This is a genomic window from Clostridium sp. HGF2, from assembly GCF_964240115.1.
Lineage (GTDB): Bacteria > Bacillota_I > Bacilli_A > Erysipelotrichales > Erysipelotrichaceae > Clostridium_AQ > Clostridium_AQ innocuum.
Genome location: NZ_CAXSSO010000003.1, coordinates 1 through 57671, shown reverse-complemented (window position 1 = coordinate 57671; position 57671 = coordinate 1). Strand labels below are relative to the sequence as shown.

Below are 57671 nucleotides of genomic sequence, written 5' to 3'. Positions count from 1 at the left end.
TGACGTGTTTCATTGATTAAACGGTTGACACCGGTATTTACATAGAGGTGGGATACAGCCAGGGAACGGCTTGCTTCATCCAGCACCTTATAGCGTCTGGAAACGCAGTCAAGCAGCTGATCGCCGACAAGATATTTAATTTTATACCCCTTTGCTGTTTTTTCATACCCGCTGATGTACAGCATCTGCAGGTAGCGAAGGGATGGAACATGCATACAGCCGCACATATTGTAATCCAGTGCCCCGATGCGTACAACACGCAGATCATCGCGGTCAAGGTTTTTACCCTTGGCCATTTTGCTTGCCTCTACCCTTGTCGGATACTGTATACTGACTTCAAGATCATCGCGAATCAGACCGTTGCACAGAACCTGCAGCTCAAATGCCATCTTATCGGTGAAATCCTCAAAGCTGAATTCAATATCATTTTCCTCATCCCCTACATGATGAGCCAGTGTCTCCACCTTATAAACATTGCCGAGAACCGCACTGATCAGATGCTGTGCCGTATGAATCTGACATTTACGGAAACGCTCATGCAGGTTCACACTCATAAAGACCGTACCCTCGAGTCGGGTATCCAGAAGGTGCCACATATGACCTTCCTCATATTTCAAATCCAGTACCATGTGCTCGTCGATCATACCGATATCACTGGCCATTCCGCCGCCTTCTTTATAAAAGATGGTATCCTTGCAGGCATGCCAGAAGAGGCCGTTATCTTCCCGGACTTCCAGAACCTTGGTGGAAAGCTCCGTTGTAAAGCAATTATCATACAGTTTGTTGATCATAAGTATCCTCCTTTTCCAGTGTATTTTCTTATATTCTACCACACTTTTGTGTCTTTTTCTCAAGAAACTCATGTAACTAACACGTTATCTCATGATATAATGGTATGCGTCAGGAGTTGATGAAATGAATCAGGTAGCGAAACATTGGAAGGACTATGAATGCATCGATGCCGGCAGCGGGGAAAAGCTGGAGCGATGGAAGGATATCATACTGCGCCGCCCCGATCCGCAGGTGATCTGGCCGATGGAGGAAAACAGCATGTGGAATTCACCGCATGCACATTACCACCGTTCAAAAAGCGGTGGCGGTAGCTGGGAATATAAAAAGAAATTCAAGGATAGCTGGACGGTCTCATATGGCGATCTGCGCTTTAAGGTTTCTCCAACCGGATTCAAGCATACCGGCCTGTTCCCCGAGCAGGCTGCGAACTGGGACTGGATGATGGATACGATTCAAGGCAGCGGACGTGAGGATTTGCGTGTGCTGAATCTGTTCGCCTATACCGGCGGGGCAACCATGGCATGTGCCAGTGCGGGAACGGCAGAGGTCGTACACGTTGATGCCAGCAAGGGTATGGTGAACTGGGCCAAGGAGAATATGATGCTCTCCCATCTGGAGAATCATAAAATACGGTTTATTGTGGATGATGTGCTGAAGTTTGTTGCCCGTGAAAAAAGAAGAGGCAGAACCTACCATGCTATTATCATGGATCCGCCAAGCTATGGCAGAGGACCGAATGGAGAAATATGGAAAATTGAGGAACAGCTGTATCCGCTGATCTCCGCATGTATGGAAATACTGGATGAGAACCCGCTGTTTTTCCTTGTGAATTCCTATACCACCGGATTCCCGCCAACTGTTTTATACAACCTGCTGCGTACCACCGTTGGTAAAAAGCACAGGGATGGTCAGATTGATGCCGGAGAAATCGGTCTGCCCATTACAGCCACAGACAGTGTGCTTCCATGCGGAATCTATGGAAAATGGGTTAGCAGTAAGCGATGAAAGCATTGTCAAAATACCATATGAATTACGTTTGCATGTTTATGAATTAAGGAATCCGAATTGCTATGTATATACAATAGCTCTGGATTCCCTTTTTTATTATTCTCAGTATCTTCCTGCGCCTTTTATCATTTGATTGTGTAAGCAAATCATTAGCAAAAAATGAAAAAAAGCAGATTGCATGGAATTACAATCCGCCTGTCTACTTCAGATAAGACTTCCAGATATTCAGCTCACGCTGAGCACTTTCATGGGAATCGGATGCATGGATCACGTTGTTCACCAGGCGTACAGCTGCAGATGCCTTTTCATAGCTGTCATCGCTGTATTTCCCGCGGATCGTATCTGCACCAGCATCCTGCGGATTGGTTTTCCCTGCAAGTGTCCGTGTAAGCGTGATAATATCGTCACTTCCCTCATAGCTGACCTCCATCGGCATGATGGTATGCGGTCCGTCATAATAAAAGGAATTAAAAAGTTTTCCCGGGAAATTAAAATCCTTACTCATGGAATCGATCACACCTGCGTAATGATCAATCAGCGTCTTCATAACATCCATTGTAACCGTAAGTGTACAGCTTTTCTCAATCACGAGTCCATGAGAGCGCAGCTCCCTAAGAACCTCCTGTGCATGTCCGCCTGCAAACGCATCCGGCTTCAGCATCAAAAATGTTTTCTGTTTCATAGTGACCTCCTGTTTTTCTTTAGTATACACCATTATTTCAGAAATTTGTATCCCCTGTCCTGCTTCCGTAAAAAAGGATTACTGCTTGTGGATATACGTAATCATATCAGCGATGATTTCCACGCGGTTAAAGGGTGTGATCAGATAATAGCCATCGATATAGGGCCGCATTTCATCCATGGTTTTACAGCTGATATCTACTGCCAGTTTCTGTGCCTCCTTTCGCGTTGTTCCTTCATACATTGCGACGATTTCTTCATCCACTTCGATTCCGGAAATTTCATTGTTCATATACACCGCATTGCGATGGGATACAATCGGCAGAACACCGCCCAGAATATAGGCCTGCAGCTCTTTTCTTGCTCTTTTCAGATTGAAAAGGGCCTGCCGTGAATGTACCGGCTGTGTTAGAAAGCCTTCCATTCCCTGCGTGACCTTGCGCTTTGCTTTGGCAAGCTCAGCTTCGAAATTGACAGCGTTCAGATTCAGTGCTCCAAAAACCATAAAGGGACTGGTGAACATCGTTTCATTCAGATCACGGATATAGCCTGCCAGAATCTGCGAATTGAAATTGAAGACTCCCTTGACCTCCTGACGGTCCTCACTGGGAATCGGATCGCCTGTAACAACCAGTACATTGCGAATCCCTTCAATCTGCAGACCGAACAGCAGTGCCTTTGTCGCATTGATATTGCGGTCACGGCAGGTCATATGCGGTATGACATCCAGACCCAGCTCCCGATGCAGCTTGCAGGCAATCAGTGAGCTGTCAACACGGGCACGGGCAATCGGACAGTCCGCGATGGTTACAGCATCCACCCCGGCTTCCTTTAGAAACTCCACATGATTCATAAAGCGTTCAATTTCACAATTCGCCGGCGGATCGAATTCCACTGCTATGATCGGCTGCTTTCTCTGCAGCTTTCTGCGCAGGGGATTGTGATCCTCCTGTGGAATACGCTCTGTTTCCTGTGCCGGCTGCTGTACCTTTTGTATGATCTTATGCTCCTGCAGAGCTTCCCTGGTCTTTTGAATGTATATCGGTGTTGTTCCACAGCAGCCTCCCAGCAGCCTTGCACCCTTTTGCCAGATTTCCCGCATTTCCTTTGCGAAGTATGTCGAGCTGTCTCTGAAATAGGTTCTGTTTGCCAGAATGGTCGGATATCCGGCATTTGGCATGATCAGAATCGGCTTTTGTGTTCGATCGATGGAATCCAGCAGTCGCTTCATATGCATCGGACCGCACACGCAGTTCAGACCGCAGGCATCCACATGCTCATCCGCAAGACAATCCTGCAGCAGACGACTCATTGCGATTCCCTGACGGCTGTATCCATCAGCTGTAACCGCAAAGGATACAATAATACAGGCCTGAGGACACTGTTCTTTGATATACGAGGTTACCGCATGCAGCTCCTGCGTATTCAGCAGCGTTTCAAACAGGAAGCAATCCGCCCCCTCCGCAAGAAACACATCCACGATTCGCTGATACTGCTGTGCCAGAGATACATTTTTCTGTTCCATGATCGGCCCGATATCCGCAAATACCTTCACCTTGTCTTTGGCTGCTTCCTTAGCTATGCGATAGCCCTCCTGAAGAATGCGCCGTATCATCTCCCAGCTGCATTCCAGATGCTGTTCATTCGCGGAAAAGGTGTTCGTCTTAATGGCATCCGCGCCTGCCTCAATATACTCCTGATGAATGGCCGCAACCCGCTTTGGATGGTTTAGATTTGCCATTTCACACGGCTTTTGATCCTCTGCATAGCGCTGTGCATAATATGTGCCAAAGGCCCCGTCAAACAGCATATATCCCTGTGTATTCAAATATTTCTCTATCATCCCAGCACCTCCTTAGCGATGTCCGCGCTTTCCTTTGCATCCCTGGCATAATAGTCCGCATGAATCTGCTTTGCATAGTCGGCAGATACAACAGCTCCACCCACCATGATTTTACACTCATGCCCACTCTCATGCAGTGCCTGTATCGTTTCCTCCATGGATTTCAGTGTTGTAGTCATCAGCGCACTCAGCCCAATCAGACGTACCTGTTCCTTAATAGCGGTTTCCACCACAGTCTCCACCGGTACATCCTTTCCCAAATCAAATACCTGATAGCCGTAATTCTCCAGAACAACCTTGACGATATTCTTTCCGATATCATGGACATCCCCCTTGACCGTTGCCAGAATGATTTTCCCTTTGGATATGGATTCCAGTCCGCCTGCCTGCACGGAGCTGCGTATCTCTTCAAACGCACACTGCGATGCTGTTGCGGCATTGATCAGCTGCGGCAGATAGATTTCTTTTTTCTCATAGCGGGCACCGACCGCATCCAGTGCCGGTATCAGATGCTCATTAACTATCTGCAGCGGTTCTTTTTCTGACAAAAGCTTCGTACAGAGCTGCCGTGTTTCTTCCTTCAGCCCGCGCATGATGCTTTCTTCAATATTTATATGGACAGATTCAATATGCGGCTTTCCGCCCTCCCGCTTCTGCTGTGCATATATGCGGATATACTCCTGCGAATCAACATCGATTCCCTGCAGGACACGGTAGCTGCGCACGGCATCCATCATCGCCGCCTGATTCGGATTCATGATCGGCATACTCAGTCCGGCCTGCATCGCCATCGTAAGAAAGCTCTGGTTCAACAGAATACGGGATGGAAGACCAAAGGAAATATTGGATACCCCCAGCACCGTATGTACACCGAGCTGTTCGCGAATCGCTGTTAAAGCCTGCAGGGTTTCTTTGGCACCGCTTTGCTGGGCGGAAACCGTCAGTGTCAGGCAGTCCAGAAAAACCCTCTCCTTTGCGATACCGTAGCGCTGTGCAGTTTCTACAATGCGTGTCCCGATTTCCAAACGCTTCTGTGCACATGCAGGGATACCGTCCTCATCCATGGTCAGTCCAACCACATTGGCACCGTATTTCTTCACCGCAGGCAGTATGCTTTCCATAACCGCCGCTTCCCCATTCACGGAATTTACGATAGCAACACCGTTCACTGCGCGAAGGGCCGCGCGGATCACAGCCGGATCGGTGGAATCAATCTGCAAGGGAAGATCGATCACGGATTGCAGCTCCTTAATCACCTCCACCATCATTTCTTTCTCGTCGATACCCGGCAGTCCGACATTGACATCCAGAATATCGGCTCCTCCTTCCACCTCTTCCATGGCGATCGCGAGAATTTCATCCATACGATGCTCCTGCAGGGCAGCCTTCATGCGCTTATTTCCTGTCGGATTGATGCGCTCCCCAATTACATGCACATCCTGTATACGCAGACATTTGGTCGGTGTACAGGCATAAGAGCCAATGCGCCGCTTACGTTTTTCAACAGCGATTGTTTTTGGAAGTGTATTCTTCAGCTCCTGTATAAACTGAGGGGTCGTACCGCAGCAGCCGCCTACATAGGCAAGGGGAAGCTTTGTATATGGCAGCAGCATGCGTGCATAGGCAGCAGCATCAATGCTGTAGGTATTCGTTAACGGATCGGGTAGTCCGGCATTTGCCTTGATGATCAGCGGCAGGTTTGTCATCGCTGCAAGCTCCTCAGCAATCGGAAGTATCTGATCCGGTCCAAGAGAGCAGTTGATTCCAATGGCATCCGCTCCCAGCCCCTCTGCACATAAGGCAAAGCTGGCCGTTGTACAGCCGGTAAAGGTTCGATGATCTGCCTCAAAGCTCATGGTCACAAAAACCGGAAGCTGTGTATGCTCCTTAGCTGCAAGAATAGCCGCCTTCACCTCATACAGATCACTCATGGTTTCAAATATAACCAGATCTGCACCTGCCTGTTCCCCTGCAACTACCTGCTGGCGGTACAGCTCATAGGCTTCCTCAAACGGAAGATAGCCATTTGGCTCCAGCAGCTCTCCGATTGGTCCGATATCCAGTGCAACCTGAACGCCGGTTCTTCGTTTCGCGGCTGATTTCGCCAGCTGTACTGCTCTTGTTATGACTTCCTCCACCGTATACTGTGACTTGCTCAGCTTTTTGGCATTTGCTCCGAACGTATTTGTATAGATAATATCGCTGCCACTGTCAATATAAGCCGCATGCACCTCTTCAATGATTTCCCCATGCTCCATCATGAACAGCTCCGGAGAAGCTCCGGCAGGCAGCCCTTTGTCCTGCAGCTGTGTACCCATGGCACCATCCAGAAACTGGATTTTATTTTCAATTTCCACAGAATTTCCCTCTCTTTCGATAGGCACACTGCTTCACCAGTTGGCAGTGCCCGCACCCGCGCAATACAGCGGGCTGTATCCGATCCGCAATGCCGATAATAGCGGTGACGCTTTTCATCGGTACCAGCAGACTGCTTTCATTCACATGAAGTCCAATACGCCGTTGTGCATCCAGCGCCTGAAGAAAGGATGCCTGCAGGGTAATTGGCAAATCACCATAACCGCATGAATAGCGGTCTGTCAGATAAGGATAGCTTTGCTGCAGCTCCTTTTGCAGATTATCGCAGACAGCCTCGATGGCTGCACTGGCACAGCTGTCAAACAAAACAGCCTTCATCATATCCTGTACCTGCAGCTTTTTCATTTCCTTATCGATCCGTGAGCCAAGCGTTGCTGCCATGAATATACAGGCATGGCTTTCCTTCAGCAAACGCTGTATGTCACTTCCTATAAACTGCACACCGCTATCCACAGGCTGCGCATCATGCAGTCCGAATACACGATATACGACACGCGGTTCACTGTATCGCAGAACCAGCTGTTTCATTTCCTTCAACACTGATCGCGTCTGTTCATCAGGATTGTTTTCCCCATACCCTAGAAAATGCAGGATTTCTTCTTCGCTGATATCTGTTAATTCCCTACGCATAAACCGCACCCTCCTTATAAATAAAAAAGCTCTCCCCCATAGGACGAAAGCTGTATTTCGTGTAACCACCTATTTCATATCCGCCACTGTCAGCGAATTCTCTTCAGTACGCCGGAAGCATCCGGTTATACCGCAGTGCTGTAACGGGCACTTTCCCGTCATGAACTCTGATTGCCCATGCAACTCCAAGACCATCTTCCTCAGGGCTTCCCTGTTTTCTTCCACCATATCCGAAAACTCTCTGTAAGCTTCACCCTGCATACTCTTCTCTTCCTTGTCTTTGATTTGTTACATTTTATCATGATAATGTTTTCACGTCAATGAAAACAAATGAAAAAAGCAGAGCAATCTGCCTATTTCTCCATAAACTCCCGAATCATATCCAGGCGGTTTTTTGTGTCCTCATATCCCAGATCAAACCAGCGTCCCAGCAGCTCTTTATCATGCGTATAGCGTGTAACCCCATAATCTGCACTCGGACGAAGAACGATCGCATTTCCCTGTTCCTCCAGCTCCTTTACGATCTGCCACTGCTTCTGATAATTGATATGGCGGATTTTCAGATTCTCACGGATTGTTTTATTCCCCGGATACATTAGCTTCGCCAGCTGAATCTGCCATCCAGGTGCCGGTTTACGCACATAATTTTCTTCCTTGGTGGAAATGAATACATGCTTCGTATTTCCCTGCCGAATGCTCTGCTCAATCGGAATCATATCAACAAGCCCGGCATCCATATACGTATGTCCGCGGAATTTATACGGCCGTGTAAGCAAAAACAGGGCACAGCTCGCCTGCATCAGAATCTGCTCTTCCGGATCAAAGTATTCCTTTGGAAAATATTCCACCTCATTGGTATCCATATTATATACACCGATATCCAGTAATGTTTTGTTGTTCATAAAGGCTTCATAGTCAAGAGGAGCATGCTTCTCAATGAATTTGCATACGTAACCGATGCCGAACACACCCTTTTCATGAATCAGAGGAGATACACCGATTGCGCCTGATTCACATGCCGCATCCACTCCTGTGACACGTAGACGATCCTTCTGTTTTGCGACAAACGGCAGCAGAACCTCTGCACCGGCACTGATTCCAACGGTATATGGAAATTCAATATCATAGTCCAGAAAACACTGCAGAACTCCACAAGTATATGCAGCCTTTGTGCCTCCGCCTTCGCAAATCAAACCAATTTTTTCTGCCATTTTTCTACACCTCGCAGCCCTTTCATTATACTATGAGCTGACGGTAAGGTAAAGAAATAATTTACCTGTAACTGTAAATAAGACATTCAAAAGAAATCGTCTATCCTTCATTCTGTTTTCAGATGAAGCAGTGTGTAAAAGCCGATTAGAGCTTTATCCCACAGTGATATGCCGTGCTGATAAAGTCTTGTTAGCAATAAAACATTACATACTTCTGTTCCTGAACAGCTCGAATCAACAAAAGCTCAGCCGTTCGCAAGCTCTCTGTTATGTAGCCTTTTTCATAAGCATCCTCTGTATACAGCTGCAGTGGAAACAGTTTTATCCATGCATAAATATTTTTTTCAACCTGAAGCTCATGCAGAAGCTCCCTTATTTCCTGCCATGAGCGTATGATCAGGTAGCGTCTGTCCAGCATATGGTCAGATATCTTTTCAGCGATAGGAAACTCCTGTATATCAATCAGGTGTTTATGAAAGGATTCTTCATGTAAAACCTGATGGCTGATATGTTCATCCTCCAGCTCCATCAACCGGTTTGCTATAACATCATCAATAATAAAAAGTGCACTTGTATTTTTCATGTTTCCTCACTTCCTTTTTTCCATTATATATATTCGAAAGTTAGTTTTTGGTTAGATACACTGATATAAAAAGAAAACAGCCACATTCATGACTGTTTTCTAATCTTTATGAACGAGCAGTTTCTGCATTGTTTTTGTTATCATCCAGTTCTTTCCACTTTCTGCCAAACAGAACGAAGATTACCTGTACGATTAGGAAGGCTGCCATAAGCAGCGTCCATTTGTCAACCAGAACCATCGCAAGTGTAATATCCTCCGTAAGGAAGAATGCTATTACGGAGACAACTGCTGTTATCGTGCTTGCCACACGCAGCCATTTTCTTCTCTTATAGCCTTTTGACTGTTCTTCATCATTTCTCATTGCGGAAGTTTTTTCATCTTCCTCCTCTTCCTCCTTCTTCAGCTTGGATAGCAGAAGGAACAGACCGAGAAGTACCGTACCACCGGCACAGATCAGATTTATCAATGCCCATTCATTCTGTGAGCCGCCGCCTTTCGGAGTTGGATTTTCCTGAACCTCTGTGCTTTCTCCACCCTGCGGCTGATCAGGATCATCTTCATTCACAATCGGTCCTGGATTCGGTGCCGGTGTCGGAGCTGGTGTCGGTATGACCGGTACGACGATTGGAGGAGCAATTGGATTCACAGGAATCTGAGGAGCTGCTGGTGCTGCCGGTATCGGGGTACCCGGATTTTGTGGTATTACTGCAGGAGGCGTAGGTGTTACCGGTGTTGGAAGTATCGGAGCTATAACCTCTGCAAAGCCTGCAGTAAATACGGTATCCTCAGTGAAATAGGTGTTTCTCATAGCGTCTGTATTCACATAAGCATTGCCATTTGCTGTCCAGCTCATAAAGCTGTACCCATTATTTGCAATAGCATCTACCAATGCCTGCGGTCTTACTGCTGCTGTTGTATTGTTACCCGGACGGGTAACATATTCTACGGTTGTTCCTGTAACGGAGCCATTGGTATCCGCAACATATGCAAAGCGTACCTGATATTTATCCGGTGTACCATCCGGTGTTGTATCCGGATTTGGCAATCCGCCTTTGGTATCCGCAGAATAGTATACGTTGACGGTTACATGCTCACTTTCAACGACCTTTGTATCTGCAACTGTAAACACATATCCCGGAATGCTGATTCTGTGGGCTTCACCGTATAGATAGGTTCCATGCTCGATATCATTTACCGTTACAGCAGGTGCGAGTTCTTCCCCTGTATCCTCATTGAGGAAACGAACAACTGCAGTATAGGTATTGATTGCATAATGGGCCGTGAATGCAGCCCCTTCGCTTGTAATTTCCATCCCCTGCTTCGGAGTCTGCGGCGTCCAGTTTACAAAATGATATCCACTGTTTGCTGTAGCAGTTGCAATCTGATTTTGTGCAAGTCTACCGGTTCCGTCCTCAGCATAATTTCCCTGCTTATCATAGAGGGTGACATATGTCTTGTTGAAGCTGACGGTTCCGTTTACTGCTGCGAATGAAACCTCTGCCTGATATTTATCCGGCACATTGTCAGGCTGCTCAGGATCCGTTGAATCTGAACCATGATGATCTTCTTCAAAGCTTGCGTAGAATACAGTATTACTATGGATAATATACGTACTTGGGTCATTGATTTCTATACCTTCAGGGTGATTTACATCCCTTACAATCCATTTATCAAACGCATAGTTCAAATTAGCCGTAGGCACTGGCATTGCAAATCCTGCGATATCGCCAATCCTTGTATTTGCAAGTATACCACTATATAAGGTAGTACCTGTAAGTGTACCATTTGCCTCTGTTACAAAGTTCACATTGTATGTTTCTTCCTTGTAATCCGGCTTTCCGTTCCCATTGGTATCCTTTGCGAATTCAGCGTATACCACAGTATTTCCTGTTACCTTATAGGTCCCAGGCTCTGCCGTTTCGATACCGGCTTTGTGTTCTACATCCTTTATTACCCATTTATCAAACGCGTAGCCTTCATCAGCAACTGCCTTTGGTTCTTTGTAGCCTTCTGCACTGTTGATTGCTGTGCCTGAAAGATAATCTTTATATAACGTGGTTCCTTCCAGCTTTCCGTTTTCTCCGGCTACGAAGTTCACATTGTATGTTTCTTCCTTGTAATCCGGCTTTCCGTTCCCGTTGGTATCCTTTGCATAATAAACACGAATGATATTATTTGCTGCTTCCGTATCAATGGTTAAAGGATTGTTTTTTACCTCATCCAAAGCATACGGACTTCCCCCATACGTTACAGAGACTTCCGGGTTCAGTGTAATCACTTCTTCGAATACAGCTTTCTTCGTATCGGTTTTTCCCTTTACACCGTCATAATAATATTCTATGCTGTAGTCATAGCTGCCTTTTGTAAATTCAGCAATGAAACTGGTATCCTCATTTAAATCCAGTTTCGTTGTCGGTGTTTCCGGAGACCATTTCAAGCTATTCTGATCATAGCCTCTTGCCGCTGTAGCTGTAGCTATCTGTTCGTCGCTCAGATGTCCGATTCCACCGTCTTCCACGGTTGCATATTCGCCATTCTTATACAGAGTTACGTAGAACATTTTATTTCCCGGTTCATTCTCATGTACCGCATCTATTGTTCCGTTTACTGCTTTATACATCACCTTTATCTGATACTTATCCGGAATCTGATCCTTGTTTTCATCCTTACTATAATAAACCTTTATGATATTCTTCTTATTATCCGTATCAATGGTTAAAGGATTGTTTTTTACCTTATCCAAAGCATACGGACTTCCCCCATACGTTACAGAGACTTCCGGGTTCAGTGTAATCACTTCTTCAAATGCAGCTTTCTTTGTATCGGTTTTCCCCTTTACACCGTCATAATAATATTCTATGCTGTAGTCGTAGCTGCCTTTTGTAAATTCAGCAATGAAACTGGTATCCTCATTTAAATCCAGTTTCGTTGTCGGTGTTTTCGGAGACCATTTCAAGCTATTCTGATCATAGCCTCTTGCCGCTGTAGCTGTAGCTATCTGTTCGTCACTCAGATGTCCGATTCCACCGTCTTCAACGGTTGCATATTCGCCATTCTTATACAGGGTTACGTAGAACATTTTATTTCCCGGTTCATTCTCATGTGCCGCATCTATTGTTCCGTTTACTGCTTTATACAACACCTTTATCTGATACTTATCCGGAATCTGATCCTTGTTTTCATCCTTGCTATAATAAACCTTTATGATATTCTTCTTATTATCCGTATCAATGGTTAAAGGATTGTTTTTTACCTCATCCAGAGTATACGGTCTTCCCCCATACGTTACAGAGACTTCCGGGTTCAGTGTAATCACTTCTTCGAATACAGCTTTCTTCGTATCGGTTTTTCCCTTTACACCGTCATAATAATATTCTATGCTGTAGTCATATCTGCCCTTTGTAAATTCAGCAATGAAACTGGTATCCTCATTTAAATCCAGTTTCGTTGTCGGTGTTTTCGGAGACCATTTCAAGCTATTCTGATCATAGCCTCTTGCCGCTGTAGCTGTAGCTATCTGTTCGTCGCTCAGATGTCCAATTCCACCGTCTTCCACGGTTGCATATTTGCCATTCTTATACAGGGTTACGTAGAACATTTTATTTCCCGGTTCATTCTCATGTACCGCATCTATTGTTCCGTTTACTGCTTTATACATCACCTTTATCTGATACTTATCCGGAATCTGATCCTTGTTTTCATCCTTACTATAATAAACCTTTATGATATTCTTCTTATTATCCGTATCGACAGTCAGCGTATTGGCTTTTGTAAATGTAAAGTTTTCAATTGGAAGCTGACAGCTGGATCCTTCTATTATATCTCCAAATTTTGCATTCTTATATTCATCATCATGAATTTTTTTATTGCTATCCTCATCAAAATGCTGGATTGTATATTTCTGATCTGTTTTCTTCCATTGTGCATAAAGAGCTACCGAAGTTTTCACTGTAAATTTCGCATGTGCTGCATACCTGGTCCCTGATCCATCGGCCTTTGTATTCCATCCGGTAAATATATAGCCTTTTCTCTGTGGAAATCCTTCCAAACTGCTATAATCTTTTACCTCGTATTCATTTCCCGTCACCGCATGCTCAATCACGGATGTATCAAAACCGTCTATATTGGCGAAATAACCAATCTCAACCTCTACTGCCTTAATATAGCCATCCACATGCGGCTTTTGATTATCCTGTCTTTTTATTGAATACCAGACAATGTTAGTAAGCTCTATTTCCTTCCCTTTATCTACGCCGGTTCTAACGGTGTATTTCAAAGGTATGTGTCCTTCGGGAACGTAAATGTAGTTACTGTCAACACCATTTTCGTTCGTTATAGGCTTCTTGTTTACATAAGCTTTCTGGTATGCCTCATCACTTATAAATCCTGAGAAGCCGGTCCCCTGATTATGCATTATATCATTTCCTGCCCAGTTTGGGCCATACCATGGATTGCTGTTTGAAGGGACGAAATTCTTCGGATTGTAATTACCTGCCAGATTTTTCGGAAGCTCAGAGCTAGGTAATAGTACAAAGAATTCAGCCTTTTTCGTGTAAGTCTTATTCTCATAAACAGCTTTGAAATTCATTTTACTATGAATAGCCATAGCTGATATATCTTTACCGGAATATATTTTCTGATCCTGGTCCAGTTTCCAGCCTTTGAAATTTTTATCTTTCAGTACAGGTGTTGGAATCGCAGTTTCGGATATACGATTGCCTCTTTCAGCATGAACAATTACAGGTTCTTCCGAATTATTATAAGCACCCCCGGCTAAATCAAATGATATATCGACAGGTGCGCTTAATTCAGCTTTGGAATATACAAGAGTAATCTCATTGCTTGTATTTTCCAATACCATAACGCTAGCATTCTCTTTTAATGCTGTATACCCGTTAATTGCCTTTGCATCAATTGTCAGCAATTCATGCAGCTTCCCCTCTTTTACATCATCCGCTGCGAGCCGGTTCCCCTCCAGGTCCTGATAATGAATCGTAGCAGTCGCTTTCATATAGACATTGATTACCAGATTTTTTTCTGATTCCCCAACCTCTCTGTTATAAACTATGCTGTTATCAAATGCCTCGCCATTTACTGTGACCTGTTCAACTGCATAGTTCGCATTAGCTGTTATTTCAGTTTTCTCCGGATTGGTAGCTGAACCAAATGTCAGTACCCCTGATGTCTTTTCAGCGCCATCCACATGCACTGCGACATTTAACTTTGAAACTCCCTCAGGAATATCACCGCTTCCTGTCTCATATACAGCGATTGGCTTATTCTCTGTTGTAATCTGTACAAAATCATCTGCGTAAGCTATATTGTCATTTGCTACAATAGTAGTCATAGAGGATGGTACCAGCTGCAATGTCATTACGATAGCTAACAGCAACTTACTGAACCCTTTTTTCATATACATCCTCTCCTTTCTCTTATGGTGTATATAAAGTATTTCCCACTTTACACGATTAGTATAGAGCTGGAGGAGTTAGAATTTGGTTAGATTGCATCCTCGGACAAAAAAAGTTCAGCAGGCGCATGAACTCTTCATTTCTAATTTACTGATTTGTATTCTGTATATAATAGTGCAGTCGTTCCTTACGATTACGCACCTTTCCCTGAAAGCTCGAGGATACACGCTGTGCAATCCGATACGCATCATCCTCAAGCCGGCATGGCAGAAGGACAAGAAACTGATATCGATTCAACCTGGTGAACACATCCCCGCTTCTTAAAGAGCTTTGTATGGAGACTTTCGCCTTTTCCAGTAATTTCTCCAGACGCTTCTCATCATCCCCGTCTGCTTTAATTTCGAAAATGAATAGAAAATACCGTAGATCCTCGCGTACTGCATTTCGCATGGAAATTTCGTAAATATAATCAAATGCAGTATTATCACAGTATAATGCCCCTCTGGAAATTTCCTTACTCTTATAATAGGAGGTGATACCCTCAATATTTTTCTTCTCTTCATTATTTCCGATAATATCGGAATACAGCTCTTTCATTTTTTCTGAAAGACTGATCGCATATTCGCTTACCAGCATCCTGGTAGAGGTCTGGTAATATTCATATGCCGCAGCGTAATCGCCCTCACTGATGAGGGCCTGTATATAATAGAAATGGTTTTCTTCAACTGAGGGCTCCAGAGTGGCCGCCTTCAACGCAATGCTTTTTAATTCCGCATATTGCGCACTGCGAAGATAATACACACACAGCTTATCCGTTACGGATAAAAATACATTACGGAAATATTCCACCTTCTGCATGAACCACAGCTGCTCCGTATCGTTATATAAACCGCCATCATACAAATCAATGATTATTCTCGCATGTACGGAAGTATTGTCGTCATAGCTGGCTGCCTTTTCAATTGCCGCAAATTCCTTCTCAAACAGGGATGTATCGACGATGGTTTCAACCTCCGGCTGAAAACGGTAACCACCCTTTTCTGTGTGTATAAATTCGATATCCTGGAACGTATGAATTTCCTTCAGCAGCTTACGCAGACGGAAGATGTTGAATTTCAGAGAACTCAGCGGATTATCACTGTTTTCCCAAAACAGCTCCATCAGAAAATCTCTGGAGACGTTATTTTGATCCTGCAGGATCAGAACTTCCAACAGGCTGAGAGACTGGCGGGACAGATAATCCCGCATATTGAACACTTCTCCACCATATTCAATCGTAAAGCCGTCAAACAGGTGGATATACATTTTACTGCTGTTCATGAAATTCCTCCTCATCTCATTTGTATAATTGCTGCTAAGTAAATCCATATTCCAACACATAGATTCCCTCTGAAAAAACCCTGCCTTATCATGCTACTGCAAAATCGGAAGAATGTCCACAATAAGGCAATGATATTTGTAAAAAAGGAATTTAAAAGCTGCTTCCCGGGGTTGGATGAAGTCTTTTTCTTATGCATACAGATACATATGCTTAATTTTCATTCAAAAAAGCGCTCACCGCTTTCTTTATGAATTTACTGATACCGATATGTGACAAGGCTTCTTTGATAATGATTTCAAATGGATAAAGTGGTCAAAGGCAGAGCCGTACATGCACATCCTGTATATTTATCGCTTAGTTAGGAACTCATTTCCTTCTACAGAAAGAAAAAGACCCTTAGGTCTTTTCTCTTTACATCATCGGTGAGAACAGATTTAAAATCGCCCGCATGATACGAATCGGAAGCCGGACCTGCCGGCATTCCTCCAGTGTTACCTGATGACTTTTTGAAAGTGTTTCAAGATAATCCCTTTTCACATCCATAACCACCTTGCTGCGATAGAACCATACACCGCATTCATAATGCAGGTAATAGGAACGATAGTCCATGTTCACCGTACCGACGATTGCCATTTTATCATCTACAACAAAGCTTTTTCCATGAACAAAGCCCGGTGTGTATTCATATATTTTTACACCACCCTCAATCAGATCCTTATAATTGGAGCGTGTTACTGCGAATACATACCATTTATCCGGAATATGCGGTACAAGAATACGAACATCAATTCCATTTTTCGCCGCCAGCAGCAGTGCTGTTTTCATCTCATTATCGATAACAAGATACGGAGTAGTCGCATATACATACCGGTTGGCACTGTTAATCATATTGATATGTGTATATTCTCCTACATTTTCCTCATCTGTCGGGGAATCGCTGTACGGCTGCACATAGCCGTCATTGTGAATATTCTCAAACACCTTGAAATCGGGCTTGTAGGAAAATACATCATCCTTTTCCTTTTCATCATAATTCCAGAACTGCAGAAACATCAGCGTCAGATTCCATACAGCTTCTCCGCGAATCATGATACTGCAGTCTTTCCAGTGACCAAAGCGCTCTTTCTGATTGATATACTCATCTGCAAGATTGATTCCCCCGGTCATTCCCACCTTTCCGTCAATGACAAGGATTTTTCGATGATCCCGGTTGTTCATCTGCATGGCAAGCCGCGGCTTGATCGGATTGAACACCTTTGCCTGAATACCAAGCCTTCTCAGTGTCAGATAGTAGTCCTGCGGAAGCGTTGTAATACAGCCCGCATCATCGTACATGACACGTACCTCCACACCCTGTTTCACCTTATCGATCAGAATGTCCAGAATGGTATCCCACATCACACCGGGGGCGATTATGAAGTATTCCATAAAAATGAAGCTTTCAGCCTTTTTCAGCTCCTCCACCATTGCCTTGAACTTTTCCTCACCTACCGGGAAGTAGGTTGTTTCCGTATGATTGTAGATGGGAAAGATTGCATTCTTCCACAGGTAGTTGGCCTGCTTGTGTGCAAGCGGATCCTCTGCCTCCAGAGCCTCCATGATTTCTGTATTCTGCCAGGAAATTTCCTGATAGTTTTCCAGTGCCTCGCTGTCTCGCTTACGCAGCTCCTTGGGAACCTTCTGTCCGCCAAACAGCAGATAGATCAGGCCTCCGAAGACAGGTACAGCCATGATCAGCAGCACCCAGGTCAGCTTATAGGTCGGATTGTCATTTTTATTGATGATGTAAATGCTCATGCAGAAGCTTAGGGCGATCAGAATAAAATAAATCGCCACAAAGTATTCGCTGAGCTTGAAGACGATACCGAAAAATACGAACAGCTGAATCAGAATCAGTATCGATACAATCAAAATTTTATTATGTAAAAGGGATAGTAGTTTACGAATCATGCAGCTCCCTCCTTTTTTTATTTCTGGTTATGCAGATATTCTTTCACCATGGTAATATTGCCGTCCAGTGTCTCCAACTCAATATCACGATCCTTGCCGGTACCGGTTCCAATGACACAGAGGCTTCCCGCATCATCCAGTTCACCGCATGAAATGACAACAGCTTTTTTGAAATACGCCATGGCATTCTGTGTACGCATTTCCTCATTCAGCTTGATGACATCGATGGATTTCTTTTTCGGATGATATTTGGCTATTTCATTTGCCAGCTTACGGTTCTGCGGATTGAAGCCGATCTGTACGACACTGCCCTTTGCGATGCAGTCCAGACAGATGAGCGTCGGATTCTTCCCCGCATTTGCCAGATCCTTTGCGGCTGCCTCTGCACCGATAAAACGCATCTTGTTCTTATCGGTAAACAGAAAGCCCACCTTTTTGCGCTCATCCCTGTTCAGTCCCTTTGCGATTTCAACAGCTGCGGCTATTGTCGCAGAATTCCGGTTATAATTATGCGCATTGTGAAAGCCGTGCATCATCCAGTACATCAGCATGACAGTCAGCAGGAATAACCCAAAGGATATCAGTGACGCCAGTCCCGTTGAAGTAATCAGCGGCTGCAACCCATACAGACCTCCGAAAATCAGCGCAAAGAACAGGAAGATCGGAACATAGGTTGCTACCATGGTCTTGTTTGCCGTCTTGGTGCCGTCAAAAGGAAAATACAGCACCTTTTTCCAAAACTTTCTTTCCGGTGTGTCATAAGGAACAACAATGACCGTCTTCATCTGCTTCATATTTCCATATAAATAATTATGCGCATGTGACAGCAGCTTTTTTCCTTCAATCATCGTGGGTTCATAACCAAGTGCGTGAAAATCCTGATGCAATGCTTCGATAAAACGCTTCTTCTGTCTTCGACTGAAACGTGTACCATATGTTTTTGTATATTTCTCCAATACTGTTTTATCCATATAAGCGCCTCCTGAAACTAATATTCTTATTATACTAGAAATAAGAGAAAAATTACAGTGAATCAGGGATATCCAACGAAAAAGAGGACACTTTTCCTCTGTATCCCCTTTCATTTCTGCTATTACAGAGGCGGCTGCAATCTTTCGTGTATTCGGTTATTGCTTACCTGCCCACTGCAATTGCCTTACTCTATATGGCAGAGATGCAGCATGGAATTACTTGCTGTAACTAAGTATGCAAGCAGAAAAGCTCACATCATGGTGTGAGCTCTCTGTATATAATTATCTATCTTAGTTTTCAGATTTGCCTTGCTTCCTTCTTCGACGAAGAACAACAGCAGCACCTCCGGCGAGCAGCGTCAGCATACCGGCTGCGCCAGTTGATGTCGTATCTCCGGTATCCGGATGCTCAGCATCAGGCTTTGACGGCTCCTTCTGTCCATCCCCCTGTGGCTTCTCATCATCCCCAGCGGATACCGGCTGCAACTTACGATAGCTTTGCTGCAAGGCCTCATATGCTTTGGTTATAGCTGCTTCATCCGCTGACTCATTCGCCAGCACAGCCTCTGCCTGCCTGAGCGCCTTAACAAATGCCTCCCAGGAGGCTGCCGTATAGCTGTCCTTTTTAACAGTCTTCAGTATAGACACCAGGTTTTGCAGCTGATCTCTATTCGCTGTATCCTGTACAATTTCAAGTGCCAGAACCGCCTGCTTCAGATTCTTCAGTGCCGTATCCACCTCACTTTGTAAAGCTTTCTCATTTGCCAGCACCTTTTCTGCTGCGGCAATGGCTTTTTCAAGCGCGGCATAGCTGTTTGCAGTATAGCCTTCCGCTTTGATTTTCTTCGCAGATGCCACAAGCTCCTTCAAATCCCTCTTGTCAGCTGTTATCACTGCTTTTTCCAGCCCCTGCATCGCCTTTTCCAAAGCAGCAGCACAGCTGTTCACATCATCCTGCGTGGCAGTTTCATCTGCATACGCTGCAGCTGCACGATACCATGCCGCTTCAAACGCCTTCCAGCTATCCTTTGTATAGTCTTTCTCCACATAGGTTTTGGCCTGATCCAGAAGCTTCTGCAGTTCTTTTTTATCTGCCCTTACCGTGACCTTCACCTCTATGGTGTGCCCGGCTGCTTTTCCACGTAAGGTGTACACACCGGCTTTGTTTACATTCACATCCTCCAGATTCCATGTGATCGTCTCCAGCAATTCAACATCGTTGTCGAGCTTGACACGAATCTGTTTCGGCAGCTGATCCTGTAATGTCTTATCACCAAATGCAATCGTTAGCGCCGGAATCTTCTCCATCAGGCTTACAACAGATGCACCCGGGTATTGTACATTTACGTTATTAAAGACCGTTGTTGAACGGAATGTCTGCACGCCGAGATAGCCATCCTGCATATCCACATTGCTTCGTTCCAAAATCTTTTCACCGTCCATCCAGTACTCCAATTTACCGGCACCGTCATAAACAACCTTCAAATGCGCCTGTGTCGCTGCTTTGGATTTCTTTGCGGGAATTTCCTTTGTCTCATTCCAGATTTCCCCGTTCTGGTTTTTGAACAGCTTGGCGATGGAGCTGCCGTCATCCTTACGCTCAATGTTTGCACAGAACCAGTCAGCTGACGGATTGTTTCTATCGCTGACACCGAATACGATACCTGCAGCCGTACCTTCCAGAATATGCATATCTGCTTCGTAGATAAACGGTTTGTCTTTGAAGATCCGGGTATCATGAATCAAAAAGCTGTCACCGCCGGTATTGGAGCCAATCACCCCATCTGCAGTTTTCGCCCAGATTCCTCCATCCAGATTCCAATCCGGAATATTGGAAGCAAAGCTGGATGTGAATAGTTTGATTTCCACTTCCCTTTCCAGACCCTGTGCACTTACTTTGATTTTATAGGTTCCCTCCTTACTGCCGGAAACAACGATACTTCCCTTTTCTTCTTTCACCAGCTGTAATCCCGGATCAAGTGTCCAAACGACATCACCGCTTTCCATATTCGGATACATGTTGGTATCAACACGGAATTCCGTATGAACCTGTGCTTCCCGCGGTGCTGACAGATATAGCTGCGGTGCTTCCGATTCAGAGCCTGACTTGCCGGTATACATGGACTTCATATCATAAATCTTCAGCTGATCAATCGTAACATCTCCATCATCACAGAAGAATTCCATACCGATATTGCTGTTTTCCTGATACATAGCGGTAGAAATATTGGCCTCTCCATCGTTTCCAAACGCTTCCACAGCACCCTGATCGATGATGATACGCAGCTTAACCTTATTCCCATCCAGCGGTTTCAGGGTATAGGAGAAATTACCACTGTTTACATGATAGCCTGCATTTCTGCCATCCACATACATGTTTTGTGTTTCCCTGTTATATTTGAAAATCAGTTCCTTTCCATTTCCCTTGCGCAGCTTAAATCCGAATTCCTTTGCGGTTCCCAGCGTGAATTCCCCTTCCAGATCATAGCGGATGCCGGATACGCCTCGCAGAATATTGGCATCGGATGAGGAAACCTTTTTATTTTCTGTCTGATACAGTATATGCTTTGTATCTCTCAGCTTATCCACTTCCTCCACGACATTTGATGTTACGATATAGTTGCCGTCTGCGTCCTGCTTCAATCCGTACTCCTGCGGGAGAGATTGCAGTCCCTTATAGGTTTTGCCATCAAATTCTATGAAGTCCTGCAGCCAGCTGATTCCAATCTGACGGTTTTTTCCGGTACCGTCACGATAGAATGTCATTGTTGCATATTTTCCAAAACCGCCCCATGGATTGGCATTGGAATCGATATCTATTTTATCTGATTCCGCAGTCCATTTATAAATTCCGTTTTCATCCGGTTTCATACTTCCCACCACATAGAATCCGGCACTTCCGTTATAAATCCATTTTGTTTCTCCTGTTCCGTTTACCTTTGCCGGAATCAATCCCGGACACTCCGAAAGAATCTGTTCTCCGTTTTTGTATTTCAGCGGCTGCGACTTTTCCCAGTGAATCAGGTCATCGCTAACGTGAATCTGTGCTGCTCCCCCGGCTGTCACCATATACCATTTATCCTTGGCGTCCCCGTCAATTTTAAACACCTTCGGATCACGGAAATCATTTCCGGAGAGCGTGTTTCCTTCATTTGGTATTACCGGATTCCCTGCATATTTCTGCCAGGTAACTCCATGGTCTTTACTGGATGCGATTCCCTGCGACTGTTTTCCTGTCTTTTCATCATGATATGTATAGATAGATACCAGCTTGGATTCTCCCGGCTTGTTGTCGTTGAATAAGCCGGATGTGTTTTCACTATCCTCTACAGCGGAACCGGAGAAAATCAGACCGTGTTCATCAATCTGCAGACCCAGCGGCTGCTGTTCCCAGTGAACGAGATCCCTGGAACGGACATGTGCCTGCGACTGCTTGTAGAAGTTGTTGTTTGGCGAATACTGATAGAATAAATGCCAGTAGCCGTCGGTGGAATCATACACCATGCCGTTGGGATCATTCATAAAATTGATCTGCGGTGTCACATGGAACTGCGCGCGGTACGGCTGCTGTGCCAGCTCTTCTGTTGACAGCCATTTATTTACAGCAAAATTGATATTCTCAGAAAATCCGTCCTTTTCAATGGTAACTCCCATGTTCAGGAAATTCATATCAAAGTCCTCTGCTGTCAAGGTAAAGGTATCCGTAACCTTTTGCTTTTCCTTTGTCACCTTGTTGTTACGATCCTTCAGCGTAATGTAAACATCCCCGCTGGATTCCGGCTTTACCACGACACGATTCACTCCTGCCGGGATATCCATACCGTAGTTTTTCACATTCGAATCAAACGTTGGCGTAATCGTCACTCCATCCGTTAATATTTTGAAATCACTCAGCTTCGCCTCTTCAACAGCAGGAAGCTCACTAGCGGCCTTGTGATTCAGATTCTGATATTCGATATTTCCATCCCATGTCAGCAGTCCGAGATAGGATTCCCCCTTATGACGGCTGTCCTTTTCACGCATGATTCCCTTTCCGTTGGCATAAACGTAGATGTCTTCACCAACGCCGATTACCTTGATATCATAGGAGCCGTCTGCATTTGGCTCCACATCGCTCAAAGGAACCTCGGCAATACTGCCGCCTGTCGGAAATTCAAACAGCTTGAAAATATTATGTGTGTAATCCGCATTGATCACATAACATCCAGCCTGTGGATTATCGGGATTCTGTACACGGAACATCAGTGCCCCGGCACCCTTTTTATCCAGATTATTGATGTTGGCGGAATACTCGAAGTTTTCTATTTTCGTATCGGAGATTGCAAAGTTATCACCGCTTCCCTGTGAATGCATTCCTTTTTCTGTAATCTTCCAGCTTCCCTGTAAACCGCGCAGATTTTCCAGTGTTGTATGGAATAAGCTATCATCCACCCTCACGGTACGATCCGTAAACTGGATATTGGATAGCTCAGCCTCTGTCTGAAAGGTTAACACTCCGATATATCCGCCGGCCCAGTCATCCATATTTCCGCTCATCACATTTTCACTGCCGCCTTCACTGGTCACCTTGTAGGTAAAGTCCCCGTTTGCCTTTATATCCAGATCCAGATGTACCGTTTTTGTAGAATCATAGTCATTTAATAGCTGCATGGCCTGATAATTATGATCCCCGGGCACACGGAACATGCGCATTTTGTTTTCTCCCTCATGCCTGATGACATTTGCGGCTCTCCATGCCTTGCTGGGATCATTTCGATCTCCCACACCGACCAGCAGTGCAGCGCATTGCGCATCACCGCTTTTGATTGTCAAATCTGCACTGTAGTGAAAATCATCCGCAATTACCTTAATATCTTCACTCATTGCAAAATTGTCACCACCGGTATTATCCAGAATCACCTTGCCGCCCTCACTGCGAACATGATCCCCCTTGAAATTTGTCAATGAGACAGGCGCTGTTTCTTTTGTATCCTGCTCCTGATTCTTTGTTGCAGGTACCTGCACCTCCTGCGGATCACCCGGAGCAGTTTCAGCCATTACATGAAAAGGTACTACATTGGTTACTGCCATGGAGCATGACAGTAAGGCTGTCAGCATTCTTGTCGTTTTTCTCGTCATACGATCTCTCCTTTTTTCATCCTTCAGACATCTTTTTGATGTTCTGTTTAAAGTATATCGAAAGAGAAAATGCCAACCCAGTGTATTTTGTAATCACTTACATTGACATTCGTTAAACTCTTTGTAGCTAATTTCTGCGTGTATCCTCCCATATATCAGCAGGCATGCCGCAGCTTTGCCCCGCTTTGAAGATACCATATCGCCAGCTGCGTACGATCTCTGAGCTGCAGCTTCTCCAGAATGATACTTAGATAATTTCGTATCGTTCCCTCTGTAAAAATCATCTTTTCAGCGATTTCGCGATTGGACATCCCCTTTGCTATGGCATTGATAATATCCCACTCCCGTGCACTCAGCTTCCTTACACACTGATTCACGCGCTTATGGTCCTGGTTCTCCTTCTTCAGCCTTTTTTCAGTATGCATCATATGAATCATTTTTGCACCGACATACGGATTCAGAACACTGCCGCCCTCCATTGTCGTTTCGATGGCATATTTCAGCTCACCGAGTGAAACCCCTTTGAGGATATAACCGTTGGCACCATAGGCAAGTGCCTTCATTACATATTCATCATCAACAAAGGTTGTTAAAATCAGAACACGGACATTCGGATATTTCTCTTTCACGATACGTGTGCATTCCACACCGTCCATAACCGGCATACGAATATCCATCAGGATCATATCAACACTCTTTATCTCCAGCTGCTGCAATACCTCTTCCCCATTTCCTACAACAGTAGTCACTGCAAACCCCTCGATAGAGTCCAGAATGATTTTCAGGCTCTCGCGAATTAACTGCTGATCCTCAGCTATCATAATCTTTGTCATGCTCTTTCCCTCTCGCTATCTCAAATGGTATACATTTATGTATAGCTTGTTTTTTAGGCAATATGATCGTATAATGCACAAAAAAACAGCAAAAGCTGCTGTTTTGTACGTATTTCATAAAGTATAAATTAATGAATACTTTCGACCAAACCGGTGATCCACTCCGGGTTATGAGCTACTGATTTTTCAATCATTCTACTGACAGCCATCACCGTTATAGGTAACACATCGGATACTTCCCTTTGTATATCCGATTGCTATCGCATACTCTCCTATGCTGTTTCGATCCAATACCTCCTTCCTTACTCATCAGGCATTACGGCGTATTATGTTTTATCACTTCCTATTTTAATGCGCTTAAAAGTAGACGTCAATTAACATTTGTAATCGGTTACAGAAGACAGCTTTATTTGCAGATGCTGCGTCATACTCCCATCACATATTCCATATACGAATCCGTGTATAAAAAACACCCGGCTGGGCTACCGAGTGCTCTCATCATATTATAAGGTAATTTCTATCACATTTTCGAAAGGGTTATTATAAGCACGGACATAAACGAGCGGTTTCCCGCTCATACTACTGATTACTGACTCCACACGGATGATGGGGGTGTTCATCTTGATTTTCAGCAGATTCGCAAACTGAACCGGAACCAGCATGGGGATGAACTTTTGCGTAACACGTCCGTTTTTTACATAATCGTTCATATCCAGCAGATTTTTCAGATTTTTCATATCTGCATCGGATATCTGGTTTCGAATAAAGAAGATCTCCTCAACGCTGGTCGGCTTGGAATTGACGGTATTCAGCCGAACAACGCTCAACACCTGATCATCCTGATCGATTTCCAGTATCGGTGCAATGTCTGCGGCATCCTTTACATTAAAATACATGACGATGAACTCACTGATTTCTTCCTGCAGCATTTCCGCAGCTGTATTCTTCTTCAGCAACTTACGGTCTGCGACAAAGGTTCCCTTGTTTTTATCGCGGTAGAGGAAACCCTCCTCAACAAGCTCATCGATTGCTTTTCGCACAGTCATGCGGCTCGCATCGAAGCGAACCGCCATATCACGTTCTGAATCAATTGGTGAATTGGCAGCCTTATCTTCAATTTCCTGCATAATTAGGTCTTTGATTTTTCGATAGATAGGAGTTGCCATAGTTTCACCTCTTTCCTGATACTAACGCATAAAGCCGAAGGATTTCCATGGTTTGATATAATCCAGCAGCATGTTCTCATCCTCCGGTATATGACCGATGACATTTTTTCTTCCATCATTCGGCATATCCTTCAACACAATATGCAATTCTCCTTTATAACGGGAATATTCATCATTTACAATGACAACATCACCACGTTTTAAATCTCTTGTATTCTTTGGCGGAACGCTTTCCTTAGCGTAGGTAACACGCGGCATGGTGCTTCTCGCCATATACTCGCTCATATCTCCACGAACAAAATGCGGGTGCTCGTAAAGGATCTTTTCTTCTGTCGGGTGAAGATCCGCTTCAAAATCAATCTTGAAGGTAAGCTTACCGGGATCAATTTTTGAAAGCGTAGAGAGCTCTTCCTCACTCGCATAAGCATTTGCGATGATGACATCATCCACCAGTCTTGTGGCAAACAAATGTCTTGCCTGCACATCGATTGGCAGGTCACGGTGTATTTCCAAAGTACACAGACCCTCATTCACCGGCCATGGGCCATAGGTTCCCTCTTCCTGAGAGGATACGAAGGCAGCGACTTTAATATTCAAATCCTTAATGTCCTGACTGCATTTTTCAAAATGCTCATAGCTGATTCCGCTGTAGCGCTGCGGATAAAAGTTATGACAGGTGATGATATTATCCAGCTTTGGATAATGGCTCATAATATTGTCCAGATATTTCGTACCCAGACTTGCGTTGATTTCGATTTTCAAATTTTGTGGATTATAGGTCATCAAAGCTTCCTTCAATGAATCAAATCCTTCATCCAGACGAATACCGTCAGCATGCATCTCTGCGAAAAATGACAGATCATCATAAGAAACATGCAGCTTCTCAAATACAAACGGCGCAACATCCAGGATGACTTCCATTCCATAGGAATGTGCGTGGTCGATCAATTCTCTGAATTCCGCAAGGATTTCCTCGCGTTCCTTTTCTACACTCAGCAGGCAGGTAAAGATTCGTTTGAATCCGTATTTTGCGGCAAGTGTCACATATGCTTTATCTTTCTCCAGAGTTGAATGCTCCGGATAAAGAGAAATTCCTAATCTAGCCATGATTAGCTCCTCCTTTGACAAGCAGCCAATACTATTACGATTCGGTTGCTTCTGACTTCTCTTTCTCTTCGTTCTGAATGTAGCTTTCCATGTTACGCAGCAGCTTTACTGCCTTCTTTTTCGCCCCGCGGTTATAGAAGAAGGACATAATTTTAAAATTCACGCTCTTCGCACCGCTGGCTCCGGAAAAATCTTCCATATACGTTACACCGATATGATCTTCATCCAGCTGTTCAATTTCATAGGAAATTGTATTGATACCCTGACTGCTTTCGAATTTCGCCTTGTAAATCCGCGGAGCTTCAAAATCCGTAATCGTGACCTTGACCTTTCCTTCACGCTTCATCTTGTTTTTCATATCCTTCGTGTAGGAAAACCCTTTGTGAATCTGCTTCGGTCGAATATTCTTACCCGTTGATGCTGTGATATCATATGCAATTGACTCTGCGATTTTATCGAAAAAAACATCCGCATTCACATACAATTTTTCTTCTACTTTGATCATGTGCTTCTCCTTTTTATTTCTTTTTTACGTTCTTTTTGTCCTTGTAAACCATAAAGGCTCCAAGACATACAACAGTGACACCACAAATACAATACAATATTTTTTGTGAAAAGTCATTATAAGTTTGAGAATACATCATGATGATGCAGCCGATTGTTACAGCAAATAAGCCCCAGCGTGTCATAAATATCACCTTTTTCCTATGTTGTTCGCTTTTTTATTTTGTAGTTACCTGAAAGTACATTACGCTACCGATTGGTGTAGCCTTGATGGTTTTCTTGGCGATTGCACATGCCTTGTCAAGATCCTCTGTGTTTACGTGAAATGCAAGCTTGATTCCCGTTTTTCCCTCATATTTGAAGCTGACGCCTTCCTCCGTCGTCTTCTCCAGCAGATCAATAATAAATTCCTGATTTAATCCGCAACTGATGTATATCATTCTGTTCACCTCTTGTTTCCCTTATTTTTAATTACTTTTTGATTTCCTTATATAAATCCATGAATTCCTGAGACAGGATTTTAAATGCCTCCGCACTCATCAGCTGATCCTCAGCATGTGTCAGCAGCAGCGTCATCTGTGTGGCTTCCCCGCCGGCTTCCTGCTGAATCAGCTTTGCATGGGAATGGTGTCCCTCGGTGAAGGATTCATCCCCCTGCTTGATAAGCTCCTGTGCCTGCTCGAAATTTCCGGCTTTCGCTTCCTGAATGGCTTCGATGTAAAGTGAACGTGCCATTCCCACGCTAGAGATAATTTCAAAACAGATCAGTTCTAAACCTTCCATATTGTCCTCCTTATAGTAAGCAAGGGAAGAGTAAATATCCTCTTCCCTTTCTATTTACTTTTGTTGCTATAGTTTTTATTCTTCTACGTTGTTCATTCTGTTTGCAACGATAACAAACGGAATCCAGCAGAGCACTGCTACAACCAGGTTAATTGCGGCGATAACTCCGGCCATCAGACTACCACCTGTTGCCAGGATTGCATAGATTACTGGTGGAACTACCCAAGGCACTGTGATGAATACCGGTGGGATCAGTCCGGAAGCTGTTGCAAGATAAGCGATTGTTGCCAGAATAACCGGTGTAATCAGCCAAGGAATAAAGTAGATAGGGTTTAATACGATTGGCAGACCGAAGATAACCGGTTCGTTGATGTTGAAGCAGCCCATTGGCAGACTCAGTTTTGCTACTGCTCTTGCATCGTCTCTCTTGGAGAAGATCATGATGGCAATCAGCAGTGCAATGGTACATCCGGAGCCACCCATCCATACAAAGGCATCGAAGGAACCACGTGTCCATACGAACATTTGGTCAACAACATCATTCAGTGATTTTCCTGCAGCCATAGCAGTATTGTAGATGTTTGTATTGTCGTTCAGCAATGGAATATATCCACCGTCCAGAATTGGAGCCAGTACGTTTGGTCCGTGCAGACCGAAGAACCAGAATACCTGTACAGCAAATACAAGAATGATGATAGCGCCAAGACCCTGTGACAGGTTCTGGAATGGAATCTGCAGATACTGGTTGATCAGCTCAGGCAGACCGTTTCCTAAGAATTCTGTACATAAGAACTGAATGATACCTGCAGTGTAGATAGCGATGGTACCCGGAATAATTGCAGCGAATGCTTTGGATACTGCTGGCGGTACCTGCTCAGGCAGCTTGATGGTAACTTTCTTAATCATCAGTTTCGCATAAATGATAACAGAAACCAGACCGATAATCAATGCAGAGAACAGACCACCGGAGTTTGTCCAAGCATATGGCAGGAAGCCCCAGCCGGTAGCATTATTCAGTAATATAGCATCTTTCGTGTCATTCAACGCAACATCCAGTCCTGCACTCTTTAATGTGTTCAGTGCATCAACTGCAACATCAGGAAGCTGATAGTTGAAGGTAGCGCTCTGTGCTAAGATCGTAACGAAGGAAGCCAGTGCAACAAGACCTCCAGCAAGCGGGTTCACATCATAGGCCTTAGCCAGATGGTAACCGAAGGAAAATGCAAATGCAATGGCCAGCATTGCCAGTGTTCCCCACCATACATTTCCGTTGATTCCAATCAGCCACTGGAATGTTTCTGCAATATGCCAGTCCGGCAGATAATTGTTTGGCAGATCACGGAAGAATACGTTTAATAATGTAGCGACAGCACCTGCCATGGTAATTGGCATGATACCGATGAATCCATCACGAATCGCTACCAGATGTTTCTGAGAACCGATTTTCGCCGCAATCGGCACAAAATGTTTCTCCATCCACGCTGTGAATTTTTCCATTTTTCTTTCTCCTCCTAAAAATGAATTATTTTACACTGTCCGGTAAAAGGAGCCACCTGTTACCGATAGTGACAATGCCATTGTGAGGGATTTTACATCCCAAGAAGCTTTAACGCCTGTTCCAGAACCTTCGCTCCGTTCATGGTGCCGTATGCCTGCATGTCGATGACTGCAACCGGTTTTCCTCCAGCAATCGCCTTCATTTTGGATTCCAGGAAACGAACCTGAGGTCCCAGAAGCATAACGTCCATTTTTTCTACATTGTTGACAGCATCCGCATCACCGACAGCCCATATTTCTGCTTCGATTTTTTTCTCTTCCGCTGCTTCCTGCATTTTCTTAACCATCATACTGGTTGACATTCCTGCAGAGCATACAAGTAAGATATTTGTCATGAGTTTTACCCCTTTCTAGTGGTCTATACCACTTGGTACACTCATATGATACAACACCCCTTTAAATAATGCAAGCGTTTTCTTTCTAAATTTCTAATTTTTTCTGTTCAAACGCCGCAGACAATCTCTGAAAAAAGCAAATAGCCCTTTATTTATCGCATTATTTCCACTTTTTATTTTTTAACACAATTTGTGATTGCTGTTGCAGTCTTGTGATATTTTTTTATGAAACCGCTTATTCTTATGGTTTATACCATGGTCCAAGTGGTCTAATCCACATGGTTTTAAGCTTATACCATATAGTACAAGGATGAAGATGTGGAAGTAGCGGACAAGCATGCTGATACGCACTTGTTTACAGCGCTTTTTCCCTGCACAGAGCAAAAAAAAGACAGCAGATCCGATACATGCCTCACCTGCTGTCCGTGAAAATCATGCTCTTGTGCATCCCTGCTGCTGTTAGCGCATATCCTTCCTATAAGTATCAGAAAGCCTGCTCGCCTTGTGTGAAATCAAAGAGAGCATTTTCATAATCCTTTACAAAATAACGGATATTTTTTCTTCCCCTGCAAATTACCGTATGGCCCTCCGCCTCCAGTTTTTCCTTCTGCGCACTCACACCTCCGGGATATTTGGCATTCAGCTCTCCGTTAGCCTTCAGCGTTCTCCAGTAGGGGGTTGGATCATCCCTTCGCTGAACACTTGCCCATGCCGCAATGGAAACGAAAATACCGGCAGTGATCGGCTCCGTAAAATCCGCATGACTCACTCGTGCGAAATAATCACGAAGCTCCCCGACAGTTGTCACCTTGCCGAAGGGTACTCTGCGCATAAGCGTGTCATAGTCGATAGGCGGTGCAAAATACATACGACTGCCTCCGTACTTTTTAATGCTTTCGGTATCTGTAATGATTTTCATCTTTGGCATATCCTTGCTGTCATGCAGCATAGCATTGAAATCCTTTTTGTCCTCATTTGCCATGGTTGCCACCTCCTGCACTAAGCATAATACGTTTTCTTTCTGCATGCAATGAGACGGTTTCACAAATACAATACATGATGCTCCACGATTCATCCGTTATCGCATAGGGTGTAAATGATGAGCTTTTACAATGTCCCTGATTCATCCGCATTGGGTTCTGTTGTCCATTCCTTGTTAAAATCAGATTCACTTATGATTCTTCGCTGACCGTTTGACTTCAAAAGATACATATCATCATCAGGATAATAACAGGTATCCTCCTGCTCTACCGTCCCTATGTCAAGTAGTATCAAATCGGTATCGCCAAAATTGTATATGGAATGCGCAATATTCTGTCCGGAGGGCTTTGCGAAAAAATCACCCTTTGTAACAGGATAGCTTTTATCATTCAGCCGCACAGTCCCATTTCCGGATAGAACAAGAAAGAATTCCTCCTGCTGGGAATGGCTGTGATACTTTGTGCTGAAGCTTTCCGGCGGAATTCGATCAATGTTCACATACAGCCGTTCGCTGCCTGCGGCTGCACCAATTGCTTTTGTAATGAGTCCATGCGTGTCCTGCGATATAAACTCCTCTGCTATTTGATCCATATGCTGTATCATTATTTTCCATTCTCTTTTATCTTACCGCCTATTCAGAAAGTGCTGTTTGCCGTCATTCTCCGTATCGGCTGAATCGCACGGCATGACATATGCCATCAGAACGAATGCAGAGCTGCTAAATCAGTCATTTTCCTTCCTATCCATGTATACAGACAACCTTTGCTATGGCGATGTTCCACAGTCATATGATAACATCCCTGTCTTCTTCATGCAAATCCGATAATCCGTTTGCGCTGCTTTCATTGCTATGCAAAGAAAAAGATACAGACCTCACATAACTATTCTGCATCTTTCCCGCTGCTATTCCTCTATGATATCCGCACACATCTGATGCGCCATCGTCGTTAGAATGATACAGCAGCTCGTCGCTCCCGCATCCAGATAGCCGTGGCTTCGCTCTCCCAGTCTTGCTGCTCTTCCAATCTTTGCCACAAGCTCCTTTGTGTGTTCCCTGCCTGCCTCGGCTCCCTCCTGCAGTGCACACAGACATGCCGCATAGCTTCTGCCTTCCTGCATCGCCTGCTCATATGCCCTTATCGCCGGTGCAAGGGTGTCGATCAGTGTTTTATCGCCTTCCTTTGCCCCTGCCAGCTCCTGCAGTCCCTGTAAGGCATCCTGCAGGGCTTTTAGGAATACCTCCTTTATGAGCTTCTCTTCCTGTTTGCACGCTCTTGCAATTCTTGAAAACATCGTTCCGTAGATCGGACCCATGCTTCCTCCGATATCCATCACCAGCGTCCGTGAGATCGTCTTCATGCTCTCGGAAAAGCTCATATCCGCACGAAGCCGCTCCTTCGCCATCAGAAACCCCTTGTTCATATTGACTCCGTGATCCCCGTCTCCGATTGCACCGTCGATCTCACTCAGATATGCTGCATTCTCGTGGATCGCTTCACATATCGCTTCCGCTATCTTCACATTCTTCTCATTTCGGATATATTCCATCACGGTCTCCTCACCTGTGTCAGTCCCACACATGCACAATCCATATCCAGACATTCTTTCAATTCTTCATCCAGCTTCATCATCGTCAGCGTTACACCATTCATCTCCAGTGACGTGAAATAGTTCCCCACATACGAACGGTATACCCGGATACCTGCCTGCTGTAACAGCTCCTCCACCTCATGATAGAAGATATACTGCTCCATGATAGGCGTTGCCCCCAGACCGCTCACCAGTACCGCCACCTCATCCCCGCTTTTAAACGGTACATCGCGGATGACCATATCCACCATCTCCTGTGCCATCTGCTTCGCGGACCCCAGCGGTTTTACACATACGCCCGGCTCTCCGTGATGTCCGATTCCAAACTCCATCGTTCCCGGCTCGATCTGGAAGTTCGGCTTTCCGTTTGCCGGTATTGTACACGGTCCCAGTCCGACACCCACGCTTCTTGTATTCTCGATTGCCTTTTGTGCGGCAGAGATGACCGCATCCAGATCAGCTCCCTGTGCCGCTTTCGCTCCGCCGACCTTCCATAGAAAGATTTCCCCCGCCACACCTCTTCGCTTGGTGATGTCTTCCTTCGGCGCACTTGCCACATCGTCATTCGCCACTACGGTTCTTACCTCGATGTCATCATCCTCTGCAAGCTCCATCGCCATCTTCACGTTCATATTATCTCCGGCATAATTGCCATACAGCACTGCCACTCCCATGCCCTGATCCACCGCACGGATACTGTCATAGAAGCTCTTGGCTGTCGGTGAGGAAAAGATTTCCCCCACAGCGACCGCATCTGCCATGTGTTCTCCGCAGTAGCCGATGAAGGCCGGTTTATGTCCGCTCCCTCCTCCGGTTACGATACCCACCTTTTTCTGTTTATTGAAGGAATTGCTGATGACGACTCTGGGATTTTCTTCATCCACATGGATGATATCCCGGTGACATTTCGCAAATCCCTTCAGCATATCCTCTACGACCATGTTGGGATCATTGATGATTCTCTGCATTCCCTGCACCTCCTTATCTTCTGTATTCCTGTTCGATTTCCATGATACGTGCCACCTTTTCAGCACTGGCACCGCCGGCAAAGCTGCATTCCAGCCAGCGTTCCACCAGCAGCCTTGCATATTGCGCTGCTATGACTCTTGCTCCCATGCACAGCACCTGACAGTCATTGGATTTGATGCTGCGCTCCACAGAGAACAGATCATGTCCGACCGCCGCACGGATACCGGGAATCTTATTGGCAGTGATCGCCATACCGATACCGGTCCCGCACAGCAGGATACCGCGTTCACAGCTTCCATCCGTGATACATGCGCACAGCTTTTGCGCAATGTCCGGATACAGGGACGGCGCTTCATGATAGACCCCGATATCCTTCACCTCATGCCCCAGCTGTATGATAGTTTCCTTCATTGCTTCCTTCAGGCGGTATGCCGCCTCATCACATCCGATTACCAGCTTCATAAGTGCTCCTTTCCTCCCTGCGAGTTGCCCGCAAGTAACATCCGTTTGTCTCAATATATCCTATCCTTTGCTCCTCTGCCGGATAGGAAGAAAAGCCGCAGCATATGCACACGGCTTTCCCTGCCAGCTACAGCTTCGTGATTGCGAAAACCGTTTTTACCGGATGATTTTCAAAATTCACCAGCTGATACTTCACTCCTGCCGGGATAAAGAACGTATCTTCCGGCTCCAGCACGAAGCTTTCCTCCAGATCGACCAGATTGACCGTTACCGGACCGTCTACACAATACAGTGCTGCGTCCCCCTCGTGAGTATCCGGATCAGAGCATCGCGGTCCATAGCCGCCTGCCGGCAGTATGAACTCTCCGAAGTGACCGTAATCATTGCTGGTGATGAAACGCATCAGCATCGGATGCTTGGTTCCATGCACATTGTTCAGCTTTTCAAAATCCCGGACCGCATAGACCGCACCGGTTTCTCTTGCTTCCCTGGGATCTACCGGCCATGCACCGATATCATCCGTACAGCCCTGACGGGAGATATCCTGAATCTTTCCACGCATATCCGGAAGTGTATCGTTGTTTGGTCCCTTATAGAACTTCGTTTCCTCATCGCTTGGGATCACAGCAGGCGGAATCGACTCACTCCATGCCTTCGGTGTGATGAAATACAGGATCCTTGCCTTCTGATCGGAGAAATTGTGACAGCAGTGCCATGCTCCCTCCGGCATGAACAGCCCTTCTCCAGTTTCCAGATAAGCAAACTGTCCGTTTCCGCTTCGCTGTACAACCGGACCGTTCAGGATGTAATAGGATTCATCACCGGGATGGATATCCAGTGGTGCAAAGACACCGCCCGGACCCAGCTCATAGATACCGAGCATGAAGGTATCCGTGGTAACCATCGTAAAGGTGTTGTCAGAGGTAAATGCATTGTTGGGTGGATACAGCGCTGTGGAATACTCGCTCTTGCGAATCAGCGTCGGTTTTTTATCCTCTACTTTAAAGGGGAAATTCCCCATGATATCAAATAGTTTTGCCATAGTCCTGTGTCCTTTCCTATTCTTCAGCTTCTACTGCAGGCTTCCGCAGCAGGATCAGTAAAGCTGCACTGACTGCGCCGGCAATCAGAAGTGCTACAATAAACAGAAGTGCGTTATTCAATGCGAACAGTACAAACAAGCCGCCATGCGGTGCACGCATGGTCAATCCGAATACATAGGATAATGCACAGCCTACTGCGGAGCCTGCCATCAGAGAAGGAATTACCGTCAGTGGATTTGCGGCCGCAAACGGAATGGCGAATTCGGTGATCATACCGAATGCTCCGGCAAACAGACCGGGTACCGCTGCACGTTCCTCCTTTGTAAATTTGTTTTTTGCGACCAGTGCCGCAACCGCGATTGCCAGCGGAGGTGCCATACTGCCGATAAAGTTCGCTGCCATCGGCATGTAGTTTCCGGCATCCATAGCAGCAAGCGCGAAGGCATAGGCAACCTTATTGCAGGGACCACCCATATCAAAGGCAAGCATACAGCCCTGGATGATACCCAGCAGGACAAGATTTCCGGTTCCCAGAGAGTTCAGCATATCGGTTAAAGCCGTTGTTAATGCGGATAGCGGTGTACCAATAACGTATACCATGATCAAACCGATTGCCCCTACCCCGATGATTGGAATAATCAGTGTTGGCAGCAGTGATTTCAATGCCATCGGCAGATTAATTTTCTTTAACAGATTCACAAGGTAACCGGCAATGATACCTGCAATCAGGGCACCAAGGAAGCCGGACCCCTGCATATCCGCAAGTGCACCGCCGACCATACCGACAGCAATACCGGGCTTATCCGCAATGGAATAGGCGACATAGGCACCCAGAACCGGCACCATTAAGGCAAATGCCTTTTTTCCTAACCAGAAGATGGTTGAAGCGAAGTTCCCATATTCTTCCACGGAATTGGGAATGTCATAACCGCCAATGGCGAAGCCCAGAGCAATCAGTATTCCTCCGGCGATAACGAATGGCAGCATATAGCTAACACCTGTCAACAGTGCCCCTTTTATTTCACTAAGTTTTTCTTTCATGACTTTTTTCGTCCTCCTAAATAACATACTGTATGAATTATTTCAGTGTTTCGAAAATGATATCCGGCTTCTGAATCACCTGATGCGGTGTATGTCTGACAATCTTATCCTTATAAGCGTCAAAGCGTTCTGCCTTACTGATTCCCACGTCATTGGCAAAAACGATCAGGTCTGCCGTCTTGATATCCTTTTCCGAGAGCTTGTTTTCAATCCCTAAAGCTCCCTGCATCTCCACCTTGCACGCATACCCCTTCTTTTTGCATTCCTTTTTAATAGCCTCTGCGGCCATATACGTATGAGCGATGCCTGTTGCACAGGATGTAATTGCAACAATTTTCATAAAATTCACCTTCCTTTCCGTTCCCATTGTGTTCCTTACGCACAATTCGATTGCAGGGTATTGATAGCCTGAATGATTTCTTCATAGCTTTGTGCATGCTCCAGTACTTCGATAAATTCTTCATGCGTCAACAGCCCGGCCAGTGTGGCAAGCACCCGCAGATACTGATCTGAGCTTTGATTAGCGGCAATCGCCAGCATGAAGACATAGCGTACATCGCCCTCCTCATCATGGGAGCAGTAGCGGAATGTCTGCTTGCAGCGGCAGAAGCCTATCCCCGGTTTTACTACAGCATCGCATTTGCCATGCGGCAGTGCAATCATGTTTCCCATATAGGTGGAACCCAGGGTTTCCCTTTCCTCCAGCGCTTTGATATATTGCTTTGCATCTGTCACGATACCGGCTGCCTCGAATTTTGCGGCCAGTGTTTCAAACATGGTTTCCTTATCCGTAAACGGCTCGACATCCAGCAGAACGGTATCCCTGATCAAAACCTTCGATAAATTTACTTCGTTCATAACGATTCCTCACCCCCGGTGCTACTTTCCGTTTTTGAATACAGTCAGTACTCCCTTTGCATATTCTTTCATAAAGCGGTAGCTTTCCTCTTCCACCTCATGCCAGAAGGCTTTTCCATCCCGTTCGTTCAGGTATTCCCGGATATGCCTGCTTGCGGCTGTTGCCATGTAGCTGTAATAGTTGACCTTGGAACAGCCTGCTGTGATCGCTGCACGTACCTGTTCTTCGTCCACTCCGCTGCCTCCATGCATGACCACGCGCGTTTCCTTCGGCATTGCAGCTCGGATTGCCTTCACTCTCTCGATATCCAGTAGCGGCGGCTCCGCATAGATGCCATGCGCTGTTCCAAAGCACACCGCCAGTGCATCCACACCGGTTTCTCTCGCAAATTCCGCTGCCTGTGCCGGATCAGTAAACGTCTTTTTAATACTTTCATGTGTCCAGCCCATGCTTCCTCCATGAGAATCTTCTTCCGTGCTAGTCATAATACCCAACTCAGCTTCCACTGTGATGTTTAAATCGTGAGCAATTTTCGTAAATTCCTTCAGCTTTGCCATGTTTTCTTCAAACGGCAGCGCACTCAGATCATACATGATGCTGGAAAAGCCACAGCGGATCGCACGCATGACGAAGCTGTAATCACTGCCATGATCCAGATGCACACATACCGGCACCTTTGCCTGCTTTGCATACTCCACCATCTTTGGACCAATGCTTTCAATGGGAATCAGTGGATCATGTACCTGCGCATGGTCGATAATGATCGGCACATTCAGCTCCTCAGCCGCATCCACAACCGCACGCAGTGTTTCCATATTCGGTGTGTTGATACAGCCGATGGCATACCCCTTTTCTTCTGCTTCCTTCAAGATTTCTTTCATGTTCACTAACATTTTCTATATATCCTCCTTAATATGTCTGCTGTTTATACGCCCAGCCCGGCGGCAATACGCTTTAAATTGGCTAATCCCTGTACAGCCAGCTCTTCTCCGGTATCCGCAAATTTACGCCAGATGGCACAGTTCGCATTCAGCTCTTCAAAGCTTGGATCAAAGGATTCGATGACACACGGTCCCTCATATCCGATTTCATGCAGCGCTGTGAAGAATTCTTCCCACGGCACCAGGCCCGTCCCCGGGATACCGCGGTTGTTTTCACATACATGCACATAGCCCAGATAGTCCTTTCCACAGGTGAGAACCGCCTCCCTATAGCTGGTTTCTTCCCGTATCATGTGGAAGCAGTCCAGATGCACCGCCATGTTTCCGGTTCCTACCGCCTTGCAATAGCGTACACCCTCCTCTGCAGTATTGATGAAGTGGGTTTCAAAGCGGTTCACCGGCTCCACGCATATTCGCAGCTGCGGATGTGTTTCCTTCGCATACCGGGCAGCTTCACGCATCGCTTCCACAGAATGGTTCCATTCCTCATCCGTCTTCGGTTTCCCGCTCAGACAGCCCCAGCCGGCATAATTCACACCGCCGAGGATGGTACTGCCTAATTCTTTGTTGATATCCACCAGTCTTTTGAGAGCCTCCACTCCGTTTTTACGGATTGCCTCATCCGGAGAAATCAAATTCGTCTTTGCGTCCAGAGTCGTTGTTGTGACAACCTCCAGCTTCGTCTTTGCCAGCTCTGCCTTTACCAAAGCAGTAGGAAAGGTTTCCGGATGGGCAATGGCGATATCGATGGTAGAAAAGCCCAGCTCCTCCGCCTTGGTGATGACCCACAAATCCTTCTCTGAAAACACTTCACTCCAGATAAAGGTATCTACTCCAAATCTCATCGTATTCCTCACTTTCTATGCGGTGATTCCACTCTGCTGCAGAATCTCCCAGATTTCCATTTCATCCCTTGCATTCTTCAAGGCCTTGATATTTGATCGATCATCAATGAATGCATAGAATTGCTGGAAAAAGTTATATACTTCGGACTGCGTATTGAAATCAATGGCCATTAAAAATACAATCTCAATACGATCCTCGTATGTCCAGTTCATCGGACGCTTTAAACGCATGACAACAATGCCGCTTTTTTTCACATATGTCTTATAGCCATGCGGTACTGCAATACTGTTTCCAATAGAAGTCGGTGTTGTCTTCTCCCGCTCCCATATCTTCTTCTCAAAACCTTTTTTCACATATCCTTTTTCATAGAGCAGCTGACAGCCTCTGGATATGACATCCTCCTTGCGCTTGGCATTCACATCACACAGAATCAGCTTCGGATCAAACAGCTGGAAGGCTTCATCCCGATCCGCTACTTCCACATTCTGCTTCTCTGTAATTGCCCGGCTTATCTTTTCAAGATCGTCATCGCTGATTTCGCGACTGACAAGCAGGACATTTTTCTTCAGCTCCAGCGGTACGGTCGTAATAATCAATTCAAATTTAGTAATGGAGCTTTCCTTTATATCCTCATAATGCAGAATCTTGCTGATGGCCAGATTTTCCACATTGCGCATTATTTTATTCGCCTGATACTTGGATGTATGGAAATCGGCTGCCGAGATAAACACGGCATTGACCGGATGATCCGATTCATCGATTGCATTGTTGATCAGCATGACGATATAGGCGATATCATCATCCGTGAAGCTGATTTTCAGGCAGGATTCCACTTCCTCGATCGTTGTCAGCGTAATACCGTACAGGCTGGGAAAACGATGCTTGATATCCTGACGGAAATCGTACCGTTTGGATATGGCGAAGGTCTCCTGCGCCTTCTTTTTCTGGATAAAGAGACTCACATCATGGACAAGTCCCTCACTGATCACAAAGCGCTTGTTGGCGACGATTGCTTTGAGATGCTCCAGAAACTCCCTGGTAATCGCATCAAAGTATTCCATATTGATTTCATCATCCAGTCCATGGTTGCTGAAGACGATGAACTGAGCCGCCATGCATCGGATTTCCAGTCCCAGATAGGCCTGCAGACCGTGAATTGCCGTATCAAACAGATTCTTAGCGGCAGTGTATTGATCGTTATTGACATTCAGCTTGTTCATGATATTCTTTTCCACAATAACATTGCCCTTGCGAACTCTGCGCAGCGTCACGGCAACATATTCCATAAGCTGCCAGTAGTCTGTATCCGTGAATGTCATTTCCAGATCATCCTCCACATCCTTTAACAGCTCCTGCAGATACAGGATATCGAAGTCGTCATACATTTCCAGAAAGTAGTTATAGAATTTTTCTGAAATACGGTAATCCATTCCCTCCGGCACCTGTTCACTGCCATAGATTTCATTCATGAACTCCTTATTATTCTCCAGAATCGCCTGTCGGATATTAAACTCTCCACCCGCCACACCGATTCCCATATTGCGCTTCTTCACAATTTTTAAATCAAATTTTAACAGCCACTGCTCCAGCACCTCCAAATCCTTTGTAATAACGTTGCGTGCCACATTCAGTTCCTCGGCAAACAGCTGTATCGTATAGCTGGAATTGTATTCAAACAAGACATCCAGTATATATTTTTTACGGTAATTATAGGATGAGGAATGATCACTGTTCTCCTGTAGCAGCTGTAAAACAGCTTTTCGCTGATGATCATCCGCAGATAACCAGACACCCTTACCGGGGATGGAATTCAATAGGACACCTGCCTTCTGCAGTGTCTTCTTTACATAATCCAGATTGTGCTTGATGCTGCTTCTCGAAACACCGATTTCATTCGCAATCACGGACGTGGTGATTGGTTCTTTTTGTTCCAGCAGCAGGCGTATGGTTTTTTCTGTCATCCGGTCAATCACGAACGATTCCTCCCTTCGTTGTATGCGGTTTCTTTTGCACCTTTATCTTACCGTAAACGATTCAGAATTGCTATGCTTCATAAATTCGCTTTGTGCACCATCTTGGTGCAAATTGAAAGCGTTATCAGCATTTGCACCATACTTGGTTCTTTTTGAAAAATATGCAAAAAACACTTGTTTTCCCGGGATTATTCAATTTCATAAAAAAACACAGCTGTTGGATAACAGCTGCAGCTTTACTAATGTCCGCTTAACTGAAGCAGAAAAACGGACAAGCTTGAAATGAAAACCTATAGATAAGGCCTTCCCTGTTGCCATTTCGTAGGTTTTCACTTTCGCAAAGGTTTTATGAAATGTCGTTTTACTTACTATCGATAAATTTAACCAGAAAAATCTTATTGCATAGGACGAAGACTTTGTTATGTAGGATGCACAAAGACAATGATAGTATCCTTACGTATTTGGCTTTATCAATTCCTTAACCGCTTTGGGAAGCATTCCATACAAACGCTTGCCTGTGTGGTTTTCTAAATAAAACAATACTCTTGTAATGATGGTGTTATCTCCGCTTTTTCTGGATAAAATCATTTTTTCAGATGTACTTTTTTCTTATATACATCGCCGCTATGACGGTGCCTGCCCTCTGTTATGGAAAGGGAATCAAACAGGTTGAAGCTATTGTCCCGTTCAGACAGTGCTCATGCTAAATTCAAAAGGATCAATGTATCGAAAGAAACGATGTACCTGATTTCTTTTGCTTATGCTGATAAACCGCAGCTTCATGACTTCTTTGCGTTATTGTGTAAGCTTTTGTGTGATATACTGCTGTGTTTCTTCATCTGCGAATTTTATTAAATATTCATAGTTGTGCGCGGAAATGTAATCTGTGATTCCGGCTGTATCCATTGTCTTTTTCAAAAGATGGGAATACAGTGTCTGGTCATCATGTAACAGAGAGCTGATTTCCATAAAATAATAGTCCTTGTATTCCAGCGAAATCATATCAAATATCTCTTCTATCGAACTGCAGGCCTCCAGTTGTTGCTTTAAAGCCTCACTGCGATAATCCTCCACTGTCTTTCCTTCCTCTATCACGATATCTTGAAATGGAAATACCAGCTGCCGGTAGTCCTCCCGCTTTTTTCTGGCTTTTCCATATGTCAACAGATACTTCCATAGATATTCCTTATGTTTCTGTAAATCAAGCATGTTCTCACCTCGTTCTATTATTATACAATATTTTATCGATATCAGGCAACGGTAAGAGCTGTCATTTTGATACATCCACTACCTCCTGCTGAAAATGGCTGTGTACTTTGGGACATGGAGCCCTGCCCCTGCATCATGAAAAGTCTCCCTGCTGATATATGCCATCTTCCTTTTTCTGTATCTCCGTGATATAATCAGAAAAACAAGGAGGCGTATTTATGGAGAAGAAACAATATGTCTGCCCGAAATGTGGTAACACACAATATGAAAGTGATCAATTTCAGGCAACAGGCGGTAATTTTTCAAAAATCTTCGATGTACAGAACAAGAAATTTATCACGGTTTCCTGCACTCGCTGCGGTTATACTGAGCTGTATAAACAGGAGACAGATGCCGGATGGAATATCCTCGATTTCTTTATAGGGAATTAGAAAAGCTGTAACGTATTGCTTTCACAGTAATCGCGTTACAGCTTTTTATATACAGTACTAATGCTTTTCAAGCTCCTCAAGCTTTCTGCCTATTTTGTGATACAGCCGCAAATATAAAATAAAAACCGCAAGTATCAAAAGCAGAATCACACCGGAAACCTGAATTCCTAATGTAGTAATGGAGGATGCATTTACACCCAGCCATAAAAAGGCGAGAAGCCCTATGATAAAAGCCGAACAAATGGCCAGCATGGTAAGCAACGACCTCCAGCTTGTCAAAAGTCGCTTATATAAAGCAATCCTTGATGTTCGATCACTGAAAATCTCCGGTTTTGTGCCAGTTTCCATCTCTGTACGAAAGTAATTCCACACACCATTAAACTCGCCTTTTTCATGATAGATATTGTCCCATCCCGCCTCTTTGTAATTTTCCACATACTGGTCAGGGTCACGAATATCTTTTTCATAATATCCAAGGTGATAATAATAATTTTTCGGCGTATCTTTTTTAAATATGTATTGAATTCCGTTTTTCCTTACGAAATGAAGCCCCTTCTCTGACATGCTGTGCAGATACTCTGCTTCTTCATCCATATCGGAAACAAAAAACAGCTTATACTTTTTCACATTCTCAGCAGGAGCTGCGCTCACTGGCTTTTCTATTTCCTGCGTAGCTTGCTGTGGCTTGCCGTCCGCATCCGCTTTTAGCTCTTCCATCATTTTATCCAGACTGTCTGACGCAATCAGCTCTTCCTTATTTTCGTCATCCGAAGAAATCTGATCAAGTCCAGATTCCGAAGTTGTGCTTTGTTCTTTTTTTTCTTCACTCATGGCGTACCCTCCATTTCCTCTGTATCAATACCGTTATGCTATTGTTCTGTCAAAAACAGCTGAGCAAGCTTTGAAAATGTATCCACACTTGCTGCATAATCATCCGCTTCACCGAATCCAAAGGAAGCATAGATGAATGGTATCCCTGCCTTACAGCAGGATACCTGATCTGTCTTTGTATCACCGATATAAACAGGCTGCTGCAGGTGATTGCGTTCCACTATGGATTTCAGATTTTCAAACTTCGCTTTCCCAGTTCTTCCGGAGCATTCATAATCTCTGAAATATTTCTGAAGATCATGTACAGCAAACATTGCCTCAATATAACCATCCTGACAATTTGATACTATATACAATGGATACCGCGCTGACAGCTTTTCCAAAGTATCCTCAACATGGGGATACAGCCTACCGCCATGCTTTCGCAAATACTCACATTCGAATTCACAGCAGGTTTCGATAAGTCGCATCCGCTTTTCATAGGATAGCTCAGGAAACAGTCTTGCCGCGATATCCTCATTCAAAAGACCCATCACAGACGCGAGCATGTCTGCTGTTATAACTTTACCTTCGATTTTTTCCCGCTCCAGAATAACCGTATATGCTTCAGCGATTCTCTGCGTCGCATCCCAGAGTGTGCCGTCAACATCAAAAATAATTCCATCTGTTTTCATATGAACCTCTTCTATCAAACTGTAACCGTTAATTATCGTAGCATATTTTACAGAAAATGGCTACACTATTTCATGCATTCGCAGCAATTCGGATAAGAAAATTCGCATACCAGAAAAACTCATCATGGACTAGATCCATACGGATAATCGTATGCTCCTGCAGGGACAGCAGTTCCTGAGATAGCGGCTTCATAAGCAGAGTGTCCTTTCTGTGTGAAAATTGTCTTCCGTAATGCAGCGTTAAACGACTGCTTTTTATTTGAAAAGAACGCGGTCCCCATGTACTCGATTTCCCATAGGATGTTTTTTTATGCGCCAGCTGCCTGTTGAACATTTTCAAGGCTGTCTGATACAGCAACCAGCGACTGTGAACCTCAATCGCGTCGGAAAAGCATAAATCCGCATATCTAATGCTGGATGGGTGCTTGTGCAGCTGATGGATCAAATCCTGTAAATCCGTGTGATAGACCTCCTCATATGCAAGCAGATGTTCCTTTTGTTCTTTTGTTGCATGAAGTCTTATTTTAATCGTTCGATACATAACTGATTACCTCCTTTTACCCTTATATACGGATGGAAGAGGTGAAATTCCTAAAATTTATTAAATTTTTTATTTTATTATTTTCATACCTTGCAGATCTTGGAGATGATACGCATAGCAGTTATAACTCTTTGCTTTTACAGAGGGCCAGAAACTCATCATATTACATCACCATATGATGGATAGCTGCGATTATTTCTTCTCTCACTTCATTTTTCAGCGCATGAGGTTATGTGTGCTATGCAGGATATGGGTATACATACTCATACAAATTTCTGTTTTAAAGAATGCAAAACCACGCAGTATCTACTTATGTATGCATATTCCTGAGCAACGATACGGCAGTTACTATTCAACTGTCTTAGACTGAGAAAACACGTGCACTACTAGAGATATCACCGTTGTTGCTATTGCCTGTATTTATATGATTACAGTATTTGAATATATTATGATGTGTGGACAATAGTAACTAATCGGGATGGGATATATGCACAAATTTAAAAATTAGGTATGGACTTTTAAAAACGATTATGATATACTTTTATGGCAGTGAAATAAAACGGTTTTATCTAACCACTTACTGCTGATCAGAGCTGGAGTAGTACTCAAGAGGCTGAAGAGGTGCCCCTGCTAAGGGTATAGGTCGGGAAACTGGCGCGAGAGTTCAAATCTCTCCTACTCCGCCATAAAAAAGTGAAACATCGCAATTGCGATGTTTTTTTATATACAGATCGTAGAAGAGAATTGAACACAGATTCTATGGTGTCGACTTAGGAGTAGGGCATAGGAAACGGTTAAGTGAACAGGCTATACTGTGAAACTCCAGGCATTCCAACAGCTGTGCATTCATTATGAAGCGCCCTATAGAAAAAGGAGGCTGGATAAATGATCATTACGTGAAATTGATCAAAACCAAACCTCGTTTTCATAATATGGTTCCGTTTAAGAAAGAAATTTTTTGCGATCCCTGCTTCTGCTAATCCTCAAAAAGTACGGTAGAAAGATAACGTTCTGCAGTATCTGGCAAAAGAACAACAATTCGCTTTCCTGCAAACACATCCCGTTTCGCAAGCTGTAAGGCCGCATACATAGCTGCTCCACTGGAAATGCCGACTGCAATTCCCTCTTCCTGTGCAAGTTTTTTTGCTATGGAAATAGCAGCTTCATCCTTGACCTGCACAATCTCATCTACAAGCTCTCCATGATAGTTTTTTGGTATAAATCCTGCACCGATCCCCTGAATTTTGTGCGGGCCTGCAGCTCCACCGGATAATACCGGAGAATTTTCAGGCTCCACAGCCACCATCCGGATATCCGCATTCTTTTCTTTCAGATAAGCTGCAACTCCACTGATTGTGCCACCGGTGCCGACGCCTGCGACAAATACATCAAGCTTTCCATCTGTATCTCTCCAGATTTCCTCTCCGGTATGAAGATAATGAGCGTTGGGATTGTCCGCGTTTTCAAATTGCTGAAGAATGATGGAATTCGGTATCTCCTTATGCAGCTCCTCAGCTTTGGCAATTGCTCCCGTCATCCCCTTACTTCCCTCAGTCAGTATCAGCTCAGCACCATATGCACGAATCATTTTCCTGCGCTCGACACTCATAGTTTCCGGAAGAACGATCATTAGGCGTATACCGAGAGCCGCCGCAGTCATCGCCAAACCGATACCTGTATTACCAGACGTCGGCTCAATCAGTACTGTGTCTTTGTCAAGCCTTCCTGCCTTTTTAGCCTCCATAATCATTTGATATGCAATGCGATCCTTTACACTTCCGCCAGGATTGAAAGCCTCTGTTTTCACCAGAATCTCTGCCTTTTCCTCTTTATTCAAACGATGAACCCTGATCAATGGCGTGCTGCCAATCAGTTCGGTTATGCTGTTATATATTTTCTCCATGTATTTGTTCTCCTTTTCTTATCCATCTTCTTTTGTTATTTTATATAAACTAAGGCGAGGTAATAACATCGTGTCGTATGATGAAACTTGTCAGCAATATGAATTTTCAGTTTCACTCTTCCATCTCCTATCGTTTTACTGGGATTATATGTTATTTTCCTTTGATTGTCAATGCATAAGATTCAATATTCCTATAATTTTTGTATGATATGCTTGTCTTTTTGATATATATCAACTAAAATATAAGATAAGAATTGATGGGAGAGATATGATATGAAAATTTCTACAAAGGGCATTTATGCACTGGAAGCCATGATTGAGCTGGCCTCAAGAAATACTGCATGTGTCAGTATTCGCGATATAGCTGCTGCCAGAAACTGCTCGGTGAAATATCTGGAACAGATTTTCAAACAATTGAAAAAAGCACAGCTCCTGATAAGTATACGCGGCAAGGATGGCGGCTATCAGATTGCAAAGGATCCTGAAGAAATAACGGCAAAGGATATTATTCTGGCAGTTGAAGAGAAACTGGATCCTGTTGTATGTCTTTCCCATACATGTACTCGCTCCGGTATTTGTCGGACACAACCGGTGTGGATGGGTATGCAGGAACAAATCTACAAAGTTCTTGAGAGTAAGACACTGAAATATCTAACTGATATTTATAGAAATGAGGTGAGTGCATGAAGCTGTCAACAAAATCACGATATGCGGCAAGATGTTTAATTGATCTTGCTATATACGGTAAAGACCACCCGCTGTCAATTACAGAAATAGGTGCACGTGAGGAAATTTCCGAACGCTATCTGGAGCTGATCTTCGCAACATTGAAAAAAGCCGGGTTCATCGCAAGTGCCCGGGGAAGCCAGGGTGGTTATCAGCTGATACGTCCGATTGAAAGTATCACGATTTATGATATCATTGCGTTGATGGAAACCAATACAAGCATCGTCAACACACAGGATGAACGCGATCCAATGAAGAGAATACTGATGCGTGAGGTCTGGTCTTTGATTGATGACAATCTAAAAGCATACCTTTCTGACCTGACTATTGCGGAATTATCATTATCTTAAAGCGATGCACGCAGCTTCTTTTTTAAAAACTCCATCTTTCATAAAGATGGAGTTTTCGTACTGTATAAACAGCACATGAGATTCAAGTCCCTGGACGTTTCTTTATGAAGCTGCTATGCAGTCTCAGGTGCGCCCTCACCAATCCCTGAACAGTACCAATGGTATTCAGGGCAGACTCTCATTCAGAGAATCTCAGGTGCATGAAGAATATTCATAGCACCGACAACATCACGATGATGGTGAAAACCACAGCGGCAGGTATAGGTTCTTCCTTTCACGTTATTGATTTTTCCACAGGAAGGACAGCGTTTGCTGGTAAGTCTTGGATTCACGTAACGAATATGGATTCCTGCAAGCTTTGCTTTATACGCTATAAATTGCTGGAGACGCTGATAGGACCAGCAAATCTGTTCATGCTTTGAAAATTTTTTTTGTAAATGGTACAGCTTTTCCAGACAGATAATCTGGATTTTCTGTTCAATTGCAAAATTTACAATCTCACGCGCAAGGCAGTGATCGATATAGCGTTTGTAATCATTCAGACGATGGTACTGCTGTTTCTTTTTACCCTGCGTTCTCTTTATAAATTCATCCGCTCTTTTTCTGATCCTTCTTGTGTGATACCGGATTTCTCTGCCGTTCCCGACAAATCGGATTACACCATCGCAGGTATAACAAACTGCCGGACATCGCATACCAATATCAACTCCCATTTTCCTTTCCTCGTTCAGAATTCCGGCAGTATTCGGTGTATGAACACAAAGCAGCAGATAAGCGTAGAAATCGTGATGTATTTCTCTTATATCCGCTTTTACCAATTCCCCACTGCATAACCGCTTCCACTGCTGTTTATGTATTTCGGTTCTGATACGCAGTTCAGGAACAAGAAAGCTTTGGCCAAACGTGAATACAATTGAATTCTTCTCAAGCTGCATAGATTTCGCCATACAGGAAAAACTGCTGGGATACACGGCCCTATGCTGCAGTCTGCGCTCCTCATACAGAGTCTTCGCATAGTGCAGTACCTGATTTTTGGAATAAAATGCGATATCTGAACTGACCCATTTATATGGTATAAATATGACACTTCCCAGCTTTTGATATCGTCTGATGATCCGCTCGACCTCATCCTGAAAGCGCCTGCTGTATGCACGGAGTGTCTGTTTTTCATCATACGTGGCCTGTAACTGCAATTTAATGGTAAGATACATGTAATTTTCCTCCTTTCACTATATACATACGATTAAAATTTTCAAAACTCCTAAAAAAAGGCAAAAAAAACCTATATAAGGCTAAAAAATATAAATTATCTGAACATTGAACGGTTAATGATACAGTAAATACAATTTTTAACATATCTTGTTCAATTACTAAGTATCATAGCAGTCTAAGTTAAATATAATAGCAAATCTAAAACACGCATACAAGCTAACCTGTATGCACTGCTTCTCTTGAACGGTCCAGTCACTTTTCGATCTGCCTCCCGTCTCAACCATCAACGCGTTGAAATCGTGGGTTGGCTCGCATGTTTGTGGTTACCATGCCACACACAGTATACCGATCATGGGTTCGCTGTTTATATACACAGCCGGTCATGCATTCAGCTGAAAGCCTGCCATGGCGAAATCGGATTTCCTCATCTGCTCCTGAAATTTGTTGGTCAAAAAGTTGGCAAACTTTTTGATAGCGAAAAAAAAGCCGAAATCTATCGGCTTTTATCGTTCTATGGAGCAGATGAGGGGAATTGAACCCCCGTATCAGCCTTGGCAAGGCTGTGTTCTACCATTGAACTACATCTGCATAACTGGCGGTCCAGATGGGACTCGAACCCACGATCTCCTCCGTGACAGGGAGGCATGTTAACCACTACACCACTGGACCAGCATATTCAAACACATTTCAAAGATTTAAATGGCGGTCCAGATGGGACTCGAACCCACGATCTCCTCCGTGACAGGGAGGCATGTTAACCACTACACCACTGGACCTTCAGCTTGTATTATCACAATGCCTGTATATAATACCACGAAACTTCATTCTTGACAAGTAAAAAATGAAAAATTTATTGATTTCTTATCACTTTTTCCTATACCAATCATCGTCATCACTTCCTCAGCAATAATGAAAAAGAGATTCCAAAAAGGAACCCCTCATGTATTCATATACTCAGGCTTACCCGAATTGCCCGATTGATCTTTTCCAGTGTTTTTTCATCCAATGTACAGATCCACTGCCCCAATCTCTTCTTATCTATGGTACGCAGCTGCTCACAGAGGATCATAGAAACATAGCTCAGTGAATCATCACTAAATATGACGTGTGTGGGAATTGGCGGCTTTGACATCTTTTTTGAAATAGGAGCAACAATAATTGTTTTTGAATAGCGGTTACCTTTATCATTCTGCACGACAACAACCGGGCGAACGCCTCCCTGCTCGCTACCGACAACCGGAGAAAGATCTGCATAGTATACATCTCCTCTCCTTATCATTACTTCATCACAGCCACCTGCATGCTCATAATCACCTGCATCATTTCCTCCGGGCTCAGGTCATCAGAAAATACAGTGAACTCGACATTATCATACACCGCACTTAGATGGTTTCCATCGTAGAATCCTACCACATCCAACGCATCCATCATTTCACCGGGCATAATCACAGTCTGCGTCTCCTTTACACTTTCCTTCTTTGTTTCCACAACCGTAAAATTCTTATCTCCCGTATACTCCAGAACATGCTTCGTCTGTCCGTTCGCATTCATACTGCTGATATTTTCAAGCTTGGCATCATACACCATAACCGGATATAAAGGCAAATCGGCAGCCGTTATTGCAGATGTAGCCTTTGACTTTTCCAGAACAGTCGGTGCCTTGAAATAATCATCCTTGATTTTTGCATTATAATCCGACTTTGTAAACACAATTTTAAGCTCAGATGTATTGTCCTTGTTATAAATCTGCAGCCATTTCAGCTTGGAATCCTTATCAAACATGATTTCCTCATGATCGAAGTTTTTATTATTTGGATAAGATACCTTGCTTGTCACAAGATAACCGCCCTTCTCCTCCTTAATCGCTGCATCCTTTCCCTTCACAATATCTGAAATTGACTGCAATAGATACGGTTTTGGAGAGTTCATCGGCCAGTCTCCCTCAAACTTGAAAATCTGATTCAGACTTGGTGTTACTACAAAAACTCCAGCATCATTTCGAAGAATAATCTGTTCCTGATTCAACTCCTTATCCGTCAATGTCACCTTGAAGAAATCCTTATCGGCCTTCTTATAACCGACCTCCACAGCATATGTCTTCACATCCTCACCCTTCGCAATTTCCATATTGCCTTCCAGGATATAGGAATTCATATCAGACATCTTTTTCTCAAACTGCTTATCAAAGGATTTTGGTTTCATTGCGAAGATGAGTGCGATAGCCAGAACGACAATACCAACGCCTGCAATGATTTTTGATTTCATATTAAATCTCCCTCCTGCTCACCCTACTTTATGCCAGGATTTCCGGAATCATTCATAATTGAAGAATATTTTCATAAAGTAGAACAGGTGAAGAAAATGAAAAAAACACAAAAAATATGTCTCATCCTTACGATTCTATTCTGTCTGAACTATGCTTTATCCATGCTCTTGGGCTTTCACTATCTGACACAGCTGATAATCTCGATTCCATGGCTGGAAAAACTGATTGCGTTTGTAATCGGTGTATGTGCCTTTATTGACATTCTCGCATTCCGTCCTGAAGAATAGAATCGCGTTAGTTCGCCATCCCTTCAAAGGAATGCAAATGCTCATGTAAACCAAACATCAGACAAGCATGAAGACTCTATGTAATACAGATTATAGATTAAAAAAAACGATACCAAATAAAAAGCTCCGATTACAGCTTCGGAACTTTTCAGTAATTCTATGCATGACTCTGTGCAGCTTCTTCCAGTTCAATCCCGGGATCTGCTGTCAGATCAAAATCACCGCGCACGCCATGCGTGTACGCAATATATCCTGCAACGGCAATCATTGCCGCATTATCTGTACAGCAGGACAATGGAGGAATGATGAATTCAATATCCTTATATTTATCAGCAAGACCCTTTTCCACCTTTTCACGCAGACAGGAATTTGCGGCAACACCACCTGCAAGCACCATCTGAGCAGGATGATATTTTTGCAATGCATACTCCGCACGCTCCAGCAGGGCGCCAAACGCAGTTTCCTGATAGGATGCAGCCAAATCAGCAGCGGCAAAGGTTTCATTTTTTCGCTTACAGCGATCAATGAACTGCAATACACTGCTCTTCAGGCCACTAAAGGAAAAATCCATTGGATTCTCTGTTTTTGGTCTTGCCAGCTTATACATGGGCTTGCCTTCCTTAGCGATTCTATCCACATAAACACCACCTGGATACGGCAGTCCCAGCACTCGTCCTACCTTATCTCCAGCTTCACCAATAGCATCATCCTGTGTAGTGCCTAGGATTTCAAAGCTCCACTCATCCTTCATATAAACCAGCTCTGTATGTCCACCGGATACCACAAGTGCCAGCAATGGAAATTTCAAATCCGTAATCAGCCGATTTGCATATATATGTCCGGCTATATGATGAACCGGTACCAGTGGCTTATGAAATGCCCAGGCAAGCGTCTTAGCCGCCTGCACACCGATATGCAGACAGCCTACCAGACCCGGTCCCTGCGTAACAGCAACCGCATCAATGTCTTCCATCGCGACATTCGCTTTATGCAATGCCTCCTCGATTACCATAGATATGTTTTCCACATGAATTCTGCTTGCAACCTCTGGAATAACACCACCAAATTCCTTATGTACATCAATCTGTGTTGCAACGACATTGGACAAAATCTCTTTTCCATCCGCTACAACCGCCACAGCTGTTTCATCACAACTGGATTCCACAGCCAGTATGAGCGTTTGTTTCATACCAAATTACCTCCCAGGGCTTTGCACATCACAATGGCGTCTTCGCCATTATCATTGTAGTACCCTTTACGTATATTCACCTTCATAAACTCATAGGAATCATAAAGACAGCGCGCTGCTTCATTCGATGGACGCACCTCCAGCATGATTGTTTCACACTGTTCCTGCTCTGCCGATACAATCATAAAATCCATCAGCCTGCGGCTATACCCTCTTCTCTGAAAAGAAGGATGTACAGCAATATTCGCCAGCTGACAGCACTCAAATGTTATCCAGAAATCAATGAAGCCAGCAATCTTTTGATTCTCTTCCAATACATAAAAATGACCAAATTCATTCTCATGCAGCTCGTAAAGAAACATTTCCTTTGTCCAGCGACTACTGAAGCAAATCTCCTCAATCTGCATGATGCGCTCCAGATCCCTATCTGCAGCCTTGCGGATCATGGCTTTACCTTATATGCATCCGACTCCTTTAAATAACGCGGAGTTAATGTATGTACATTCTCAATTTTTCTATAAAACGGACGCAATGCGATGAAGTTTTCAAGAAACTTTGGTTCCTTCGCTTTTAGATCAATCAGCTCACAGTCTCCAAACAGCTGATAATCCGCTTGATTCAGAAGCAAACGAATTTCATCCAGTGTCAGAATCTGTTCCTCTTCAACAAATTTACCACCCTGTAAAGCTCCTGTATAAGCACGCTGACTTCTTGCATCCAGCATGACAAATGCACGCTCATGAACTCCTGCATAAAGCTGCAGAGTGGAAACAGCGTATAGCGGTATATGCTTTCTGGTACATAAAACCTTCGCAACGCACATTGCTATCCGCACACCTGTATAGCTTCCCGGTCCGTCTGTGATCACAACCTCATCCACATCATCACTGTCCCAGCCGGCTTCCTTCATCAGGCGCATCAGCTCTGGAAATATGGTCTCCGATTGTCTCTTCCATGATAAATTAGCAGTGCCGCATATCATACGATCATTTTCATACAGACCGATAACCAGATACTTGTGCGCACTGTCCAAGCATAATGTTTTCATTATAACGCCTCCACAATTTTTTCATACACTTTGCCTTTTGGATCAAATGTAAACATTCGTTTTTCATCTTCCCCCTCTACTCTGGTAATATCGATGTGTAATCGCTCCTCTGGAAGCTGACTTTCAATAAAATGCGGCCATTCAATCACACATACACCATCATCCTCAAAATACTCCTCAAATCCGAGATCCTGAGTGATTCCCTCCAGCCGATAGGCATCAATATGGTAAACCGGCATGGAAGTACCCTGATATATTTTTAAAATGGTGAAGGTAGGCGAATTGATTGTTTTTTTAACACCAAGCCCCTTACCGAGATATTTTGTAAATGTTGTCTTACCGGCTCCCAGATCACCGCTTAATGTAATCAGCATTCCCGGTTTTATAAGAGAAGCTAATTTCAATCCAAGTTCTCCGGTTTCCTCCAGCGAACAGACAGGTATTTGTTTCATCGTTCTCACCTCTTATTTCTTCTGCAGTGCTTTCTTCCTCTGCTTCATTGCCCATTGCGATAGAGCATACAGTGATTTGTAAACAGGTAAATCAAACTCTCCGATAAATTCATTAATCGTTGGGTTATAATTCGCCTTGAATTTGGTAAGACCGCCTTTCAAGCTGCCTTCGATTCCTCCCATATTACTCCAGCGACAGCCCTTTTCAAAGCTCCATGTCATACAGCTGTAAAAGCTGGCATAAGGTGCCATATAACGCTTATAGCGCTCATCCATTCCTGCATACAGTATTTCTGCAGTCGGTCCGAATTTTACACATAGCGCCCCGGAAACAACCGCAATATCACCATCACGCTCCAGATTCTCCTGCAGCTCCTTTACCTCGCGACTAAGAGAGGCGTGAAGCTCTTCCAGTGTAAAGCGTTTTTTCTTCGCATTCTCCGGACATTTTGCCAAATCTCTTTCATTCTGCTCATATCGCTGCTTTGTATCCTCATACAGCTTGCGAAGCGGCAGCTTGGCCAGAAAGATGACGGCATCCTCACCGTAGATTTCCATAAGACGCTGAAAATATTCCTGATCCCGCAGATGAATATTTTTACGCTCCTCCGTACAATGCATAACCCTTGCAAAATCCTCTACACCATCCATATGATAAGGCAAAACCTCAATCATTTTCTTCTGAACCGTCTGTAATGCTTTCCTACAGCCTTTGGACAAGGTAGCTTTAAAGTCATCACAGGCGTAAACATTGGCATGATAACGCGGCTGAATGGTATCATCAATATGCTTTGTGAATCCCTTAAATACAGCCCCCTGATCCTGCAGCATCTGTATCATAGCATCGATATGCTCATAATGGTTCTCATTTGCTTCTTTTATTGTATAATCGTTACAGTGAACAGCTGGATCAAAGGTAATAAACAGGCACCTGTACTTCCTTGCATAGCGCTTCAGCTCTTTCATGAGAAATGACACAAGCGCAGTATTCGAAAAATCTAGAACCGGTCCACGTGGAATATAAAACATACTGAATCCCAGTGGCAGTGGCTTGATGAGTATCATGCAGCTTGCTACCAGCTGATTTTGATATTTTACACCCACAATTGTGTGCTTCCAGTTTTCCTTTACAAGACCCCAGCTGCTGGATTGCAGAAGATTGCATAATTCATGTTTGCTTACAAACGCATCATGCTCCTTTGCATCGACTTGTTCTATAAATTGATATTGCATACTACCTCCATAGAACTATTTGTTCTTTAATTTCTTATAAAGTGCATACGGCCCCTTTTGGATTGGCAGAATAAAATCACCAACCAGCTCTTCCACGACACCGTGAAAGCCTTTTTTAAACTCATAAACCCCATAATCCTGCGCATTCTTATCAAAATCGCCGGATAAGCCATAGAAATTATATTTGCAAATTCCATGCTTCAGAGCATATTGCAGCATATGCCACTGAATTGCATACGGCGCATTATATTTCTTAAAGGTATCATATGCGGCGCTGTAAAGGTAGACAAGCTCATCTTGCGACTGAATAAAAAACGACGTAGCCATCGGTATACAGGCTCCATGCTCCTGCTCCAAGGTATCCGCATCCTTATATTTCTTTTCATTTAATGTCAATGCTTCATCCACTACCTTTTTCTTTTTGATAAATTTCTTACTGTTCGGCAGTTCTTCAAGCTTGGCGAGTATCTCTGCATGCTCTTTTTCCAGCTCCTGCTTTTCCAAATCCAGCTTTCTACGGAAATCATTTAAATCGAGATATGCCAGGAGTAGCTTCGCATCCTCACCATAAGCAATCATTTGATTTCGGTAGAATTCCGGCTCACGCTCCGCAAATTCACAGCGCTGTGAGGTATGATGCATCATATCAAGAAAGATGTCCAGTTCATCGATAGACAATTCACGCACCTGTATTCCCTGCTTTAAGGTTTTATTCACTGACCAGCGTGTCTGTTGATGCATTTCCTTGAGGAGCGTATTCTCATCCTTGCCATCCAGGTATAAGGCAAACATCCAGCGAATCTCTGAAATCACCTGAAAATCCTTGGTAAAGCCCTGATGCTCATATCCTGAAGCAATCATATTGTCCACTACATAGGAATGATCAAAGCCATTTTCCACCAGCTCACCATCGATATCGCGCTCTTTATATAATACATTTGGGTCAACAACTAAATATAAGCCCTTTTTTTTCTTCAAATATGCGGCTAGCTCCTTCGTAAAAAAACGCAAAAGCTCCACGTTATGATAATCCATTAGAAATCCGCGTTGCGCATAGTAAAACCGGTACAGCTTCATTACCGGTATGGATGTTAATGGAGTTGCACAGATAACTTTATCCTGCTCCTTTACTCCAACGTACTCAACATCCCAATGATTGATTTTTTTTAAATCCATCGCCTTCAGCGAGTTCATAAAATCCCGATAGGGATGCTGATTCCGGAATGCTTCATATTCCTGAGGTGTCAACGTTGTAAACTCCAAAATTTCGTCCTCCTTTTCAAATCTATCGTAATCTGTAAGCATAATCTGTATGCATTTTCCTCATATCGTCAAAACAGTATTATTATACCACGTTTGTTGATGATTTTTTAAATTAAGGGTGAAATTTAAGAGAACTTTTCTGTTTTATAGATAAAGCACATATATTCGCCTGTGAAAGTAATAAAATGGATTCGTAGAGCATGCTTTCTATTTCACAACCAGAAATAACCAGCTGTCTTATTCTTACTATACACTTATACTAAACACATATAGAGTCACACCTCAACTACTTATAAGTCTGAAATTTTGCAGGGTGTTAATGAAAGATACAGATTTATAAAATCAGATTTACTATATGTATTATTATGAATCAATGCAAAAAAAGACCCATCGTATGATGAGTCAGATTACCTGGCAGCGTGCTATCTTCACTGGAGCCAGTCCAGATATTGTCGCCGCTGATATGCTTAACTTCTGTGTTCGGGATGAGAACAGGTGTGTCCACATCGCTATCGCCACCAGATCACTTTGAGGTCTACCCCTCAAAACTGAATAACAGTTGACAGTTTCTTTTTGTACCGTCTGGTACGTGTGATTAAGTCCTCGACCTATTAGTATCAGTCAACTCCATGTATCGCTACACTTCCATCTCTGACCTATCCACCTCGTCGTCTTCAAGGGGTCTTACTTCGTTTTACGAATGGGAGATCTCATCTTGGAGTAGGCTTCGCGCTTAGATGCTTTCAGCGCTTATCCCTTCCCTACTTAGCTACCCAGCTATGCTCCTGGCGGAACAACTGGTGCACCAGCGGTAGGTCCATCCCGGTCCTCTCGTACTAAGGACAGCTCTCCTCAGATCTCCAACGCCCACAACAGATAGGGACCGAACTGTCTCACGACGTTCTGAACCCAGCTCGCGTACCGCTTTAATGGGCGGACAGCCCAACCCTTGGAACCGAATTCAGCTCCAGGATGCGATGAGCCGACATCGAGGTGCCAAACCTCGCCGTCGATGTGAACTCTTGGGCGAGATCAGCCTGTTATCCCCAGGGTAGCTTTTATCCGTTGAGCGACGGCCCTTCCATTCGGCACCGCCGGATCACTAATCCCGACTTTCGTCCCTGTTCGACTTGTTTGTCTCACAGTCAAGCACGCTTCTGCATTTGCACTC

At 44.2% G+C, this 57671-nt stretch carries 51 protein-coding genes, 4 tRNA genes, 2 rRNA genes and 1 other annotated feature (1 of these 58 running past the window's edge); of the genes, 6 read left to right on the top strand and 51 right to left on the bottom strand.

The features are described from left to right. On the bottom strand, nt 1-791 hold the 5' portion of the coding sequence (locus ACESPQ_RS06830) for a DHHA1 domain-containing protein (RefSeq protein WP_002607608.1). The gene continues 367 nt to the left of window position 1, outside the view; 791 of the gene's 1158 nt are visible here — the first part of the coding sequence; its start codon is at nt 789-791; the stop codon falls past the left edge of the window. Nucleotides 792-915: 124 nt separating this feature from the next. Between ACESPQ_RS06830 and ACESPQ_RS06825 the strand changes: the two genes are divergently transcribed. Then, nucleotides 916-1797 (top strand): class I SAM-dependent methyltransferase, encoded by an 882-nt coding sequence (locus ACESPQ_RS06825; RefSeq protein WP_109771336.1) that lies wholly within the window; start codon nt 916-918, stop codon nt 1795-1797. Between the two features lie 202 nt (nt 1798-1999). Here ACESPQ_RS06825 and ACESPQ_RS06820 read toward each other — a convergent pair whose 3' ends face one another. From ACESPQ_RS06820 to ACESPQ_RS06665, 32 genes are all read right to left on the bottom strand, one after another. Continuing rightward, the gene (locus ACESPQ_RS06820) at nt 2000-2482 is read right to left on the bottom strand and encodes a nucleoside-diphosphate kinase (RefSeq protein ID WP_044906349.1); all 483 of its coding nucleotides are present in this window, start codon (nt 2480-2482) and stop codon (nt 2000-2002) included. A gap of 78 nt (nt 2483-2560) precedes the next feature. Next, on the bottom strand, nt 2561-4324 hold the full coding sequence (locus ACESPQ_RS06815) for a bifunctional homocysteine S-methyltransferase/methylenetetrahydrofolate reductase (protein ID WP_109771337.1): 1764 nt from the start codon (nt 4322-4324) through the stop codon (nt 2561-2563). After that, nucleotides 4321-6681, bottom strand: coding sequence for a homocysteine S-methyltransferase family protein (locus tag ACESPQ_RS06810; protein WP_373144132.1), 2361 nt, complete (start codon nt 6679-6681; stop codon nt 4321-4323). Before ACESPQ_RS06810 ends, ACESPQ_RS06815 begins: the two co-directional genes overlap by 4 nt. Beyond that, nucleotides 6671-7330 carry a vitamin B12 dependent-methionine synthase activation domain-containing protein gene (locus ACESPQ_RS06805; RefSeq protein ID WP_054344183.1) on the bottom strand — a complete coding sequence of 220 codons (660 nt, stop codon included), beginning with the start codon at nt 7328-7330 and terminating at the stop codon, nt 6671-6673. The genes ACESPQ_RS06810 and ACESPQ_RS06805 overlap by 11 nt, the downstream gene beginning before the upstream one ends. Nucleotides 7331-7366: 36 nt before the next feature. Next, nucleotides 7367-7614 (bottom strand) — a binding site (T-box leader). A 69-nt stretch (nt 7615-7683) separates the two neighbouring features. Next, entirely contained in the window at nt 7684-8541 is an 858-nt protein-coding gene (locus ACESPQ_RS06800; RefSeq protein WP_008818809.1) for a patatin-like phospholipase family protein, read from the bottom strand. Between the two features lie 190 nt (nt 8542-8731). Continuing rightward, nucleotides 8732-9124, bottom strand: a complete 393-nt coding sequence (locus ACESPQ_RS06795; protein WP_109771339.1) for a hypothetical protein — start codon at nt 9122-9124, stop codon at nt 8732-8734. 106 nt (nt 9125-9230) lie between these two features. Then, nucleotides 9231-14537, bottom strand: a complete 5307-nt coding sequence (locus ACESPQ_RS06790; protein WP_373144131.1) for an InlB B-repeat-containing protein — start codon at nt 14535-14537, stop codon at nt 9231-9233. Nucleotides 14538-14682: 145 nt separating this feature from the next. Continuing rightward, entirely contained in the window at nt 14683-15855 is a 1173-nt protein-coding gene (locus ACESPQ_RS06785; protein WP_109771340.1) for an AfsR/SARP family transcriptional regulator, read from the bottom strand. A 412-nt stretch (nt 15856-16267) separates the two neighbouring features. After that, nucleotides 16268-17806 (bottom strand): cardiolipin synthase, encoded by a 1539-nt coding sequence (cls, locus tag ACESPQ_RS06780; protein WP_109771341.1) that lies wholly within the window; start codon nt 17804-17806, stop codon nt 16268-16270. A 17-nt stretch (nt 17807-17823) separates the two neighbouring features. Continuing rightward, nucleotides 17824-18777, bottom strand: coding sequence for a hypothetical protein (locus tag ACESPQ_RS06775; protein WP_009270945.1), 954 nt, complete (start codon nt 18775-18777; stop codon nt 17824-17826). Nucleotides 18778-19068: 291 nt separating this feature from the next. After that, nucleotides 19069-23895 (bottom strand): GH32 C-terminal domain-containing protein, encoded by a 4827-nt coding sequence (locus ACESPQ_RS06770; RefSeq protein ID WP_373144130.1) that lies wholly within the window; start codon nt 23893-23895, stop codon nt 19069-19071. A gap of 155 nt (nt 23896-24050) precedes the next feature. Then, entirely contained in the window at nt 24051-24728 is a 678-nt protein-coding gene (locus tag ACESPQ_RS06765; RefSeq protein WP_373144128.1) for a response regulator, read from the bottom strand. 503 nt (nt 24729-25231) lie between these two features. Continuing rightward, nucleotides 25232-25894, bottom strand: coding sequence for a GntR family transcriptional regulator (locus tag ACESPQ_RS06760; RefSeq protein ID WP_044906319.1), 663 nt, complete (start codon nt 25892-25894; stop codon nt 25232-25234). 21 nt (nt 25895-25915) lie between these two features. After that, entirely contained in the window at nt 25916-27001 is a 1086-nt protein-coding gene (locus ACESPQ_RS06755; protein ID WP_109771344.1) for a DUF871 domain-containing protein, read from the bottom strand. A gap of 34 nt (nt 27002-27035) precedes the next feature. Next, a complete protein-coding gene (locus tag ACESPQ_RS06750; RefSeq protein ID WP_109771345.1) occupies nt 27036-27506 on the bottom strand; it encodes a DUF3284 domain-containing protein in 471 nt (156 codons plus the stop codon). 217 nt (nt 27507-27723) lie between these two features. Beyond that, nucleotides 27724-27945, bottom strand: a complete 222-nt coding sequence (locus ACESPQ_RS06745; protein WP_008818795.1) for a hypothetical protein — start codon at nt 27943-27945, stop codon at nt 27724-27726. Between the two features lie 31 nt (nt 27946-27976). Beyond that, nucleotides 27977-28288, bottom strand: a complete 312-nt coding sequence (locus ACESPQ_RS06740; RefSeq protein ID WP_009587753.1) for a PTS lactose/cellobiose transporter subunit IIA — start codon at nt 28286-28288, stop codon at nt 27977-27979. Nucleotides 28289-28363: 75 nt separating this feature from the next. Beyond that, nucleotides 28364-29785, bottom strand: a complete 1422-nt coding sequence (locus ACESPQ_RS06735) for a PTS sugar transporter subunit IIC (protein WP_002607634.1) — start codon at nt 29783-29785, stop codon at nt 28364-28366. A gap of 92 nt (nt 29786-29877) precedes the next feature. Beyond that, nucleotides 29878-30180: a PTS sugar transporter subunit IIB gene (locus tag ACESPQ_RS06730; protein WP_002607635.1), complete on the bottom strand. Its 303-nt coding sequence runs from the start codon at nt 30178-30180 to the stop codon at nt 29878-29880. Between the two features lie 484 nt (nt 30181-30664). Further along, entirely contained in the window at nt 30665-31162 is a 498-nt protein-coding gene (locus tag ACESPQ_RS06725; RefSeq protein ID WP_109771346.1) for an MGMT family protein, read from the bottom strand. Between the two features lie 125 nt (nt 31163-31287). Beyond that, nucleotides 31288-31752: a cupin domain-containing protein gene (locus ACESPQ_RS06720; RefSeq protein WP_257328390.1), complete on the bottom strand. Its 465-nt coding sequence runs from the start codon at nt 31750-31752 to the stop codon at nt 31288-31290. A 312-nt stretch (nt 31753-32064) separates the two neighbouring features. Beyond that, complete coding sequence (dhaL, locus tag ACESPQ_RS06715; RefSeq protein WP_109771348.1) at nt 32065-32709, bottom strand: dihydroxyacetone kinase subunit DhaL; 645 nt, start codon at nt 32707-32709, stop codon at nt 32065-32067. Next, nucleotides 32709-33719: a dihydroxyacetone kinase subunit DhaK gene (locus tag ACESPQ_RS06710; protein ID WP_109771349.1), complete on the bottom strand. Its 1011-nt coding sequence runs from the start codon at nt 33717-33719 to the stop codon at nt 32709-32711. The genes dhaL and ACESPQ_RS06710 overlap by 1 nt, the downstream gene beginning before the upstream one ends. 13 nt (nt 33720-33732) lie before the next feature. After that, nucleotides 33733-34182 (bottom strand): RpiB/LacA/LacB family sugar-phosphate isomerase, encoded by a 450-nt coding sequence (locus ACESPQ_RS06705; protein WP_008818787.1) that lies wholly within the window; start codon nt 34180-34182, stop codon nt 33733-33735. A 127-nt stretch (nt 34183-34309) separates the two neighbouring features. Continuing rightward, nucleotides 34310-35224 carry a cupin domain-containing protein gene (locus tag ACESPQ_RS06700; RefSeq protein ID WP_109771350.1) on the bottom strand — a complete coding sequence of 305 codons (915 nt, stop codon included), beginning with the start codon at nt 35222-35224 and terminating at the stop codon, nt 34310-34312. 16 nt (nt 35225-35240) lie between these two features. Further along, complete coding sequence (locus ACESPQ_RS06695) at nt 35241-36266, bottom strand: PTS fructose transporter subunit IIC (RefSeq protein WP_008818785.1); 1026 nt, start codon at nt 36264-36266, stop codon at nt 35241-35243. A 37-nt stretch (nt 36267-36303) separates the two neighbouring features. Continuing rightward, the gene (locus ACESPQ_RS06690; RefSeq protein WP_035303171.1) at nt 36304-36606 is read right to left on the bottom strand and encodes a PTS fructose transporter subunit IIB; all 303 of its coding nucleotides are present in this window, start codon (nt 36604-36606) and stop codon (nt 36304-36306) included. Between the two features lie 35 nt (nt 36607-36641). Continuing rightward, a complete protein-coding gene (locus ACESPQ_RS06685; RefSeq protein ID WP_002607644.1) occupies nt 36642-37124 on the bottom strand; it encodes a PTS sugar transporter subunit IIA in 483 nt (160 codons plus the stop codon). Nucleotides 37125-37145: 21 nt separating this feature from the next. Then, entirely contained in the window at nt 37146-38018 is an 873-nt protein-coding gene (locus ACESPQ_RS06680; RefSeq protein ID WP_002607645.1) for a class II fructose-bisphosphate aldolase, read from the bottom strand. A gap of 32 nt (nt 38019-38050) precedes the next feature. After that, a complete protein-coding gene (locus tag ACESPQ_RS06675; RefSeq protein WP_008728473.1) occupies nt 38051-38911 on the bottom strand; it encodes a sugar phosphate isomerase/epimerase family protein in 861 nt (286 codons plus the stop codon). A 15-nt stretch (nt 38912-38926) separates the two neighbouring features. Further along, nucleotides 38927-40885 carry a BglG family transcription antiterminator gene (locus ACESPQ_RS06670; RefSeq protein WP_002607647.1) on the bottom strand — a complete coding sequence of 653 codons (1959 nt, stop codon included), beginning with the start codon at nt 40883-40885 and terminating at the stop codon, nt 38927-38929. A gap of 795 nt (nt 40886-41680) precedes the next feature. Further along, nucleotides 41681-42094, bottom strand: a complete 414-nt coding sequence (locus ACESPQ_RS06665; protein ID WP_002607648.1) for a hypothetical protein — start codon at nt 42092-42094, stop codon at nt 41681-41683. Between the two features lie 218 nt (nt 42095-42312). Here ACESPQ_RS06665 and ACESPQ_RS06660 point away from each other — a divergent pair, with 218 nt between their 5' ends. Beyond that, on the top strand, nt 42313-42525 hold the full coding sequence (locus ACESPQ_RS06660; protein ID WP_002607649.1) for a zinc ribbon domain-containing protein: 213 nt from the start codon (nt 42313-42315) through the stop codon (nt 42523-42525). A 57-nt stretch (nt 42526-42582) separates the two neighbouring features. Here the strand turns inward: ACESPQ_RS06660 and ACESPQ_RS06655 are convergent, their stop codons facing one another. The 3 genes from ACESPQ_RS06655 to ACESPQ_RS06645 all read right to left on the bottom strand — a co-directional run bounded on the left by ACESPQ_RS06655 (nt 42583) and on the right by ACESPQ_RS06645 (nt 44571). Continuing rightward, nucleotides 42583-43356 carry a DUF2812 domain-containing protein gene (locus ACESPQ_RS06655; RefSeq protein WP_002607650.1) on the bottom strand — a complete coding sequence of 258 codons (774 nt, stop codon included), beginning with the start codon at nt 43354-43356 and terminating at the stop codon, nt 42583-42585. A 38-nt stretch (nt 43357-43394) separates the two neighbouring features. Further along, nucleotides 43395-44030, bottom strand: coding sequence for an HAD family hydrolase (locus tag ACESPQ_RS06650; protein ID WP_008728469.1), 636 nt, complete (start codon nt 44028-44030; stop codon nt 43395-43397). A gap of 70 nt (nt 44031-44100) precedes the next feature. After that, a complete protein-coding gene (locus tag ACESPQ_RS06645) occupies nt 44101-44571 on the bottom strand; it encodes a hypothetical protein (protein ID WP_002607652.1) in 471 nt (156 codons plus the stop codon). A gap of 595 nt (nt 44572-45166) precedes the next feature. On the opposite strand from ACESPQ_RS06645, the gene ACESPQ_RS06640 reads away from it, so the two are divergent. Continuing rightward, nucleotides 45167-45257: transfer RNA gene (locus ACESPQ_RS06640), tRNA-Ser, on the top strand. Nucleotides 45258-45547: 290 nt separating this feature from the next. Here ACESPQ_RS06640 and cysK read toward each other — a convergent pair. Continuing rightward, entirely contained in the window at nt 45548-46474 is a 927-nt protein-coding gene (cysK, locus tag ACESPQ_RS06635; protein ID WP_109771352.1) for a cysteine synthase A, read from the bottom strand. 273 nt (nt 46475-46747) lie between these two features. Here cysK and ACESPQ_RS06630 point away from each other — a divergent pair, with 273 nt between their 5' ends. Continuing rightward, nucleotides 46748-47161, top strand: a complete 414-nt coding sequence (locus ACESPQ_RS06630) for an RrF2 family transcriptional regulator (RefSeq protein WP_002607654.1) — start codon at nt 46748-46750, stop codon at nt 47159-47161. After that, entirely contained in the window at nt 47158-47550 is a 393-nt protein-coding gene (locus tag ACESPQ_RS06625) for an RrF2 family transcriptional regulator (RefSeq protein WP_008818775.1), read from the top strand. The genes ACESPQ_RS06630 and ACESPQ_RS06625 overlap by 4 nt, the downstream gene beginning before the upstream one ends. Before the next feature lie 182 nt (nt 47551-47732). On the opposite strand, the gene ACESPQ_RS06620 is transcribed toward ACESPQ_RS06625, so the two are convergent. From ACESPQ_RS06620 to ACESPQ_RS06595, 6 genes are all read right to left on the bottom strand, one after another. Further along, a complete protein-coding gene (locus tag ACESPQ_RS06620) occupies nt 47733-48761 on the bottom strand; it encodes an RNA-guided endonuclease InsQ/TnpB family protein (protein WP_002607656.1) in 1029 nt (342 codons plus the stop codon). 515 nt (nt 48762-49276) lie between these two features. After that, a tRNA-Gly gene (locus ACESPQ_RS06615) sits at nt 49277-49350 on the bottom strand. 5 nt (nt 49351-49355) lie between these two features. Continuing rightward, a tRNA-Asp gene (locus ACESPQ_RS06610) sits at nt 49356-49431 on the bottom strand. A gap of 31 nt (nt 49432-49462) precedes the next feature. Continuing rightward, a tRNA-Asp gene (locus ACESPQ_RS06605) sits at nt 49463-49538 on the bottom strand. A 170-nt stretch (nt 49539-49708) separates the two neighbouring features. Further along, on the bottom strand, nt 49709-50041 hold the full coding sequence (locus ACESPQ_RS06600) for a type II toxin-antitoxin system PemK/MazF family toxin (protein ID WP_002607657.1): 333 nt from the start codon (nt 50039-50041) through the stop codon (nt 49709-49711). Then, nucleotides 50041-51027, bottom strand: coding sequence for a LolA family protein (locus tag ACESPQ_RS06595; protein ID WP_002607658.1), 987 nt, complete (start codon nt 51025-51027; stop codon nt 50041-50043). Before ACESPQ_RS06595 ends, ACESPQ_RS06600 begins: the two co-directional genes overlap by 1 nt. Nucleotides 51028-51123: 96 nt before the next feature. On the opposite strand from ACESPQ_RS06595, the gene ACESPQ_RS06590 reads away from it, so the two are divergent. Further along, nucleotides 51124-51315, top strand: coding sequence for a hypothetical protein (locus ACESPQ_RS06590; protein WP_257328392.1), 192 nt, complete (start codon nt 51124-51126; stop codon nt 51313-51315). Between the two features lie 157 nt (nt 51316-51472). On the opposite strand, the gene tsaD is transcribed toward ACESPQ_RS06590, so the two are convergent. From tsaD to ACESPQ_RS06550, 8 genes are all read right to left on the bottom strand, one after another. Then, nucleotides 51473-52504 carry a tRNA (adenosine(37)-N6)-threonylcarbamoyltransferase complex transferase subunit TsaD gene (gene tsaD / locus ACESPQ_RS06585; RefSeq protein WP_257328393.1) on the bottom strand — a complete coding sequence of 344 codons (1032 nt, stop codon included), beginning with the start codon at nt 52502-52504 and terminating at the stop codon, nt 51473-51475. After that, nucleotides 52501-52950, bottom strand: coding sequence for a ribosomal protein S18-alanine N-acetyltransferase (rimI, locus tag ACESPQ_RS06580; protein ID WP_257379610.1), 450 nt, complete (start codon nt 52948-52950; stop codon nt 52501-52503). Before rimI ends, tsaD begins: the two co-directional genes overlap by 4 nt. After that, entirely contained in the window at nt 52947-53552 is a 606-nt protein-coding gene (gene tsaB, locus ACESPQ_RS06575; RefSeq protein WP_008818769.1) for a tRNA (adenosine(37)-N6)-threonylcarbamoyltransferase complex dimerization subunit type 1 TsaB, read from the bottom strand. Before tsaB ends, rimI begins: the two co-directional genes overlap by 4 nt. Continuing rightward, nucleotides 53552-54004, bottom strand: coding sequence for a tRNA (adenosine(37)-N6)-threonylcarbamoyltransferase complex ATPase subunit type 1 TsaE (gene tsaE, locus ACESPQ_RS06570; protein ID WP_074748603.1), 453 nt, complete (start codon nt 54002-54004; stop codon nt 53552-53554). The genes tsaB and tsaE overlap by 1 nt, the downstream gene beginning before the upstream one ends. A 12-nt stretch (nt 54005-54016) precedes the next feature. Next, nucleotides 54017-55237, bottom strand: a complete 1221-nt coding sequence (locus ACESPQ_RS06565) for a peptidoglycan bridge formation glycyltransferase FemA/FemB family protein (RefSeq protein WP_118002588.1) — start codon at nt 55235-55237, stop codon at nt 54017-54019. A 15-nt stretch (nt 55238-55252) separates the two neighbouring features. Continuing rightward, complete coding sequence (locus tag ACESPQ_RS06560; RefSeq protein WP_233105729.1) at nt 55253-56500, bottom strand: aminoacyltransferase; 1248 nt, start codon at nt 56498-56500, stop codon at nt 55253-55255. A gap of 409 nt (nt 56501-56909) precedes the next feature. Further along, nucleotides 56910-57023: ribosomal RNA gene (gene rrf / locus ACESPQ_RS06555) — 5S ribosomal RNA — on the bottom strand. A 68-nt stretch (nt 57024-57091) separates the two neighbouring features. Then, nucleotides 57092-57671 (bottom strand): 23S ribosomal RNA (locus tag ACESPQ_RS06550); the annotation flags it as partial.

What these genes read in the sequence shown, in the direction of transcription:
- ACESPQ_RS06825 (WP_109771336.1), top strand. Translation starts at nt 916, where the DNA reads ATGAATCAGGTAGCGAAACATTGGAAGGACTATGAATGCATCGATGCC.
- ACESPQ_RS06820 (WP_044906349.1), bottom strand. Translation starts at nt 2,482, where the DNA reads ATGAAACAGAAAACATTTTTGATGCTGAAGCCGGATGCGTTTGCAGGC.
- ACESPQ_RS06815 (WP_109771337.1), bottom strand. Translation starts at nt 4,324, where the DNA reads ATGATAGAGAAATATTTGAATACACAGGGATATATGCTGTTTGACGGG.
- ACESPQ_RS06805 (WP_054344183.1), bottom strand. Translation starts at nt 7,330, where the DNA reads ATGCGTAGGGAATTAACAGATATCAGCGAAGAAGAAATCCTGCATTTT.
- ACESPQ_RS06800 (WP_008818809.1), bottom strand. Translation starts at nt 8,541, where the DNA reads ATGGCAGAAAAAATTGGTTTGATTTGCGAAGGCGGAGGCACAAAGGCT.
- ACESPQ_RS06795 (WP_109771339.1), bottom strand. Translation starts at nt 9,124, where the DNA reads ATGAAAAATACAAGTGCACTTTTTATTATTGATGATGTTATAGCAAAC.
- ACESPQ_RS06790 (WP_373144131.1), bottom strand. Translation starts at nt 14,537, where the DNA reads ATGAAAAAAGGGTTCAGTAAGTTGCTGTTAGCTATCGTAATGACATTG.
- ACESPQ_RS06785 (WP_109771340.1), bottom strand. Translation starts at nt 15,855, where the DNA reads ATGAACAGCAGTAAAATGTATATCCACCTGTTTGACGGCTTTACGATT.
- cls (WP_109771341.1), bottom strand. Translation starts at nt 17,806, where the DNA reads ATGATTCGTAAACTACTATCCCTTTTACATAATAAAATTTTGATTGTA.
- ACESPQ_RS06775 (WP_009270945.1), bottom strand. Translation starts at nt 18,777, where the DNA reads ATGGATAAAACAGTATTGGAGAAATATACAAAAACATATGGTACACGT.
- ACESPQ_RS06770 (WP_373144130.1), bottom strand. Translation starts at nt 23,895, where the DNA reads ATGACGAGAAAAACGACAAGAATGCTGACAGCCTTACTGTCATGCTCC.
- ACESPQ_RS06765 (WP_373144128.1), bottom strand. Translation starts at nt 24,728, where the DNA reads ATGACAAAGATTATGATAGCTGAGGATCAGCAGTTAATTCGCGAGAGC.
- ACESPQ_RS06760 (WP_044906319.1), bottom strand. Translation starts at nt 25,894, where the DNA reads ATGGCAACTCCTATCTATCGAAAAATCAAAGACCTAATTATGCAGGAA.
- ACESPQ_RS06755 (WP_109771344.1), bottom strand. Translation starts at nt 27,001, where the DNA reads ATGGCTAGATTAGGAATTTCTCTTTATCCGGAGCATTCAACTCTGGAG.
- ACESPQ_RS06750 (WP_109771345.1), bottom strand. Translation starts at nt 27,506, where the DNA reads ATGATCAAAGTAGAAGAAAAATTGTATGTGAATGCGGATGTTTTTTTC.
- ACESPQ_RS06745 (WP_008818795.1), bottom strand. Translation starts at nt 27,945, where the DNA reads ATGATATACATCAGTTGCGGATTAAATCAGGAATTTATTATTGATCTG.
- ACESPQ_RS06740 (WP_009587753.1), bottom strand. Translation starts at nt 28,288, where the DNA reads ATGGAAGGTTTAGAACTGATCTGTTTTGAAATTATCTCTAGCGTGGGA.
- ACESPQ_RS06735 (WP_002607634.1), bottom strand. Translation starts at nt 29,785, where the DNA reads ATGGAAAAATTCACAGCGTGGATGGAGAAACATTTTGTGCCGATTGCG.
- ACESPQ_RS06730 (WP_002607635.1), bottom strand. Translation starts at nt 30,180, where the DNA reads ATGACAAATATCTTACTTGTATGCTCTGCAGGAATGTCAACCAGTATG.
- ACESPQ_RS06725 (WP_109771346.1), bottom strand. Translation starts at nt 31,162, where the DNA reads ATGGCAAATGAGGACAAAAAGGATTTCAATGCTATGCTGCATGACAGC.
- ACESPQ_RS06720 (WP_257328390.1), bottom strand. Translation starts at nt 31,752, where the DNA reads ATGGATCAAATAGCAGAGGAGTTTATATCGCAGGACACGCATGGACTC.
- dhaL (WP_109771348.1), bottom strand. Translation starts at nt 32,709, where the DNA reads ATGGAATATATCCGAAATGAGAAGAATGTGAAGATAGCGGAAGCGATA.
- ACESPQ_RS06710 (WP_109771349.1), bottom strand. Translation starts at nt 33,719, where the DNA reads ATGCAGAGAATCATCAATGATCCCAACATGGTCGTAGAGGATATGCTG.
- ACESPQ_RS06705 (WP_008818787.1), bottom strand. Translation starts at nt 34,182, where the DNA reads ATGAAGCTGGTAATCGGATGTGATGAGGCGGCATACCGCCTGAAGGAA.
- ACESPQ_RS06700 (WP_109771350.1), bottom strand. Translation starts at nt 35,224, where the DNA reads ATGGCAAAACTATTTGATATCATGGGGAATTTCCCCTTTAAAGTAGAG.
- ACESPQ_RS06695 (WP_008818785.1), bottom strand. Translation starts at nt 36,266, where the DNA reads ATGAAAGAAAAACTTAGTGAAATAAAAGGGGCACTGTTGACAGGTGTT.
- ACESPQ_RS06690 (WP_035303171.1), bottom strand. Translation starts at nt 36,606, where the DNA reads ATGAAAATTGTTGCAATTACATCCTGTGCAACAGGCATCGCTCATACG.
- ACESPQ_RS06685 (WP_002607644.1), bottom strand. Translation starts at nt 37,124, where the DNA reads ATGAACGAAGTAAATTTATCGAAGGTTTTGATCAGGGATACCGTTCTG.
- ACESPQ_RS06680 (WP_002607645.1), bottom strand. Translation starts at nt 38,018, where the DNA reads ATGTTAGTGAACATGAAAGAAATCTTGAAGGAAGCAGAAGAAAAGGGG.
- ACESPQ_RS06675 (WP_008728473.1), bottom strand. Translation starts at nt 38,911, where the DNA reads ATGAGATTTGGAGTAGATACCTTTATCTGGAGTGAAGTGTTTTCAGAG.
- ACESPQ_RS06665 (WP_002607648.1), bottom strand. Translation starts at nt 42,094, where the DNA reads ATGCTTGATTTACAGAAACATAAGGAATATCTATGGAAGTATCTGTTG.
- ACESPQ_RS06660 (WP_002607649.1), top strand. Translation starts at nt 42,313, where the DNA reads ATGGAGAAGAAACAATATGTCTGCCCGAAATGTGGTAACACACAATAT.
- ACESPQ_RS06655 (WP_002607650.1), bottom strand. Translation starts at nt 43,356, where the DNA reads ATGAGTGAAGAAAAAAAAGAACAAAGCACAACTTCGGAATCTGGACTT.
- ACESPQ_RS06650 (WP_008728469.1), bottom strand. Translation starts at nt 44,030, where the DNA reads ATGAAAACAGATGGAATTATTTTTGATGTTGACGGCACACTCTGGGAT.
- ACESPQ_RS06645 (WP_002607652.1), bottom strand. Translation starts at nt 44,571, where the DNA reads ATGTATCGAACGATTAAAATAAGACTTCATGCAACAAAAGAACAAAAG.
- cysK (WP_109771352.1), bottom strand. Translation starts at nt 46,474, where the DNA reads ATGGAGAAAATATATAACAGCATAACCGAACTGATTGGCAGCACGCCA.
- ACESPQ_RS06630 (WP_002607654.1), top strand. Translation starts at nt 46,748, where the DNA reads ATGAAAATTTCTACAAAGGGCATTTATGCACTGGAAGCCATGATTGAG.
- ACESPQ_RS06625 (WP_008818775.1), top strand. Translation starts at nt 47,158, where the DNA reads ATGAAGCTGTCAACAAAATCACGATATGCGGCAAGATGTTTAATTGAT.
- ACESPQ_RS06620 (WP_002607656.1), bottom strand. Translation starts at nt 48,761, where the DNA reads ATGTATCTTACCATTAAATTGCAGTTACAGGCCACGTATGATGAAAAA.
- ACESPQ_RS06600 (WP_002607657.1), bottom strand. Translation starts at nt 50,041, where the DNA reads ATGATAAGGAGAGGAGATGTATACTATGCAGATCTTTCTCCGGTTGTC.
- ACESPQ_RS06595 (WP_002607658.1), bottom strand. Translation starts at nt 51,027, where the DNA reads ATGAAATCAAAAATCATTGCAGGCGTTGGTATTGTCGTTCTGGCTATC.
- ACESPQ_RS06590 (WP_257328392.1), top strand. Translation starts at nt 51,124, where the DNA reads ATGAAAAAAACACAAAAAATATGTCTCATCCTTACGATTCTATTCTGT.
- tsaD (WP_257328393.1), bottom strand. Translation starts at nt 52,504, where the DNA reads ATGAAACAAACGCTCATACTGGCTGTGGAATCCAGTTGTGATGAAACA.
- rimI (WP_257379610.1), bottom strand. Translation starts at nt 52,950, where the DNA reads ATGATCCGCAAGGCTGCAGATAGGGATCTGGAGCGCATCATGCAGATT.
- tsaB (WP_008818769.1), bottom strand. Translation starts at nt 53,552, where the DNA reads ATGAAAACATTATGCTTGGACAGTGCGCACAAGTATCTGGTTATCGGT.
- tsaE (WP_074748603.1), bottom strand. Translation starts at nt 54,004, where the DNA reads ATGAAACAAATACCTGTCTGTTCGCTGGAGGAAACCGGAGAACTTGGA.
- ACESPQ_RS06565 (WP_118002588.1), bottom strand. Translation starts at nt 55,237, where the DNA reads ATGCAATATCAATTTATAGAACAAGTCGATGCAAAGGAGCATGATGCG.